The organism is Ferriphaselus sp. R-1, assembly GCF_000746095.1.
Lineage (GTDB): Bacteria > Pseudomonadota > Gammaproteobacteria > Burkholderiales > Gallionellaceae > Ferriphaselus.
On the sequence record NZ_JQKP01000008.1, the window covers coordinates 54,853 to 111,791 of the forward strand.

General features: G+C 59.3%; 57 protein-coding genes and 2 tRNA genes (1 of these 59 running past the window's edge). 22 read left to right on the forward strand and 37 right to left on the reverse strand.

The features are described 5' to 3' along the window. From DM08_RS07380 to DM08_RS07450, 15 genes are all read right to left on the reverse strand, one after another. On the reverse strand, positions 1–342 hold the beginning of the coding sequence (locus DM08_RS07380; RefSeq protein ID WP_237560243.1) for a Mu-like prophage major head subunit gpT family protein. It extends 690 nt beyond the left edge of the window; only the first 342 of its 1,032 coding nucleotides appear in the window; it begins with the start codon at positions 340–342; the stop codon falls past the left edge of the window. A gap of 57 nt (positions 343–399) precedes the next feature. Further along, positions 400–1,407 carry a phage protease gene (locus DM08_RS07385; RefSeq protein ID WP_035384004.1) on the reverse strand — a complete coding sequence of 336 codons (1,008 nt, stop codon included), beginning with the start codon at positions 1,405–1,407 and terminating at the stop codon, positions 400–402. Between the two features lie 202 nt (positions 1,408–1,609). Further along, positions 1,610–2,011: a DNA-binding protein gene (locus DM08_RS07390; RefSeq protein ID WP_035384005.1), complete on the reverse strand. Its 402-nt coding sequence runs from the start codon at positions 2,009–2,011 to the stop codon at positions 1,610–1,612. Continuing rightward, positions 2,008–2,457: a regulatory protein GemA gene (locus DM08_RS07395; protein ID WP_035384006.1), complete on the reverse strand. Its 450-nt coding sequence runs from the start codon at positions 2,455–2,457 to the stop codon at positions 2,008–2,010. Before DM08_RS07395 ends, DM08_RS07390 begins: the two co-directional genes overlap by 4 nt. Before the next feature lie 64 nt (positions 2,458–2,521). Beyond that, positions 2,522–2,833: an HU family DNA-binding protein gene (locus DM08_RS07400; protein WP_255358314.1), complete on the reverse strand. Its 312-nt coding sequence runs from the start codon at positions 2,831–2,833 to the stop codon at positions 2,522–2,524. 36 nt (positions 2,834–2,869) lie between these two features. After that, positions 2,870–3,121: a hypothetical protein gene (locus DM08_RS07405; protein WP_035384008.1), complete on the reverse strand. Its 252-nt coding sequence runs from the start codon at positions 3,119–3,121 to the stop codon at positions 2,870–2,872. Between the two features lies 1 nt (position 3,122). Further along, the gene (locus DM08_RS07410) at positions 3,123–3,749 is read right to left on the reverse strand and encodes a DUF3164 family protein (protein WP_035384009.1); all 627 of its coding nucleotides are present in this window, start codon (positions 3,747–3,749) and stop codon (positions 3,123–3,125) included. 9 nt (positions 3,750–3,758) lie between these two features. Then, positions 3,759–4,316 carry a hypothetical protein gene (locus tag DM08_RS07415; protein ID WP_035384010.1) on the reverse strand — a complete coding sequence of 186 codons (558 nt, stop codon included), beginning with the start codon at positions 4,314–4,316 and terminating at the stop codon, positions 3,759–3,761. 331 nt (positions 4,317–4,647) lie between these two features. Then, positions 4,648–4,821 (reverse strand): hypothetical protein, encoded by a 174-nt coding sequence (locus tag DM08_RS13030; protein ID WP_161780274.1) that lies wholly within the window; start codon positions 4,819–4,821, stop codon positions 4,648–4,650. Position 4,822: 1 nt separating this feature from the next. Then, the gene (locus tag DM08_RS07425; RefSeq protein WP_035384012.1) at positions 4,823–5,776 is read right to left on the reverse strand and encodes an AAA family ATPase; all 954 of its coding nucleotides are present in this window, start codon (positions 5,774–5,776) and stop codon (positions 4,823–4,825) included. Between the two features lie 11 nt (positions 5,777–5,787). Further along, positions 5,788–7,434 (reverse strand): transposase domain-containing protein, encoded by a 1,647-nt coding sequence (locus tag DM08_RS07430; protein ID WP_237560244.1) that lies wholly within the window; start codon positions 7,432–7,434, stop codon positions 5,788–5,790. 18 nt (positions 7,435–7,452) lie between these two features. Further along, positions 7,453–8,457, reverse strand: a complete 1,005-nt coding sequence (locus tag DM08_RS07435) for a hypothetical protein (protein ID WP_051937953.1) — start codon at positions 8,455–8,457, stop codon at positions 7,453–7,455. Beyond that, the gene (locus DM08_RS07440; protein WP_202593385.1) at positions 8,454–8,909 is read right to left on the reverse strand and encodes a hypothetical protein; all 456 of its coding nucleotides are present in this window, start codon (positions 8,907–8,909) and stop codon (positions 8,454–8,456) included. The genes DM08_RS07435 and DM08_RS07440 overlap by 4 nt, the downstream gene beginning before the upstream one ends. A gap of 110 nt (positions 8,910–9,019) precedes the next feature. Beyond that, a complete protein-coding gene (locus tag DM08_RS12865; RefSeq protein ID WP_152555805.1) occupies positions 9,020–9,643 on the reverse strand; it encodes a hypothetical protein in 624 nt (207 codons plus the stop codon). Between the two features lie 8 nt (positions 9,644–9,651). Beyond that, on the reverse strand, positions 9,652–9,846 hold the full coding sequence (locus DM08_RS07450; protein WP_035384015.1) for a DNA-binding protein: 195 nt from the start codon (positions 9,844–9,846) through the stop codon (positions 9,652–9,654). 123 nt (positions 9,847–9,969) lie between these two features. Here DM08_RS07450 and DM08_RS12285 point away from each other — a divergent pair, with 123 nt between their 5' ends. The 15 genes from DM08_RS12285 (at position 9,970) to DM08_RS12585 (ending at position 23,505) form a co-directional block, all read left to right on the forward strand. Further along, positions 9,970–10,644, forward strand: a complete 675-nt coding sequence (locus tag DM08_RS12285) for a S24 family peptidase (protein ID WP_051937955.1) — start codon at positions 9,970–9,972, stop codon at positions 10,642–10,644. A gap of 12 nt (positions 10,645–10,656) precedes the next feature. After that, complete coding sequence (locus DM08_RS07460) at positions 10,657–11,178, forward strand: hypothetical protein (protein ID WP_035384016.1); 522 nt, start codon at positions 10,657–10,659, stop codon at positions 11,176–11,178. Positions 11,179–11,199: 21 nt separating this feature from the next. After that, the gene (locus tag DM08_RS07465) at positions 11,200–11,565 is read left to right on the forward strand and encodes a DUF2513 domain-containing protein (protein ID WP_035384017.1); all 366 of its coding nucleotides are present in this window, start codon (positions 11,200–11,202) and stop codon (positions 11,563–11,565) included. A gap of 285 nt (positions 11,566–11,850) precedes the next feature. Further along, positions 11,851–12,375, forward strand: coding sequence for an N-acetylmuramoyl-L-alanine amidase (locus DM08_RS07470; RefSeq protein ID WP_035384018.1), 525 nt, complete (start codon positions 11,851–11,853; stop codon positions 12,373–12,375). After that, positions 12,372–12,923: a hypothetical protein gene (locus DM08_RS12290; protein WP_051937957.1), complete on the forward strand. Its 552-nt coding sequence runs from the start codon at positions 12,372–12,374 to the stop codon at positions 12,921–12,923. Before DM08_RS07470 ends, DM08_RS12290 begins: the two co-directional genes overlap by 4 nt. 8 nt (positions 12,924–12,931) lie before the next feature. Next, positions 12,932–16,441 (forward strand): LamG-like jellyroll fold domain-containing protein, encoded by a 3,510-nt coding sequence (locus tag DM08_RS07480; protein WP_035384019.1) that lies wholly within the window; start codon positions 12,932–12,934, stop codon positions 16,439–16,441. Continuing rightward, positions 16,438–16,731 (forward strand): hypothetical protein, encoded by a 294-nt coding sequence (locus tag DM08_RS07485; RefSeq protein WP_035384020.1) that lies wholly within the window; start codon positions 16,438–16,440, stop codon positions 16,729–16,731. Before DM08_RS07480 ends, DM08_RS07485 begins: the two co-directional genes overlap by 4 nt. Beyond that, a complete protein-coding gene (locus tag DM08_RS07490) occupies positions 16,728–16,967 on the forward strand; it encodes a hypothetical protein (protein ID WP_035384021.1) in 240 nt (79 codons plus the stop codon). Before DM08_RS07485 ends, DM08_RS07490 begins: the two co-directional genes overlap by 4 nt. Then, positions 16,960–17,379 (forward strand): hypothetical protein, encoded by a 420-nt coding sequence (locus DM08_RS07495; protein ID WP_237560245.1) that lies wholly within the window; start codon positions 16,960–16,962, stop codon positions 17,377–17,379. Before DM08_RS07490 ends, DM08_RS07495 begins: the two co-directional genes overlap by 8 nt. Beyond that, positions 17,379–17,873, forward strand: a complete 495-nt coding sequence (locus DM08_RS07500; protein WP_035384022.1) for a DUF1804 family protein — start codon at positions 17,379–17,381, stop codon at positions 17,871–17,873. Before DM08_RS07495 ends, DM08_RS07500 begins: the two co-directional genes overlap by 1 nt. A 23-nt stretch (positions 17,874–17,896) precedes the next feature. Further along, positions 17,897–18,205 carry a hypothetical protein gene (locus tag DM08_RS07505; RefSeq protein ID WP_035384023.1) on the forward strand — a complete coding sequence of 103 codons (309 nt, stop codon included), beginning with the start codon at positions 17,897–17,899 and terminating at the stop codon, positions 18,203–18,205. Between the two features lie 10 nt (positions 18,206–18,215). After that, positions 18,216–19,907 (forward strand): phage terminase large subunit, encoded by a 1,692-nt coding sequence (gene terL / locus DM08_RS07510; RefSeq protein ID WP_035384024.1) that lies wholly within the window; start codon positions 18,216–18,218, stop codon positions 19,905–19,907. Then, entirely contained in the window at positions 19,900–21,450 is a 1,551-nt protein-coding gene (locus DM08_RS07515) for a DUF935 domain-containing protein (protein WP_051937971.1), read from the forward strand. The genes terL and DM08_RS07515 overlap by 8 nt, the downstream gene beginning before the upstream one ends. A gap of 174 nt (positions 21,451–21,624) precedes the next feature. Beyond that, positions 21,625–22,893, forward strand: a complete 1,269-nt coding sequence (locus DM08_RS07525) for a PBECR2 nuclease fold domain-containing protein (RefSeq protein WP_035384026.1) — start codon at positions 21,625–21,627, stop codon at positions 22,891–22,893. Positions 22,894–22,977: 84 nt separating this feature from the next. Beyond that, positions 22,978–23,505 carry a phage virion morphogenesis family protein gene (locus DM08_RS12585; RefSeq protein ID WP_081908823.1) on the forward strand — a complete coding sequence of 176 codons (528 nt, stop codon included), beginning with the start codon at positions 22,978–22,980 and terminating at the stop codon, positions 23,503–23,505. Between the two features lie 187 nt (positions 23,506–23,692). Here the strand turns inward: DM08_RS12585 and DM08_RS07530 are convergent, their stop codons facing one another. The 3 genes from DM08_RS07530 to purL form a co-directional block, all read right to left on the reverse strand. After that, positions 23,693–23,962 carry a type II toxin-antitoxin system RelE family toxin gene (locus DM08_RS07530; protein ID WP_035384027.1) on the reverse strand — a complete coding sequence of 90 codons (270 nt, stop codon included), beginning with the start codon at positions 23,960–23,962 and terminating at the stop codon, positions 23,693–23,695. Then, positions 23,952–24,209 carry a type II toxin-antitoxin system prevent-host-death family antitoxin gene (locus tag DM08_RS13035; RefSeq protein WP_035384082.1) on the reverse strand — a complete coding sequence of 86 codons (258 nt, stop codon included), beginning with the start codon at positions 24,207–24,209 and terminating at the stop codon, positions 23,952–23,954. Before DM08_RS13035 ends, DM08_RS07530 begins: the two co-directional genes overlap by 11 nt. A gap of 130 nt (positions 24,210–24,339) precedes the next feature. Further along, positions 24,340–28,230, reverse strand: coding sequence for a phosphoribosylformylglycinamidine synthase (purL, locus tag DM08_RS07540; RefSeq protein WP_035384028.1), 3,891 nt, complete (start codon positions 28,228–28,230; stop codon positions 24,340–24,342). 72 nt (positions 28,231–28,302) lie between these two features. Between purL and DM08_RS07545 the strand changes: the two genes are divergently transcribed. Genes DM08_RS07545 through DM08_RS07555 form a run of 3 tightly spaced genes read left to right on the forward strand, consistent with a single transcriptional unit; the run spans position 28,303 to position 30,317 of the window. After that, entirely contained in the window at positions 28,303–29,199 is an 897-nt protein-coding gene (locus tag DM08_RS07545) for an NAD(P)H-hydrate dehydratase (RefSeq protein ID WP_035384029.1), read from the forward strand. Between the two features lie 3 nt (positions 29,200–29,202). Then, on the forward strand, positions 29,203–29,553 hold the full coding sequence (locus DM08_RS07550; protein WP_035384030.1) for a hypothetical protein: 351 nt from the start codon (positions 29,203–29,205) through the stop codon (positions 29,551–29,553). An 8-nt stretch (positions 29,554–29,561) separates the two neighbouring features. Beyond that, the gene (locus DM08_RS07555) at positions 29,562–30,317 is read left to right on the forward strand and encodes a fused MFS/spermidine synthase (protein WP_035384031.1); all 756 of its coding nucleotides are present in this window, start codon (positions 29,562–29,564) and stop codon (positions 30,315–30,317) included. Positions 30,318–30,371: 54 nt separating this feature from the next. On the opposite strand, the gene DM08_RS07560 is transcribed toward DM08_RS07555, so the two are convergent. From DM08_RS07560 to DM08_RS07605, 10 genes are all read right to left on the reverse strand, one after another. Beyond that, positions 30,372–31,838, reverse strand: a complete 1,467-nt coding sequence (locus tag DM08_RS07560) for an efflux transporter outer membrane subunit (protein ID WP_051937961.1) — start codon at positions 31,836–31,838, stop codon at positions 30,372–30,374. Then, the gene (locus DM08_RS07565; protein ID WP_035384032.1) at positions 31,831–34,959 is read right to left on the reverse strand and encodes an efflux RND transporter permease subunit; all 3,129 of its coding nucleotides are present in this window, start codon (positions 34,957–34,959) and stop codon (positions 31,831–31,833) included. The genes DM08_RS07560 and DM08_RS07565 overlap by 8 nt, the downstream gene beginning before the upstream one ends. Before the next feature lie 12 nt (positions 34,960–34,971). After that, positions 34,972–36,177, reverse strand: a complete 1,206-nt coding sequence (locus DM08_RS07570; protein WP_035384033.1) for an efflux RND transporter periplasmic adaptor subunit — start codon at positions 36,175–36,177, stop codon at positions 34,972–34,974. Positions 36,178–36,189: 12 nt separating this feature from the next. Then, positions 36,190–36,774: a TetR/AcrR family transcriptional regulator gene (locus DM08_RS12295; protein ID WP_081908825.1), complete on the reverse strand. Its 585-nt coding sequence runs from the start codon at positions 36,772–36,774 to the stop codon at positions 36,190–36,192. Positions 36,775–36,875: 101 nt separating this feature from the next. Beyond that, positions 36,876–38,045 carry a class II fructose-bisphosphate aldolase gene (locus DM08_RS07580; RefSeq protein WP_051937965.1) on the reverse strand — a complete coding sequence of 390 codons (1,170 nt, stop codon included), beginning with the start codon at positions 38,043–38,045 and terminating at the stop codon, positions 36,876–36,878. A gap of 56 nt (positions 38,046–38,101) precedes the next feature. Then, on the reverse strand, positions 38,102–38,398 hold the full coding sequence (locus DM08_RS07585; RefSeq protein WP_343282988.1) for a hypothetical protein: 297 nt from the start codon (positions 38,396–38,398) through the stop codon (positions 38,102–38,104). A 2-nt stretch (positions 38,399–38,400) separates the two neighbouring features. Beyond that, positions 38,401–40,740: a nitric oxide reductase activation protein NorD gene (locus DM08_RS07590; RefSeq protein WP_035384035.1), complete on the reverse strand. Its 2,340-nt coding sequence runs from the start codon at positions 40,738–40,740 to the stop codon at positions 38,401–38,403. A gap of 64 nt (positions 40,741–40,804) precedes the next feature. Then, a complete protein-coding gene (locus tag DM08_RS07595; RefSeq protein WP_035384036.1) occupies positions 40,805–41,608 on the reverse strand; it encodes a CbbQ/NirQ/NorQ/GpvN family protein in 804 nt (267 codons plus the stop codon). 111 nt (positions 41,609–41,719) lie between these two features. Continuing rightward, entirely contained in the window at positions 41,720–42,076 is a 357-nt protein-coding gene (locus DM08_RS07600; protein WP_035384037.1) for a ribulose bisphosphate carboxylase small subunit, read from the reverse strand. A 111-nt stretch (positions 42,077–42,187) separates the two neighbouring features. Then, positions 42,188–43,609, reverse strand: coding sequence for a form I ribulose bisphosphate carboxylase large subunit (locus DM08_RS07605; RefSeq protein WP_035384086.1), 1,422 nt, complete (start codon positions 43,607–43,609; stop codon positions 42,188–42,190). A 161-nt stretch (positions 43,610–43,770) separates the two neighbouring features. Here DM08_RS07605 and DM08_RS07610 point away from each other — a divergent pair, with 161 nt between their 5' ends. Beyond that, positions 43,771–44,757 carry a LysR family transcriptional regulator gene (locus DM08_RS07610; protein WP_081908826.1) on the forward strand — a complete coding sequence of 329 codons (987 nt, stop codon included), beginning with the start codon at positions 43,771–43,773 and terminating at the stop codon, positions 44,755–44,757. A gap of 78 nt (positions 44,758–44,835) precedes the next feature. On the opposite strand, the gene glmM is transcribed toward DM08_RS07610, so the two are convergent. The 4 genes from glmM to rlmE all read right to left on the reverse strand — a co-directional run bounded on the left by glmM (position 44,836) and on the right by rlmE (position 49,709). Beyond that, positions 44,836–46,197: a phosphoglucosamine mutase gene (gene glmM, locus DM08_RS07615; protein WP_035384038.1), complete on the reverse strand. Its 1,362-nt coding sequence runs from the start codon at positions 46,195–46,197 to the stop codon at positions 44,836–44,838. A gap of 13 nt (positions 46,198–46,210) precedes the next feature. Beyond that, positions 46,211–47,029, reverse strand: a complete 819-nt coding sequence (folP, locus tag DM08_RS07620) for a dihydropteroate synthase (RefSeq protein WP_035384039.1) — start codon at positions 47,027–47,029, stop codon at positions 46,211–46,213. A gap of 97 nt (positions 47,030–47,126) precedes the next feature. Next, positions 47,127–49,031, reverse strand: a complete 1,905-nt coding sequence (gene ftsH / locus DM08_RS07625; protein ID WP_035384040.1) for an ATP-dependent zinc metalloprotease FtsH — start codon at positions 49,029–49,031, stop codon at positions 47,127–47,129. 57 nt (positions 49,032–49,088) lie between these two features. Next, positions 49,089–49,709, reverse strand: a complete 621-nt coding sequence (gene rlmE, locus DM08_RS07630; protein WP_035384041.1) for a 23S rRNA (uridine(2552)-2'-O)-methyltransferase RlmE — start codon at positions 49,707–49,709, stop codon at positions 49,089–49,091. Between the two features lie 34 nt (positions 49,710–49,743). Between rlmE and DM08_RS07635 the strand changes: the two genes are divergently transcribed. Continuing rightward, the gene (locus DM08_RS07635; protein ID WP_035384042.1) at positions 49,744–50,091 is read left to right on the forward strand and encodes a YhbY family RNA-binding protein; all 348 of its coding nucleotides are present in this window, start codon (positions 49,744–49,746) and stop codon (positions 50,089–50,091) included. Between the two features lie 44 nt (positions 50,092–50,135). On the opposite strand, the gene greA is transcribed toward DM08_RS07635, so the two are convergent. From greA to carA, 3 genes are all read right to left on the reverse strand, one after another. Continuing rightward, complete coding sequence (gene greA / locus DM08_RS07640; RefSeq protein ID WP_035384043.1) at positions 50,136–50,612, reverse strand: transcription elongation factor GreA; 477 nt, start codon at positions 50,610–50,612, stop codon at positions 50,136–50,138. Between the two features lie 36 nt (positions 50,613–50,648). After that, positions 50,649–53,870, reverse strand: a complete 3,222-nt coding sequence (gene carB / locus DM08_RS07645) for a carbamoyl-phosphate synthase large subunit (RefSeq protein ID WP_035384044.1) — start codon at positions 53,868–53,870, stop codon at positions 50,649–50,651. Positions 53,871–53,944: 74 nt separating this feature from the next. Next, entirely contained in the window at positions 53,945–55,072 is a 1,128-nt protein-coding gene (carA, locus tag DM08_RS07650) for a glutamine-hydrolyzing carbamoyl-phosphate synthase small subunit (RefSeq protein ID WP_202593386.1), read from the reverse strand. 302 nt (positions 55,073–55,374) lie between these two features. On the opposite strand from carA, the gene DM08_RS07655 reads away from it, so the two are divergent. Together DM08_RS07655 and DM08_RS07660 are read left to right on the forward strand one after the other, a co-directional pair. Further along, positions 55,375–55,450, forward strand: a tRNA-Gly gene (locus DM08_RS07655). A gap of 57 nt (positions 55,451–55,507) precedes the next feature. Then, a tRNA-Cys gene (locus DM08_RS07660) sits at positions 55,508–55,581 on the forward strand. A 364-nt stretch (positions 55,582–55,945) separates the two neighbouring features. Here DM08_RS07660 and mazF read toward each other — a convergent pair. Then, positions 55,946–56,284, reverse strand: a complete 339-nt coding sequence (gene mazF / locus DM08_RS07665; protein WP_035384046.1) for an endoribonuclease MazF — start codon at positions 56,282–56,284, stop codon at positions 55,946–55,948. Beyond that, a complete protein-coding gene (locus DM08_RS07670) occupies positions 56,284–56,526 on the reverse strand; it encodes an AbrB/MazE/SpoVT family DNA-binding domain-containing protein (RefSeq protein WP_035384047.1) in 243 nt (80 codons plus the stop codon). The genes mazF and DM08_RS07670 overlap by 1 nt, the downstream gene beginning before the upstream one ends. Between the last annotated feature and the right edge of the window lie 413 nt (positions 56,527–56,939).

Below are 56,939 nucleotides of genomic sequence, written 5' to 3' on the forward strand. Positions count from 1 at the left end.
GTAGGCGTTTTCTGCCAGCACCTTGTGCAAACGCGAGCCGACCCACTCGCGGAATGCGGGGAACTGGCTCAGCCAGGCATACGTGTTCGACTTGCCATCACTCGGCATCAGTCGCGCCACTTGCTGCCAGTGATTGGGAGCCGCCGCCAGACCGGCATTGAAACGGGTTTTAAGCGTGGTGTGCAATGCTTGGATTTGAGCCTGCGTCAACACGCCGCCGAATGCCATCAGCATAGTTTCCGAATCGGCACTGAATGCGGAATGACCGGTCAGCACCAACGCCAGTGCAACCATGCCGAGCAGCGCCAGCGCCCACGTTTTAAAGCTAATCTTTGCAAACATTGTTATCTCCTAAAGTTAGAACTTAGTTCACTAACACGTCGATGATCTGATCAAGGATCAGGCCGTCTTGTTCTTGGCGTAGTCTTCCGGCTTCACACCCATCTTGGTACAGAAAGCCAGCTCAATTTCATTCAGGCCGTGACCAGCCTCGCCCTTGCCGCCCGCCTGCTTATTAAGAATTGCCAGCGGCTTTTTCGTATCCAGATACTCGGTCAAGTCAGCGAGAGTCTTCTTGCGGGCATAACCCTCCTCAGCCGGAGTCAAGACCCCGCTGGTCAGCGCAGCCTGAATCATCTCTTCGCACTTGGCCTTCTCTGTCGCCAGAGCCGCCTGTGCTTTTTCCTGTTCGATCGCAGTGACCTTGGTTTTCAGTTCGCCGTTCTCGGTGGTCAGCGCCGCCACTTGGGTTTTCAATCCATCGCGTTCGGAAGTCAAAGCCGCCACGTTGGTCTTTAGGCCATCACGCTCAGAGGTGAGCGCTGCCGCTTGCTGGTCATTCAGTGCCATGTCGGCTCCTCCTGTGGTTAAAAAATCGGTAAGCTCACCCCGCGACAAGGCCGCTTGCGCCATTGCGGCCAGCGCATCCAGTCCATCAATGCCGGGGGTATTAGTCAGGGCAACAGAAATGATCTCCAGCACCTCGCCGGTGATTCCGTTGTAGTAAAAGACCGTGCTGATGTAGCGATACTGCTTGTCGGCGATCTCGCGGCGCGCCTGCGCCGTCCAGCCGATGTTGATGGCGTACAGACCCTTGCCTTCGCGCCACTCCAGCGTGTTGGGAATCCAGCCCGCTGCCAACACCTTCTGGCCGTTGGCCTCAGAGCGCAGGCTCTGGTGCTCGTAGTCGATCAGCGTGTCCGTCTTGCGATTGGACGCACGCTCAATCACTCGCGCAGCGATGGACGCATCCAACTGCCACGCTGCGCATTCGACCGGACGAACATCGCTCGACCGAAACGGCCCCACCGGCAGCAAATGTGCCTCGGTGGTGACCGCATCACCGCCCGCGCCCAGCTCAAAAGTGAGGGCGGCAAAACTGGCAGAGGGTTGATTGGCGTTCGGCATGGAGGCTCCTGTTGATGGAGAGCATCATGCCGTTTTAGGGGAGGTAAAACACGGCGGGAAATGTTTCCCGCCCGAAGATAGAGCGAAACCTATTTAAACGCGCTTTGAGGGCTTAGTGTGTTCGAGTGGTGCGATGGGTTGATTTTTGTTGATCACTGGCATTTCAAATGCGCGTGGTGATTTTTAAACGTATGCGTGCTGGCTAGAACAAGTCCAGCTGCGCATCATTCCCCTCGCGGCGCACATTTTGGATATGACGGCTGGAGAGATTGTGCTGCCGCGCTTGGGCGGTGATGCTATAGCGATGCTTCTCACGGCGGATCTGCTCGTCGCGCACCCGGATGAACAGCTTGTCCGGTTTAGGCATCCACACCCGGTCAGCGGCATCCATGTGTAGCGCGAGCATTTCTCGCAGTCTGGCCAGCTCGTCATCGCTCAGGCCAAGGCCAGCGCTACGGTGCTTGGGAATACTGATATTGACGCCGCCGCGTTCGACCAGGAACTCTTTGGCACGCCCAAAGCCCAGCGCCCGCACCACCGCACCTAGCACCGGTGGCAGGGTACGCAGCAGCTCTACATCGACCGCTGGCCAGTGGTAGTTCATCGCGCCAACCATCCCTTCATCGCTTCGATGATCTTCTGCGACTCAGCCACAGAAAGGCTATCCAGATTCGGCACGTCACGCCCAGTCTGCCGCGTGCAGAAGGCCAGCAGCGCCGGGCGGGTGGCTTTCTCCACCTTGCCCGCCTTGCCCAGCTTGCCCCACATCCGCACCATCATGGCAATGCGCTCAGGCACCTTCTTGGCATCCCCGCCGCCGCTGAAGACGCGCTTCTGCCGACTCCAGCCGCGCCGCTCGTAATCGCACAGCACCGCATCGAGCTGCGGCACATTCAAGCTGCTAGCCGAGATGCGCCCATCGATCATCATCGCACCGTGGCGTTGCAACAAGTCACGGTGGATCTCGTCGTTCCAGCCCGGCAGGTTCTTCATCGCCCAGCCCTTGGCGATGCCAACGAGCTGGAGGTAATGTTTGATTAAGTCGCTCATGCTGTTCTCCGTAAGACGTTTCCCGATGTCTCCTGCACGAATGCGGGAGACATGAGGCAAAGCCTTAGACCACGGCATCCTTCAGCACCTTGGCTGCGCTGAAGTGAGGCACGCGCTTGGCAGCTATCTGCACCGGATTGCCGGTCGCTGGATTGCGACCAGTACGCGCTGCACGCTGCGCAGTACTGAACTTGCCTAATCCGGGCAAGGTCACTTCTCCGCCTGACCTCAACTCAGCTTTCACAATCTCGGCTTGGGTATCCAAGACAAACTTGATAGCGGCCTTGCTGGTGCCCGTGTTGCTAATGTTGGCGGCAATGGCGTTGATGAGTTCTGCTTGATTCATGGTGTTGCTCCTTTCGTTGGTTGGGTAAATCGTTAATCTGCTACAGGTGGTGATCCAGACCACGGGCTACTTCCGACCCAGCGTCCGTTCGTGTACCCACATGCTGGCCACGATGGCGATGGGGCCTGCCAGCAGGTAGGCCAGCAGGGCGGATAGGTTGCCGTCCGGGATAGAGCGCAGGATCACCAGATTGCCGCCGCCGATGGCGAACGAGGTCAGCATCGCGGCCTTGTAGTGGCCTTGATTCACGTTCTGGCTCTGGAAACCGAGCGCAAAAACGGTGGCGAACGTGCCTAAGAAAACAATCAGCGCGTTCATGTCACACCGCCGCAATATCAAGGCTGATCGGGCGGTACTGGTCGGTATCACCGACGCGCTCGTACACGCGGAAGTAGGTCTTGCTGCCCGCCACCTGAATGCTCTCGCCAATGGCCAGCATGGCGCGGTTCCACTTTTCATCCTTGATGTCGAGTCGGCGCAGGCTCAGGATGCGCGCGGAGTTCACCCGTCCTTCCTTGTCCACTTGGAACGCATCGTTGATGAGTGCGCGGATCTCGGAGCGCGACCCTTGGCTCCATTCGTGGATGCACTGGTCAATCAGCTCTTTGGCGACCTGCAAGCGCTCGTCAAAGGTCAGCGATTCGGCCACGGCCCGCTGCACCTTGAAACGGCCATCGAAGCTGAGCAGGCTGACGTTGCCTTTGATGCCGCCCATCTTCACGCCGTATTTCTCGCCGCTGAGCTGGATGAAGGCTTCGATATCGCCGAACACACCGGCCTTGAACTGCGCCAGCGCCTCCGATTGAGCTTTGGCCTTGCCGACGATCTCGCGTACCAGCTCGTCGCGCACCAGATCGATCTCGCGCACGGTATCCTTGGGCCACAGCGCGCCCTTGGCATCCTGCATATATCCCTCTGGGATGGGTTTGGTTTCGGTAATGCTCATCATGGTCTCCTATGGGTGGGTTTTGGTTTTCAAGCGCCCCAGCTCGGCCTTCACCGATTCTGGGATGGATGTTCTCTTTTGCTCGGGCTGAGCGGGTGCTACAGGTTGATGCGCTGCCACGCTTCCGACAGGTGTATGGCCTGCGCGCTTGGCCTCAGTTCTAGCTTCCTGTGCGCCCTCAGCCTTGCTGCTGTAACCAGCAATAATGGCCAATAGGTAGCCATGGGTCTTGAGCGGCAAGGTGATCCCTCCAGGGCAGCCTCTGGGCTTGGCCAGCATCTCTTCCAGCGCCATGCGCCAGTAGTCCTGCGGTGCTGACCAAGTGCGACCATTACGTTCGATCTTGGCCTCAGCGATCATCGGCAGCAGCTCGTTGAGCAAGGTGGCCACACGGTCGAACGAGAGCTGGCGAGAGGCTGGACGGAACAGGCCGAGGTACTGCACCAGCAGCTTGCCGATGGGCGCAGGCATGGCCAGCGCCGCCATCACCGCCTCGCGCGCACCCTCGTTGCCAAGCAGCACATCAAGGCTGGCCGTGGCTCCGCAGGCTGGGCAGGAGGTACGCATTACGCGGCCATCCTTCGCTCTTTGCACAACATCTTGCGGCGGATATTCTGCTGAGTTTGCTTGCGGCGGCGCTGCTCTTGCTTTTGCCTCTTGGCATCGGCCTCCGCGTGCATCGGCTCAGGCTGAGCGGATCGGCGGCTAGGGCACGCGGCACGACCTGCCTCGGTCAACCGATACAGTCCATCTACCTGCTCAATCAAACCTAGCCTGCCCAGCTCAGTCAGCCCGCCATTGGAGGTGGGCCAGCGCTCCCTAATTGTGGCGGGCTCCATCGGCCCGGCTCTTAGCGCGAGTAGGGTGATACCAAGCGTGCTGGTGGGAGTGATCGGTCTCATGCGCCCCTCCGCTCGGCATAGACCATACGACGGCCTTGGCACTGATCCGCCTTGGCCTTCAACGCTTGGTTTTCCATTTCCAGCTCGGCGACGTAGTCCATCTTGGCAAAGAAGGCCAGCACCGCAACGAAGGCCACGATTCCCAGTAAAGTCTTGAAGTTCTCGTTCATCTCACGCTCCCTTAGGCAAGGCCTGCAAGCACAGCGCTTGGCGTGCCACAAAATCCACCATGTCGCAGCTAAGCTGCTTCCCTTTGCGCATCTGCTGCATCGATGCGATCAGCCCCTCAACCAGCATCCGTGCGCTACCTTTGCAGTATTGATACAGCCGCACCACCACTTCATCCGGCACCTCTTCCGTGCCGAATCCGGCCTGTACCAGGGCGGCGGCATCATCTTGGGTGATCTGGCGCACCGTCTCCGGCCAGAAACCAGTGCGGCTGCGGATTTGGTCAAATTGCCCATGAGCAGGCTTGATCAGGCCGGACAAGTGTTCGGTACCCACCAGCAAAATGCCCACGTTGGCGAGGTCGCGCAGACGGCGCAGGGTGTGCAGCTGGTGCGGTGTCAGCGTTTCAGCCTCGTCCACGATCAGCAGGCTATCGGTATTGCGCAGCGCATCTACCACCGCATCAAAACGGCTGGCGATGCTGCCCTTACCGCTGTATCCGGCAATGCGCACCGACAGGTCACGGATCAGGCTCTGCGGGGTCATCGTCGGTGTGGCTTCGATCAAATGCGTGTTGCTGTGTTCGGCAGCGTAATGCTTGATAGCAAAGGTCTTGCCGGTGCCGACATAGCCGCTGAACACGGCGAAGTTGCGATTGCGCCGCGCCATCGCGCAGCAGGTCTGCCCCAGCTTGAAAACGCTGGTCTCGACTGGAGCTACGGCATCTGAGGTGGTCTCTTCCGCGTGGCGCATGGCCGACTCCACCGAGGCGAGCTGTTTGCTGGGGCTGGTGATGTAGTTGCCATTGATGATCTGATTCAGCGTACTGGCGGGCACCCGTGCCAGCCGCGCCAGCGCAGCCTGCTTGTAGGAATGCTCGGCCATCCAGAGGTGGATACGCTCCACCAGCGCGATATCGGCGGTGGTGTAGTGGGTTGGATACGTCTTCTGCGTCATGCTGTTCTCCCTTAGTTAAAATCGTCCAAACTGAAATCGTTGTGCTCGATACGCTGCGCTTCCCCCTCCAGCGCAGGCAGCGCACCCTCGGCTAGTGCCTCGGCATCGAACACGCGACCGGCGCGAGCCATCTGCTCATCCATCTTGCGTTCCAGACGCTTGATAGCGTCGGCGGCACGGTTCTGGCGTTTCTCTTCCAACCGGCTTGGTGCGATCGCATCAATGGCGGTGATCAGATGTGCATCGCAGATCCAGCGGCCATCCAGCGTGCGCATCACCGCCACTCGGTCATCCATCAGGTCATATTCAAGCAGCAGCTTCTGGCCATTGAAGGCGTGCAGATCGACGTGCTTGTATTCGCGCTTGCCATGTTTGACTGAGGCACGCTGTACGGTGAGGGTGACAGCCTGACGCTTGAGTTCGGTGACGCTGGCGTGCGGCGGGATCGGCACCAGCTCTGACCACAGCGACACCCTGCTGATGCGCTTATCTTCTGGGTGTGGTCGATGGGCATAGCGCACCAGCCAGGCATCGAATGCTTCGGTGAATTGAGCCAGCGTCGGCAGTGCCAGCCGACCAGCCTTGATCTCACTCACCGTCTTGTTCAGCGCCTCGGGAGCCATGTCGGTGCCGCAGTAGAGCTGTGGCATCCACAGCTTGAGGAAATCGTCTTTCATGCCGCGAAAGAAACGCTCCACCCAGCCCTTGCCGTGCGGGTTGCCGGGGATGGCATGGATGATCTGTTGCACCCCGGCACGGGCGTAAAAGCCGGTCAGGTCATCGCTCATCAGCTTGTTCTTGTAGCCCGATCCGTTATCCACGTAGATGAAGGGCGGCACATGCCCCCAGCGGGCAAAACACTCCGCCCACATGTTCTGCACGGCATACGTGCCCTCGTGCTCATCAGCGCGCCAGCCGACACAGATCCGGCTGCGCATATCAATGGCGACCGTCAGCTCAGGCCGCCAGATGTCGCCGGTGACCGGATGCGCCAGGTACACGTCGGCGCGATAGCCGTCAGCGACATAGACATCGCCGGGCAGCGCGTTCTCGGTCGAGCGGCGGATGTACGCCTTTTCGGTCAGTCGGTATAGGTTCTTGCCAATACGGGCGGGGCTGTTGCGTCCTAGCATGGCGGGTACTCCTGTTAAGTAATTTCGAACTTGGTCATAGGTGACGGCGAAGCCATCTACCTCCACCAGTCGGCGATGCACCGCCGACATATCCGGCTTTCCGGGATTGTTGTAATACTCCAGCGCTGGCCCCCACCATCCGGCCGCTTCAACCACGCGCCCCTTGTGATCGGGCAGCAGCGCGGTGACACCGCCTTCGCGGTGCTGGGCGCACCACTCGCAGATCGCTGAGCGAGACGGCATGGCACGTCCAGCCTTGGCCGACCCTGCCAGCGCCACCTTGACGTGCGCAGGCAACAGGCCAGATTCAGCGCGTGCCATCAGCAGCGAGACGGCATTGTTTTGCGACACACCTTGATTGCACTGTTGCAAAATGAAGCTCACGACAGTCTCGCGGCTCTGAGCCACTTGGCGGGCGCGCTCGGTAGCCTCACGCCAAGGATCGCGCTGACGCAGTGCCAGCACTTGGGCAGTGGAGATCACCACCTTCCCGCCGCCCTGTGGCGGCTCTATCCTCTTGACCATTTGCGCCCCCCGCATGGCTTACTCTCCGTCCGCCTTGTTTTTAGAGCCTTTAGGGCGGCCACGACGCGGAGTTTCCTGCACACGCTGCGCTTCACGCAGGGCACGCTGCCCTTCGTAGCGGTTCTCGATCAGAGGTTTATTTAACAGCCAGTCGGCAGCCTCATAAGGCAACAAGATGTGCTGGCTCATTTGGCGCGATGGCAAGCCGAGCTGCTCTTGGCGGTCCAGCTCGCGCAGCTTCTCCAGCATGTCTAGCCCAGTAGCTACCGCGTTATGCGCCACGATCCACACCTGCTCCAGACGCAGCCGCGCTTCGTCTGAGCCTCCCGGGGTGCTCAACTCCTCTTCAAACAGCTTATGCAGGGCATTCAAAGGCAGTTCAGCCTCCAGTTGCAGCGCCATACACTCGGCGCGCAGCTCTTCCGTGCGTAGCTCGAATTGCGTCAAGCGCTGCTTGGCCTCGGAGAGTCGCTCAACCTTGCGCTGCGCTATCTCCAGCTCGGCTTCGTAGTTTTTTTCACGGCGCTTGAGCGCAGCCACTTCATCCTTGAGCTGGCGCACCGTCATCAGCTCAGCCTTGCCGATCAAGCCTTCGCCGGTCTGCGCTGCCTCGTCGATCACCTCTTGCGGCAGTGAGGCCAGCAGCATCACTTTCACCTTACCCAGCGCCAGCACCTCATCCACTTGGCCAGCGGGCAGACGCATCACGAATTTGGCGATGCGCATGGATTCGTAGACGCGCTGCATTTCGAGTCCGTTTTGCTCCACCCACCCGATAAAACCGCTGCCATTTTCAATTTCCGATGTTCGGAAATTGATTCCCTTTCTGTCTCCACCGTGACCAAGCGACAGCAGCTCCTGCGCCCGCAGAAATGCCAGCCCGGCACGGGTGATTTCGAACATGGCGCGGTTGATGGAATCCGATCCGATGCGCGCCAGCACGCCGAGATCGTCGCTATCCACACCAAAGCGCACGGCGATCTGGGCTACCCCACTCGATTCAGTTGTCACGATGTTGCTCATGCTTGCTCCTCAGTAAACTCAAATTCAGGTTGATTGTGTTTTTCGACGTTGCCCTTGTGCCATGCCAGCCCCTCCATCGCCTGCTGGATGCCGGCAAGCGCGGTATCCGCATCCGTGCGCTGGTCGTAGAACTTGAGCAGGTTGCCCACGGCGGTGTGCAGCAGCTCTTGCAACACCTGCATGTCGGCGGCAGTGGCATCGCGCCCAGTAGGCGCTTCGATCACCAGGAACCCGGCGCTGGTAGCCAGCCAGCGGGTAGCGAAGTGGATGCCGCAGATGTGCTCGTAGGCGGGAATGGACGATGCAGGCATCCGGCCAGTGGACAGCCACTTGTAGAGCAGGTCTGCGCTGACATCCATCAGGTCGGCGATACGCTCCACCGAGTAGCGCTTCTTCTCCAGCGCGTAGTCCTTGCACAGCCGCAGCGCATCGCGCAGGCTGGTGGGTTGCACTCGTTTCCAATTTCTCCGCATTTCAGAAACGGCCTCCCGCCATGCCGTTCCAAACAAATAACTGTTCAGAATCAATAAAATTCATTGTTGGCACGTAGAATGTGAAGCGTCTAGACATGATCAGCAGCTCCGAACAGACAGCTGCTCAACGCGCAAAAGGAGACGTACCATGCACAATGCTCAGCAAAGAACAGATCAGTATCCAAAACACGTTTCAGCCCGAGCCGACGCGCTGATCGCAGCGCTTGACGAAGCGCAATGTCGCCAGCTATACGCTGAGCTGCAAACCATAGACGTGCAGGAATGGACGGATTGGCTCGGCGCTGCCCGGAAAGAGATCGCTCGATATGACTCGCTAACTCCCGCTGAGCGATCTGCCCAGCTTCGAGCGCCTGCTGATACTTCTGCTCCAGCCTCGCCTTTGCGCCTGCACCATGCCATTGTCTTTTTAGAACTATGGCGCGCTCGAATGCAGTTAAAATATCTGCACTTGCCGCCGTCTGGCCTTCCGCTGGATACGCCGGAGCGGCATCGGGAGATGCTGCTGGCTGCGATGGCATCGTTTCATGATTACGATTTAATGGACCTGTGGCCGTTTGCGCTGCCGAAAGGGTTTGATCCGATCCCGTTTCGGCGCTGAGCTTGGCTTTCAGGCGTGCTAAGGCTGCCTCGTAGCGGCGGATGCGCTTCCGCTCAAGCTCGCTAGCACTACAGATTCCTTGTGCATTGGGCATGGCAGCTCCTAGGCGGGAAGATTCTCGTGATCGGCTTTCAGGCCTAGCTTTACGGCGATTTCATGCGCCTTGCCGTACTTGGCCTTAGCTTGACCATTTAGCACCCGATACACCTCACCACGGGTATAGCCATGAGTAGCGGCCCACTCGGTGAAGGTGATGCCGCGTTGATGAAACTGTTGTTTAACTTTTTCTGGGGTCATTGTTATCGCCTCTCGTAGTGCAAAGATGATTTATGTTTGATGTGCGTAATTTACAACCATGTAAATAGCATGTCAACCAATTTGCGTGGTTTTATTTTTACTGTGACTTGAGAGTTGACTTGAATGAGAAATGACGAGCACTACTACTCGGTGGCAGAGCTACTACAGCTCAAGCTTCCAAACTATCCGCTGACAAGGCAGGGATGGGATACGCTCGTCAAAAGAGATGGCTGGGAATTTCGAGAGGTTAAAGGTTTTGGTGGTCCGGGCGGCATACGTAGAGAATACATGCCGCCGAAAAATGTCATGTCTCTAATTGACAACCATGTAACTCTCGGCGTTAAAGAAATGCCCGGTGTCTATGTGAGCAACTCACTGGAGCCGGGGTTCATCGAAGTCCCCTGGGCAAGCGCGGCAGCGGGTCATGGTCGTGACAACAATAGCTCCGTGGCAAAGCTATCTCTACGCGAGGCGTGGATCCGCAGCGCACTGGGGATATCCCCAGCGCATCTTGGGTTAGTCACAGTCACGGGCGACTCTATGTACCCGACACTGGTGCATGGCGAGGTGGTGTGTGTGGATACCGGAGTCACAGAATTCAAGGACGATGCTTGCTACGTTATCAACATCGGTGGATTTGAGCGCATCAAGCGCCTACAACTCATGACCAACGGCAATGTCCTCATCAAGAGCGACAATGACCACGTAGAGCCGGAAAATCTAACAATGGATGAAGCCATGTCACTCAAGGTGATCGGCCTAGTTTTGCCCGTGAAGCTTGGGTTTTTTAAACTGTAATAGGGAGCAGAAATGAGCAAGTTAATCGAGCAATTTAATTCCTATCCACTTTGGGTAAAACTAATGCCTGCTTTGATCGTACTTCTCAGTGGCCTTTTGGCGGGTGCGCTTATCGATTTGAAAAAATTCAAGGCAACAGCGATGCCGGATGTGCAAGCCTCGGTTTCCAAGCCCGCCAATCCTTCGGCAACATCCAAGGCTGAGGCAGAGAAGTGGTACCAAGATTTCAGAGCGGCCAAGGACAAAGTGTTTGATGGCCTATTTATCAAGAAAACTGACGAACATAGGCAATTCAACCAAGAAACGACACAGCTTACCCGCCGTGCTGAAGCACTTTTCGGCGAGCCATTCACATCTGAAATTGCCGTGTGTACTCAGGCATCTATAAGCCTTCAGGAGGTCTGGAGGAATATCGCCGAAATTGGACGAACAGGAAATGTCGATGAAACAGTTCCAAGCCATATTGCAGTGATGGCGTGGGGGGGCGGCGAAAAATACCCAGCCTGTCTTGATCAGATAGATAAATTGAAATAATTCCTCTATGAAAGAATCCATATGAAACGTGACTTTGAGCTAATCCGCAAAATCCTTCTAGTGGTCGAGGCTACTCCGGCTGGAACAACTCCCATCGAGGTTGATTCCGTGGAAGGCTACGACGAAGCCACGGTCTTAGGACACGTCGATCTGTTGATCGACGCGGGTCTGCTAGAAGGTCGCGTCCTTCGCAGCAACGAAGGCATTATCGGGGTAGCTATCCGTAAAATTACTTGGGACGGTTGTAATTTCCTTGATGCAGCAAGAGATAACGGCCTATGGAAAAAAGCATTTTCAACCGTAAAAGAAAAGGGCGGAGCCATGACTTTTGATGTTTTGACTGAGATGTTGAAACGCCTTGCACAGTCTGCGGCTGGCCTCTCTTGAGGTCTTCGATGCAATGATAAATTTGCATGGCACCGAACCTGAGCGCCTCTTTGCCAACCGGGTCTGTTTCGTCGCTTCCATTGCAGGCCATAACTGTCATTCGATGCGTCCAAAAGTCAATTAACACTTGCTGGTTGTCGGTATTTTGCATGGTATCGCCATCCTATTTTCAGTAGCCTTATTGAATAGCATTCACCGCCCAGCATCAGGGCGGGAAACATTTCCCGCCTCATAACCCAACTCGCGCGCGCGTAATCTCCCACCATCAACTGATGGGAGGCCGCGATGGCTCGCAAGATCGAACGTATCGTCATTCACTGCTCGGATAGCCCGAACGGTCGCACTTTATTCACCGGTAAGCCCGGCGACAAGAACTTCACCACCCCGCTGCACGAGATCGACAACTGGCACCGCGTGCGTGGCTTCAAGCGTCTGTCTGGTTGGCGTCGGGTGCAAGAGCCAACCCTTACCAGCATCGGTTACCATTTCCTGATCTATGTCGCTGGGGCGGTAGTCGGTGCGCGCCATGTGGACGAGATCGGCGCGCACGCTCAGGGCTACAACGCCACCTCGCTGGGCATCTGCATCATTGGCAAAGACAAGTTCACCCGCGCCCAGTGGGAAGCCCTGAAGCGCCTGATCGAAAGCCTGCAAGCCAGCTATCCAGGCGTGGAAATCGTCGGCCATCGTGGCCTGCCCGGCGTGAGCAAAACCTGCCCGAATTTCGACGTGGCCGCATGGCTGGCGGGCGGCAAGCAGCCGCTGGCTGGGCATGTGCTGCTGGATGAGTCGGTGGGGAGCGTAGCGTGAACGAACTCCTCAAAACCATTCTCCCCTGGATCGGCGCCGCCGCCACTGGCAACGTCCCGCAGCTGGTCGGCATGGCTGCCACGGCCATCGGTCAGGCCATCGGCGTAGAGGTCGAGCCCAACCAGCGCGCTATCCAGCAAGCCGTGGCCTCAGCCACGCCCGAACAACTCGCCATGCTGCGTCAGGCGGACAACGACTTCGCCCTCAAGATGCAGTCGCTCGGCTTCGCCAATCTGGAAGAGCTGGAGCGTGTCGCCGCCGGTGATCGCAAAGATGCCCGCGCCCGCGATGTCTCCCTGCATCTGGCGGGGTATCGCAACCAACGCGCTGATTTGATGGTGATCGCCGATGTCATTGGCCTGATCGCCTGTCTGGTGGTGCTGGCGGTGTATCGGAACGAGATTCCGCCCGAAGTGATTACCCTGCTCACCACCGTCGCCAGCCTGTTTGGCCTATGCCTGCGCGATGCACATCAGTTCGAATTCGGCAGCTCGCGTGGCTCGCGCGACAAAGACGAGCTGCTGGCCAAAGCTCCCTCCATCAAGTAGTAATTGATATGTCTATTCCAACCGTCCCCGTCTCGATATTGCTGCATGACCAAAGCGGTCTTCCGATGGCGGGCGTACGCATCACGGCGATGCTTAATCGCAATGAGTTGTACAACGGGGTGGTGGTGCCAAAAGAAGCGGCTGTAACTACTGATGCATCTGGTGGCGCCGTATTGAATCTTTTTCCCAACCAGCTGGGTACACAGCAATCGCAATACGTGATCAAGATTCAGCACGGTGGTAAGTCAAATCAATATACCGCTACCGTGCCCAATGCGCCGTGCGAGCTGAAAAATATTATCGACATGCCTGCTTACCCAGGTAAGCCAGACGGGCAACTGGCGATAGATGCCGCCATTGCAGCGGCAGGGCAGGCTGGAGTATATGCAACTGCATCGGGCAGTAGCGCGAGCGCTGCGCATACCTCGGAGCTGAACTCAGCCACCTATGAAGCCGGAGCGCTAAGCCATAAGAACGCCGCCGCGCTGAGCGAGGGCAACGCGCACACCTCGGAACTTGCCGCCGCCACCCATGAAGCCGAAGCGCTGGCACACAAGAACGCTGCCGCCGCAGATCGCGTAGCAACCGCAGCAGACAAAGTAGCCACCGACACTGATCGCACACAGACCGCCGCCGACCGCGCTCAGGTGGCGCTTGATGCCGCCGCGACCGCAGGCAATGCTACTGCTACCGCTGCCGACCGCACGCAAACTGGGCTGGATCGCACGGCCACGGGTGCAGATCGTACCGCCGTAGCCGCTGACAAGGCCACCGTAGCGCTAAACAAAACATCGGTTGATGGCACTGCCGTGGCTGTGTCCGCCAATGCCGCTACTGCGACCACCAAAGCCAACGAATCCGTCTCCGCCCGTGACCAAGCCATCGCAGCCAAGGATCAAGCTCTTGCCGCTTGGGTATCTGCCATGCAGCCAGCCGAAACGCTGCCAGCAATCAGCAAGACGTTCCACACTTCAACCACCATCGTTCAGCAGATCGTCTATGACGCTCGCCAAGACTCTGACGGCGGCCAGTGGCGTAAACGCTGCCAGAATACGAGCTGGTACAAGGAGACAATTAACAGTAAGTGGCTGGGTGAGGCGGCTACCGCAGCAGCGGCTTGGGGTCTGACGGGCGCAGTGACTGGCGCGTATTTCCACAACACGACCGATGGCAAGTTCTACACGCTGGGAGCTGCATCGCCTACCGTCGCTGAAACCTTCCTAGGTAATCGCCGAGAGTTCCCTGAATCCGGCATTGCATTGATCGATACGATTACGGGAGTTGCGCGTGTCTGTGTGTACGACACGACTGATCCAACCGTTCCGATGTGGCGCGTGTTTTCCTATGCTGGTAAAACGATCACATCGGTGGCCTATCGAAATGGCTGGCTGATCGTGGGTACATCTACCGGCCTATTCGTGGAAAAATTGATCTCAGACGATGTCGGTCTGGCCGAAAAATACACTACGGCAACGACACCAGCGATTATCAGCAACACTATCAACTCCGTCGCAATGACCGTCGTCGCCGATGCGCCTATCGACATAGCGACTGGATTGCCTGTGCCGACGATTGCAGTAGCTACGGCTGGTGGCGTGAGTGTGATTAGGCACGACGGAGTGGTGGTGAATAGCGCCTCTATTGCAGTTTCTAATGCCATCCGCATAGATAAGTTACGCAGGGTCTGCGTTCAAAACTATGGCAGCGAATGGTATATGTCGGCAGCTATGCCTTTATCCGCATCGTTTGCGCTAACGGGCACATTTTATGCCAACAGGTTCCAGCCCGTTGGGTACAGCATCTCCGCTGCCCAAGAGGGAGCGCTTGCAACAGCTAATGGTGGGGTTTTGAAGTATGTACCTAGTGACTCCCAATCAAATGGACTAGCAGCACGTATTACCAACACCTACAACTCTGGCTGGCAGGTAGGCGACTCCCGTGGCGCATGGCTGGCTGATTCGGTGGCTGAGACGGTGAGTGCGCCTGAGTTGGTTGTAAATGGAACTTTCAATACTGACGTAAGTGGGTGGTCGGTTCCTGCATCTGGAAATGGCAGTTCAGGCACAGTCTCATGGGGTGCGGCAGGAGGTTTGACGATTACGAGGGACGCAGTGGTTGGTAATGTGTACGTTGCGGCTCAACAGATCGTGTCCGTAGTCGTAGGTAAGACATACATTTTCAAAATTGCACGAACTAGTGCCCCACTTGCAGGTGCAGCGGCGCATCTAGGTAACTTTCAGGGGGACTCTTCACTAGGAGCGAATATCGGATTAAATGTTTCACAAGGAGTACAACAATCCTACACGTTTATAGCTACATCAAGCTCCCTATACATCACCGTGTTTTGCGGCTTCGCAACTCCTAATGTATCCGCAACCTTCGACAACATCTCCGTCAAAGAAGTCGCAGCAGATCGCTCAGTAAAGAACAACGGTCTCGGCATCGTCGGCTCACTCACAAAATCCGCAGTAGCTACTGGCGCTCAACTGATGGCGTGGTCTGGCTTCAGTGCAGCCAATTACCTAGAGCAGCCTTATTCTGCCAATCTCGATTTCGGGACGGGGGATTTTTGCTTTCCTATGTGGGTCTATGCAACCGCTGCCAATCAAACTGCTACGCTATTCACGCGATGTCCAGTGGCTTTATCAGGCAACGCATTGGCGCTGAATCTGGTGGCAGGCTTGTTGCAGTTAGGTAGGTCAATCGCTGGTGCAGCTTTTACCAATACCACCTTTGGCTATACGTTACCTGTCAACGCTTGGACGCTGGTTAATCTTGCCAGAGTCTCAGGGGTAATTTCACTGCGTATCAATGGCGTTCAACAAGCCACGACCATTGCCGACACCAACAACTATACCAACGCCTCGGCAGTGTTTACCGCAGGCACTGACTACACCCACGCTGCACCGTTCACTGGGTCTATGGCTCTAGTGCGATCCTCTGCCACGCCAGCAAGTGCAGAGCAAGGTCTGTTCCGCTACGAAACAGAGCGAAAGCTATTTGAACCGAATGCACAGTGCCTTATCGACGGAACCTCAACAGGCGTGACTGCTCTGGCTGCCGATGATGTAACTGACCTAATTCACGTTGGCACTTCTTGGGGGCGCAGCACATTCAAAAACCTGATACGAGTCGAGTCTGAAGCTACCACCAACGGTGCTGCTAAATCTTACTCTGTGTATGACAAACAGCTCATCCAAGCAGGTGCGACTGGCTCGAAAATCACCGTGCCAGCCAAGTCCATCAGAGATGAGCTGAACCGTGCAGCCGAGCAAGCGGCCATCCTGGGACTCAAGCCGCAGCCAGTGGATTTCACCGCTACAGCAGGCCAGACCGCGTTCAAGCTGCCGCTGGGAATGAAGCCGCTAAATGAGGTGATGAAGAACGGCACTAGCTTAAGGCTAACCACCAGCTACACCACCTCGTTCGATGGATTCTGCTGGTCAATCAATCTAGTCGCTGCCGCCGCCCTGAATGACTGGGTGCAGGTGATGTGCGTGAGGGAGAATAAGCAATGATTTACATCGACGACCTACCCGATGACGTAGCCATCAACCAGCGCGTGATCGATGCAATCCGCTCGACGTATTCCGAGTCGCAGGAATTGAAGGTCATGCGAATGGCGCTGGCCTACCCGAACGACGCAGAAGCACAGGCGAGATTTGCTGAATACAACACGTTCGTGGAACAGGTCAGGGTAGAGGCGGCTAAGGCGAGGGTTGGCGTGGTGGCATTGGCGGAACAGAGGGCGATTGAGGCTGCACAAGCCGCTCAGACACCGCCTACAGTTGAGGTGCCCGCACCGTGAAGCGCATCAAATACTACGCCTGCCTAATCTCCGCCTTCGTGACAGGCGGCATCGGGTCAGCGTGGTGGCACGGGGATGTGCGCTGGCTGCTAGGGTTTTTCTGCGCAGGGGTAATTATATCTGCGCTGACTCTGATGGGAGCCGATGAGCGCATCGGGACGTGGCATTACGTGATGGTAGTGGTTTTTTCAATTTCAATATTGATTATTGGCTGGATAGGAGGATTTTGTGGGTGATAAAGACAACGGGTTAGACAGCGGCGGTGTAAGCAACGCCCAGATCATGCGCAGTATTGGTGAGCTGACTGGCTCGGTGCAGGCCCTGCATCAGGGATTAACCGCACGCATCGAAGACATGCGCGCTGATATTCGGCGACTGGATCAAGCGTCGAATGATCGGATGAATCGGATTGAAGACAATTTAACCGACAAGATTAAAGATCAAGGCGATGGCATCAATAAGCGCATTGATGATTTGGAGCTGAATGTCGGTGACAAGATCAAAGGCCTCGGCACCCGCGTGACCGCGCTGGAGAATGAGGACAAGAAGATCATCGAGAAAGTGGCCAAGCTCAGTGCGCTGGGTGGCGGGGTCGGCGGCGCGCTGGCGGCGGCAATGGTTGAACTGATCAAGCACATCCCACACTGATGGCTCACTCTCAAGACACCCGCGACCGCGTGCGCCAGCTCTACGTTGAGGGGCTTCCTCTCAATGGAGCCGCTGTATCGTGCGGCGTGAGCTACGACACTGCGCGTGACTGGAAGTCTGCTGCCAAGAAGAAAGGCGATGACTGGGACACAGCGCGCACAGCCTATAAGATCAGTGGTGCCGGGATTGATGATCTTAACCAGCAGCTGGTGGAAGATTTCGCCCGCCAAGTCATCACCACTACACGCGAGCTGGAAGAGTCGAAAATTCCAGCGGCGCAGAAGGCCCAGCTGCTCGCCCAGCTGGCCGATGCCTATGCCAAGTTCAGCAAGGCGTTCGCGCGGGTGAATCCGCAGTTTTCTGGACTGTCGGTCGCTTTGGACACGCTCAAGACCATCGCCGACCACCTGCGTCTAAAAGACCCCGCCGCTTTGAAAGCACTGCAACCGCACTTTGAAGAGGTGGGAGCGATCCTTGGGAAGCGGTATTCCTGACAATCATTTATAGGAGAAACACTATGACAACGCTGAAACTACTGCTGGACGCGCTGCACGAGAGCACCGACCTTTCCTCGGCAGAAGAGATCAAGAGCGCGGTCGCGCTAATTATCGAAGTGCAGTCGATGGACAGCGCGGAACGTGACTGCATTCGTGCTGGCTACAAGTACGGCCCGCTATTCGACGGAGATGTGCCAAGCAAGGGAGGACGCGACCAGCTGCTAGAAAAGGGCTATATGGCTAAGGTGGTCGTGAAAGGCGAGGACGGCTACAACGCCTGCACTAACAAAGGGGCGTGGGCTTACAGACTGCTGGAAGCAGGCGCATAACTGAATCAATATGACTGAAGATCGCGACATCAAGGAAGTTCGCAACTGGCGCGAGTTCGAGATCGAGCTGGCCAAGCTGGGCGAGGACATCCGCAGCCAGATTGAGCTGGAATGCGAGGCGTTCCTCACTGATCCAGAGGCTAGTCGCGCACGGCGTGAGCGCGCCTGGAATGATTACGGGTTCTTCTGCCAGACTTACTTCCCGCACTACGTCCCTACACCGCACTTTTCGCTGTTCCAACAGTTCATCTTCAAGCGTCTGCCGGAAGTTATCGACGGCGCCGCCGATGGCCGTGAGGTGCACGAGGCCCCGCGCGGTGAGGCCAAATCTACCTACGAAACCCAGCTCGGCAGCCTGTGGTGCATCGTGACCGGTCGCAAGCACATGATCGGCATCATCATGAACACCGAGGAGCAGGCTGCCGAAATGCTGGAATCCATCAAGGCCGAGCTGGATACCAATCCACGCTTGGCGATGGATTTCCCTGAGGCGTGTGGCCAAGGCCGCGTGTGGCAGGCAACGACGGCAATCACTGCCAACAACGTCAAGGTGCGCATCGGCGGCACCGGCAAGAAGATTCGCGGCATGAAGCATGGCCCGCATCGCCCCGACCTGATCTTTCTGGACGATCTCGAAAACGATGAGAACGTCAAAGATAAGAAGCAGCGCGACAAGATCGAGAAGTATGTCCTGTCGGCGGTCATCGGCTTGGCTGGCCCCGGGGGCGGCATGGACGTGTTCTGGGTCGGCACCAGCCTGCATTATGATGCGGCGATCAACCGCGTCGCGCGGGCACCGGGCTGGCGGCGGCGCATCTTCCGCTCCATCATGCAGTGGCCAGACAACATGGCACTGTGGGAGCGCTGGGAGGCGATCTACATCCGCTCCGGCGAGGATGATGAAAAGGATGCCGCCGAGGCAGAGGCGCTGGCGTTCTACCAGCAAAACAAAGCCGCAATGGATGCCGGGGCGGTAGTGTCGTGGCCACAAGTGCGCCCACTCTATCGCCTGATGTGCATGCGCGCCACCGATCACGATGCTTTCAACCAGGAACAGCAGAACGAGGCTGGGAATGATGAGACGGCTCCGTTCAAGGGTGTTCAGTTCTGGATCGACCGAGACAACGACTGGGCATTCTTCGGTTCGCTTGACCCGTCCTTGGGCAAGCAAGGCGCGGCACGCGATCCCTCGGCGCTGCTGGTGGGTGGGCTGAATCGCAAGACGATGAAGCTGTCTGTGGTCGAGGCAGACATCTGCCGTCGCGTGCCCGACCTCATCATCAGCCGCGCCATCGAGTTACAAGTTGAATATGGCTGCATCGCGTGGGCAGTTGAAACCGTCCAGTTTCAAGCCTTTCTGTACAGCGAGCTGATCAAGCGCGCCGCGCTGGCCGGCATCTCCTTCCCGGCAATTCCGGTGACACCTAGCACCGACAAAGGGCTGCGTATTATCAGCCTGCAACCGCATGTGTCCAATGGCCAGATTTTGCTACATCGCTCACAAAGCACGCTGATCGAGCAGCTCAAGTTCTGGCCTGAAGCTGACCATGATGATGGGCCGGATGCGCTGGAAATGCTGCACACGCTGGCCACGCAGTTCGGCGGCGAGTGGCAGTACACCTCAGCGGCGCGCCCCCGTAACCAGATGCGCAGCTCCAGCCGCCGCAGTAGCAACCATGATGATTGGGATGATGATGACTAAAAAGAGAAAGGCCGCACTGGCCAGAGTAAACAAATCCGGGCTTGACCAACTGCAAACCGGCGCTCGCTCCATGCAGGGTAATACTGTCAACTACATGAGCGTGAACACGCTCGACCCGTCCCGCTTGGCCAGCGCGTTTGCGCAGGCTGATCAGGGCTTCATCTCCGATCAGGCCACATTGTTCGAGCTGGTCGAGGAGCAAGATCCACACATATTTTCCGAGCTAGCTAAGCGCCGCCGTGCCGTGACCGGGTTGGGCTGGAAGCTGGAGCCACCCAAGGATGCAACTCAGGCTGAGATCGACCGCACTGCCGAGCTGCAAGACATGCTCGCCAGCATTTCCCGGTTTGAGGATGCGCAATACGATCTCACCGATGCCATCGGCAAGGGATTCGCGGCGATGGAGATCGACTGGAAGACGGGCAGCGAGTGGCTGCCGCAGGCGCTGAACTTCATCCCCCAGCGCAACTTCCAGACCGACCGCGACACAGCAGAGATTCAGCTGCTCAAGATGGGGATGCCGGAACCGCTGCGAGAATGGGGCTGGGTGGTGCATGAGCACCGCGCAAAATCAGGCTACATCGAGCAGTCCGCGCTGTTCCGCGTGCTTGCCTGGACGTATGCCTATAAGGCATACAACATCCGCGATATGCAGCGCTTCCTTGAGGTATATGGATTGCCACTGCGTCTGGGTAAATATCCAGCAGGCATTGGTAAAACCCAGCGCGACGAGCTGCTGCGTGCCGTGCGCAATATCGGCTCGGATGGTGCCGGTGTTGTCCCGGCCAATATGACCATCGACTTCATTCAGGCCGCTGCCAAGGGCAATGTGGACGACTTCCTCAATGCGACGGCCTATTGGGAAAGCAAGCAGTCCAAGGCCATCCTTGGCGGAGAGTTGGACGGCAAGACCACCTCCGAAGCGCGCATCATGATTTACGACAAGGTGCGGCGCGAGATTCTGCTGCATGACGTGCGCCAGATCCAGCCCACGATCAACAATCAACTGGTGCGTCCGATTGTGCTCATCAACGGCCTATTCCCAGAAAACCGGATGCCGAAGTTCATCTATGACACCGAGGAAACCGTCGATCAGGCCAAGATGGTCAAGGTGCTGAATGACGGCGCCGCGATGGGCATGGAGATCGATGTCGATTACGCGCATCTAGTCACTCAGATTCCGCGTGCAAAAGAAGGTGCGAAGCTACTGGTGACGGGGAACAGCAAACCTGCCAATACACCACCCACCACCCAGCCTGCCGACGCGGCACTGGTACGCTTGGCTATGCTGGCCAGTGAAGCCAAACAAACCGACGTGACTGGTATCTACGCCGCCAGACTGGCCGCATTGTCCGCCCCGCACGAAGAGGTACTGACCCAACAGATCGCCGCCATCGTGGCCGAGTCGAGCGACTTCGACGAGGCGCTGGACAAGATCGCCGCGCTGACTGCATCGCCCTCGAAAGAATGGACGCAGAGCATCGCGGAAGGTATGGCAGCGGCGAATCTGGCTGGGCGGGCGGATGTAGGGGATGGGAAGTGATGGAAGCTATTAAGTGGTATCAGTGGTTGTTGGTGATTTTCACTTTTGGGGTGTTTCCGCTTTGGTGTGGTTATTTAATCGCTAATGAGAGGCATTGGGGAGCGCCACTCACCATCACATTTTGTACTGTGTGGATTTCGTTCTTTCTAATTGGCGCTGCCATCAAGTACTGGTATGCCTGACTTTCAATTCGACCAGGCGATTGAGTTCTATCGCAACAAAATAAAACTGCCAACCTCGGGCTGGACAGACATCTGGCAGGAACAGCACAGCCACGCCTTTGTGGTGGCCGGTGCCGCGCACGATGCCTTGGTCGAAGACTTCTTCAATGCGATCCAGAAGGCCAAGTGGGAAGGCGGCGGCTACGACGAATTCCGCACTCGGTTTGATGAGATCGTCGCCAAGCATGGCTGGGCACACAACGGCGCACCGGGCTGGCGTAGCAAGATCATCTACGACACTAATATCACGCAGGCGTACAACGCCGGGCGCTATCAACAGATGGTGTCGCTCAAGGAATTTCGCCCCTATTGGCGCTACCGGCACACCAGCATCGAGCACCCGCGACTGGAGCACAAGGCTTGGGATGGATTGACGCTTCCAGCCGATGATCCGTGGTTCCATGTTCACATGCCGCAAAATGGCTGGGGCTGCAAATGCAGGGTTGATTCGTTAACTCGTACCGAGGCCAAGCATATCTGGGATCAGGCCGGTAAGTCGGGGCCAGATACTGCACCACCCATCGAGTGGGAAGAGCGCGTGGTTGGAAAGAATGGAAGCAAACCACGTACAGTTCGCGTTCCCAAGGGTATTGATCCGGGCTTTGCCTACAACCCCGGAAAGGCATGGCTAGAGCCGCATACCGTACCGCCGCTGCAAGGCTACGATGCGGTGCTGAAAGAGCGTGGCACGCCGTGGCCGACCAGCTTTAAGGTTCCCGCACTTCCTAAACCGACCAAGATTCCAGCCGATGTGATTCTTCCTACTGAAACTGCGCCGGAGGTGGCGGTCGCTGATTTCCTCGATGTATTTGGCGCGAGCATGGAAATGGGGGCGGCGTTTACCGATGTGGCTGGCAGCACTCTGGCCATTACTAAGTCGCTGTTTCAGGATGGTCGGGGACAATTCAAGTGGCTGGCACAACCGGATAAGGTCGAGCGCCTGCGCTATGTGAATATGCTGGCGATGACGCTGATTGAGCCGGACGAAATCTGGTGGGTGTGGGAAAAGGATACAGCGGATAAGGGAAAATGGAGATTGAAGCGTATTTACTTGCGCGCCTTTGAGATAGAAGGAACCAATGAATATGCCATAGCGGTATTCAAGTGGGGTAGTAACGGCTGGACTGGCTCTACAACATTTGTCGCTGATCACAAGAAGGAAGAGTCCCGTCTGGCGTATTTTGATAAACAGCGTGATGGATTGTTGGTATTCAAGAAATGAAAAGCGGCCCGTAGGCCGCAATGTGGATCAGATATTGGGCAGTAGAGCCGAAACTCAGTCTGACGTCACCACGGAGATAACGATATGCTTTTCGAGATGAAATTTCAAGTGGAACATCTAAATCGTGCATTGGCAGCTGCGCGCAATTCCCTTGCCCATCCACAAGAGCTGCTCGGTAGTGTGGGGGATGCATTGTTGCGGGTGAACATAGACCGCCACAATGCCGGGCTGGCTCCTGATGGATCTAAGTGGAAAGAGTTGTCACCCATGACGCTCATAGAGAAACGCAAGGGCGGGCCACTGAATAAAACTGGCCGTATGCTTGAAAGTTTCAAGATACTTGGGCAGAAGACGACTGGTGATACTCTGGTACTTGGCTTTGACGGTACGACTGAGTCGTTACGAGCTGGTCTGCATCATTCAGGAACTCAGCCTTATACAATTTCCCCAAGAAAATCCAAAGCACTTAAATTCGGTGGGCTATATAGGAAGCGGGTAAACCATCCCGGTCTGCCTGCTCGGCGTTTGGTTGGACTTCCAGTGTCTGATCGGCAGCTGATTGCTGATGTCACCCACGACTATTTAACAGTGATATTAAATCGCGTTCGATGACTGATTAAATTGCATTTGAAGTGGGATTATTTCCGTATTAGTTCGGGTATTTCTCCATAATTCCTCCCGAATATCTCCCACTTTTACCCTAAAACTGTCCGGAAATCAGATTTTTCCTGTTTTGCCCTTATCTCTAGTATTCATGCGGCTTTCGGGGCTTTTTTTACCTCCCTAATCCATCCAGTTTCTACCCCCTCCCTACTACATCATCCCTAGAGGCAACCGACAGGATGGTTACCAAATGCTGAGTATCATTGACGTAGTAGATTAGGCGAAATTGCGGAGTGGCGATTTTAATCTTGTAGCAGTCGGGCAGCTCTCGCAAAGCATCCTTTGCGATACGCGGCTGCTGTAAGCGCTCCTTAGCGAGTTTTTCCTTGAAGCGTCGTTTGACGCTACCGTCCAATTTGGCCCATTCTTTCTCGGCCTCTGGGTGGATGGCTAGCTCAAAGCTCATCCAGTGTGACCCTGCGGGCTGTGTTCAAGGTGGCGAGGCGATTCTTGGCACGCGTATCCGCCACCCGGTCGGCGATGGAATCCAGCATGGCTTCCATCATGCGGGGCGATACGATATAACCAGCAGGCTTGTTGTGATTAAGTATAGCGACCGCCTGATCCTCGTCCTCGGCACGTTTGAGTATGCGGGTCGGCGACTCTCTCAATTCGGTGACACCGATGCTGATGGCTGCGTGGATAGCGTTCATGATTGCGTCCTGAATAATGTACGGATTAGTGTACGTATTTGGGCGCATCGGGTCAATCACAATCCCAAACAAAAGGCGGCCTTCCGGTCGCCTTTCGCAGTCTGGATTCCCGCTTTCGCGGGAATGGCAGTTACCCCACCCACTTCCTCGCGTTCTGGAACATGCGCAGCCAAGCGCCATTCTCCTGCCACTCGGGTGGATACCAGGAATTCTGCACGGCACGGAACACGCGCTCGGGGTGCGGCATCATGATCGAGAAGCGACCATCCGGCGTGGTCAGGCCGGTGATGCCTTGCGGGCTGCCGTTGGGATTGAGCGGATAGGTCTCGGTCGGCTTGCCGGTGTTGTCCACGTAGCGCAGCGCGACCAGCGCCTTGTTCATCTGCTCGGCGCTGGCGAAGTCAGCATAACCTTCGCCGTGGGCGACGACGATAGGCATGCGACTGCCCGCCATGCCGTCGAACAGGATGGACGGAGAGTCCTGCACCTCCACCATCACAAAACGCGCTTCGAACTGCTCGGACTGGTTGCGCGAGAAGTGGGCCCAGTTTTCCGCGCCGGGGATGATCTCGTGCAGGTTGCTCATCATCTGACATCCGTTGCACACGCCCAGTGCGAAGGTGTCGTTGCGCTGGAAGAAGGCTTCGAACTCGTCGCGGGCACGCGGATTGAACAGGATGGACTTGGCCCAGCCCTCGCCTGCGCCCAGCACGTCGCCGTAGGAGAAGCCGCCGCAGGCGACCACGCCTTTGAAATCAGCCAGTTTGACACGACCGCTGATGACATCGCTCATGTGTACGTCCACCGCATGGAAACCGGCACGATCAAACGCGGCGGCCATCTCGACGTGGCCGTTCACGCCCTGCTCGCGCAGGATGGCCATGCGGGGTCGGGTGCTGAGTATCGAGTGCTGAGTTCCGAGTGCCGAGTCAGACGTATTCGGGTCGTAGCTGAGTTTGACGTGCAGGCCGGGGTCATGGGCATCCAGCAGGCGGTCGTATTCCTGTTGTGCGCAGGCCGGGTTGTCGCGCAGCTTCTGCATCTGGTAGGTCGTTTCCGACCAGATGCGGTGCAGGTTGAGCAGCGTGTCGCTGAACAGCGTTTCGCTCTGACGGCTGATGACGATGTTGCCCGTAGTGTTGAGCGTAGCGACGGGGTGGATCTCGACCAGTCCGGCCTCGTAACAGCGGCCCAGCACCTCGGCCAGTTCGCTACGGCGCACTTGCAGCAACGCACCCAGTTCTTCGTTGAACAGCGCGCTCAAGGTACTGCCGTGCATCTCGTTCAGGTTCACGTCCAGACCGGTGCGGGCGGCGAACGCCATCTCGCACAGCGCGGCCAGCATGCCGCCATCCGAACGGTCGTGATAAGCCAGCAGCTTGCCATCGGCATTGAGCGACTGGATCACCTCGAAGAAGGTCTTCAAGCGGGTGGCATCGTCCACGTCCGGCGCGACATCGCCGACCTGCTTGTACACCTGCGCCAGCGCCGAGCCGCCGAGGCGGTTCTTGCCCAAGCCGAGGTCAATCAACAAGACGACGCTATCGGCATCGGCCACCAGTTGCGGGGTGAGCGTCTTGCGCACGTCGGGCGTGGGCGTGAAAGCAGAGATGATGAGCGACAGCGGCGCGGTGACAGCCTTGCTCTCGCCGCCCTCTTTCCACGTGGTCTTCATGCTCATCGAATCCTTGCCCACCGGAATGCTGATGCCCAACGCCGGGCACAACTCCATGCCGACCGCCTTGACGGTATCGAACAGCGCGGCATCTTCGCCGTGGTGACCGGCGGCAGCCATCCAGTTGGCGGAAAGCTTAATGTCGCCGATCTTGGCGATACGTGCTGCGGCGATATTGGTGATAGCCTCACCGATGGCCATGCGGCCCGAGGCCGGGCCGTCGATGATGGCGATGGGCGTGCGCTCGCCGATGGCGAAGGCCTCACCCAGATAGGTGTTGTAACCCATGGTGGTGACGGCCACATCGGCCACCGGCGTTTGCCACGGGCCGACCATCTGGTCGCGCGCAGTGAAACCGCCGACGGTACGGTCACCGATGGCGATCAAAAAGGTCTTGTCGGCCACCGACGGCAGGCGCAGCACTCGTTCGACGGCTTCCTTGAGGCTGATCCCGCTGGTGTCGAACGCAGGCAGTTTCACCGCTTCGCGCGTCACCTTGCGCGTCATCTTGGGCGGCTTGCCCAGCAGCACAGACAGCGGCATGTCCACCGCGTCGTTGTCGAATTCCTCGTCATGCACCACTAGACGGTCTTCGCTGATGGCGCGACCCAGCACGGCGAACGGACAACGCTCGCGTTCGCACATGGCCGCGAACTCGTCCAGACGCTCCGCCGGAATCGCCAGCACGTAACGCTCCTGCGACTCGTTGCTCCAGATCTGCATCGGCGACATGCCGCGCTCTTCGTTCGGCACATTGCGCAGCTCGAAGCGCGCGCCCTTGCCGCCGCCGTGCACCAGCTCCGGCAAGGCGTTGGAAATACCGCCCGCGCCGACATCGTGGATGCTCAAGATGGGATTGTTGTCACCCAGCTGCCAGCAGCGGTCGATGACTTCCTGCGCCCGGCGTTCCATCTCGGGGTTGCCGCGCTGCACGGAGTCGAAGTCCAGATTCTCGGCGTTGGCTCCCGTGTCCATCGAAGATGCCGCGCCGCCGCCCAGACCGATCAACATGCCAGGGCCACCCAACTGGATCAGCAGCGCGCCTTCCGGCAGATCGTGCTTGTGGGTGTGCGATGCCGCGATGCTGCCGACCCCGCCCGCCAGCATGATGGGCTTGTGATAGCCGCGCACCTCGCCGTTGACGCTTTCCTCGAAGGTGCGGAAATAACCCGCCAGATTGGGACGGCCGAACTCGTTGTTGAATGCCGCGCTGCCCAGCGGGCCGTCCACCATGATCTGCAAAGGTGTGACGATGCGGCCAGGCTTGCCGACGGGATCGGCTTCCCACGGCTGTTCGAAGCCGGGGATGTGCAAGTTCGACACCGAGAAACCGGCCAATCCAGCCTTGGGCTTGGAACCGATGCCGGTCGCGCCTTCGTCGCGTATCTCGCCGCCGGAGCCGGTGGCCGCGCCCGCGAACGGAGCGATGGCGGTCGGGTGGTTGTGCGTCTCCACCTTCATCAGCGTGTGAGTCAGCTCGGTGCTGAATGCGTAGCTGCCGCCCGCGCGCGGATAGAAACGCTCGACCTCGGCCCCTTCGATGACGGACGAGTTGTCGGAATAGGCAATCACCGTACCTTCGGGGTGCAGCTTGTGGGTGTTGCGTATCATGCCAAACAGCGAGATTGCTTGCGCCTCGTCGTCGATGACCCAGTCGGCGTTAAAGATCTTGTGGCGGCAATGTTCGGAGTTCGCCTGCGCGAACATCATCAACTCGACATCGGTGGGGTTGCGTTGTAGCTTGCCGAAGTTCTCCACCAGATAGTCGATCTCGTCCGGCGACAGTGCCAGACCCAGTTCGCGGTTGGCGGTTTCCAGCGCCGCTTTGCCGCCGCCCAGAATGTCCACGCGGGACAGCGGCTGCGGCTCGCCGTGACGGAAAATCTTGTCAGCAGCGGTATCGATCTCGCTCAAAACCGATTCCGTCATGCGGTCATGCAGCAGCGGCAACACGGCTTGCAGCTCGGCTTGCGTCGGTGCCGCTCCATTCTGGCCCGCCAGATAGAACACCACGCCGCGCTCGATACGCTCTATGGTCGGCAGCGCGCAGTGCTGGGCGATGTCCGTCGCCTTGGACGACCACGGCGAGATGGTACCCAGTCGCGGCACCACCAGCAGCCGTGTCAGCGTGGCAGCGCCCTCCGGCTCACCTGCACCCACATCCAGCCCCAGCAGACGATCCAACCGGCTACCCTGCTCTGCCGACAAGGCCTGACTCGTGGCCACGAAATACAGATGACGGGTGGCGACGATGTGGACGTTGGGAACGACGGCGAGCGCAGCAGCGCGCAATTTTTCGAGACGGAAGGCGGATAAGGCGGATTTGCCGTGACGGACGAGGGACATGACAAGCACTCGGGGCGAAATAATGAGTTGCGATTATACTATGCACCCCAAGCGCATCCGAACGAAAAACACGTGCCCATCCCGACGATCTCGCAGCCGCAAGTCGCCTCCCTGCTCAATCCACGCCCAAGCGACAGCCACAAGGGCCTGTTCGGTACGGTGATCGTGGTCGGCGGTGACAGCGGCATGGTAGGTGCCGCCCTGCTGGCGAGTCGGGCGGCGCTTAAGATGGGCGCGGGCAGCGTGCATGTCAGGCTGCTGGCAGAGAATGCACCCAGCGTGGATCCCGTGCAGCCGGAACTGATGTTGCACCGAATAAGCAACTCATCGCACTCCCCTCTCTCCAACCCTCTCCCGCTCGCTAGAGAGGGGGAGAATGTGAGCGGCATCCTTAATCCTGTACGGGTTCTCGGTTGCGGCATGGGCGTTTCGGCGCGGGCACAGCGCCTGTTGCATGACTCACTGTGGTCGGATGCGCCTCTGGTGCTGGATGCCGACGCACTGAATCTGATCGCCGCCCATGCCGACCTCGCTGCGCTGCTGCGCGAGCGCACTGCGGCCACCGTACTCACGCCGCACCCCGGTGAAGCCGCGCGCCTGCTGGCTTGCCGTAGCGCCGATATCCAGTCCGACCGCCCCGCCGCCGCCCGTCAGCTGGCCGAACGATTCCGCTGCACCGTCGTCCTGAAAGGCGCGGCCAGTCTGGTCGCCAGCGCGGATGGCGCGTTGTCCACGAACACCACCGGCAATCCCGGCATGAGCGCACCCGGCATGGGCGACGTGCTGGCGGGCATGATTGCGGCGTTCATCGCCCAAGGTATCGAGGCCACGGCAGCGAGCAAGCTGGCCATCCATCTGCACGGGGCGGCAGGCGACATGCTGGCAGCGCGCGGCACGGGGCTCGGCATGACCGCAAGCGAACTCACCGACAGTGCGCGTCTCCTTTTGAACCAATGGCAAGCGAAGTGAAGCATGGCGAAAGACCTCACTGATTACAGCACCGTCGATTTCCTTCCCGCAGAGCTGCATGTGAGCTGCGGCCAAGTGTTGATGGACCGGCGGCAACAGCTCGCCATCGTCGCCAAACGGGATGAGGTGCAGGTGCAACTGGTGCGCGTGCAGTCAGGCATGCTCAGACTGACGACGCACACAGCACAACAGCTGGTGGACGAGTGGTCGGTCGCAGAGCTCCCCTGCGAGGAAGCGCTCCTCAGCTTGCAGTCACTGGGCAAGCAACTGGGAGCCACCCAGGCTGCCCGACAAGCACTGGAACGGCTCGTCAAGTGCGGGCGCGAGCCGCAACAAAAACAGTTATTCGCTTAGACAGAACGATGGCAACTTCGATCGACATTCGTGAGGAAGCGGGCGTACGCACGCTGCATTTCGGCTCGGACTGGATACAAGGCGCGATGCGCATCGCCCGCCCGTGGAATCTGGAGCTGGATTACACCCGCGAGATGATGACGGCGCTCTTACTTCGGGAAGACTCGCGCTACCCACGCAAAGTGCTGCTCATCGGCCTGGGCTCCGCCTCGCTCACCAAGTTCCTCTACCGCCATTACCCGCTGGCGCAGCTCGACGTGGTGGAGATCGACCCCGGCGTGGTCGCCGCCGCGCGGCAGTTCTTCAAGCTGCCCGACGATCCGCAACGCATCCGCCTGCACATCTCCTGCGGTGCAGACTTCCTGCTCAACAGCGGCAAGCAGTGGGACCTGATCCTGGTCGATGGCTTCGATGCACTGGGCCGCGCCGGGGTGCTGGACACGCAGACCTTCTACCTGATGTGCCGTGCCCACCTGAGCCAGCAAGGCATCATGGCGGTGAATCTGCTGGGGCGCAGCCGGGGTTTCAAGGCCAGCGTGGAGCGTATCCGCGAAGCGTTCGACGGACGCGCGCTGTGCTTCCCCTCCTGTGACTCCGGCAACACCATCGCCTTCGCCGCCGCAGGCGACAGCATCGAGATAGCGCTGGCCGACTTCAAGGAGGCCGCTCGCGAGCTAAAGGAAAAGACCGGCCTCAACCTGCTGCCCACCCTCGCCCGTGTCGAGCAGGCGCAAACCTGTGCCGGTGGTGTGCTGGTGATTTGACGCGGGTGTCGCACCGGAACGTGCCCGACCAAGACCCCATCGTGGGGTCAGGCCTCAAGGCTGCGCGGTCCGCTCCCCGGCATCGGCGCGCCAGCCTCCGCCCAAGGCCTTGAACAGATCGGCCACGGCGCTACGCTGAGCACGCTGGGCATCGAGTCGATTCAACTCGGCTTGCAGGTAGTTCCGCTCCACATCCAGCAGCTCCAGACGATTGGCGATGCCATGCTCGTAACGCAGCCGGGATTGGCGATGAGCCTGTTCCAGCGCCTCGGCGCGGGTGGTCTCCGCTTCCAGCACTTGCTGCGCAGCGGCCTGGGCGGCCAATGCATCGCGCACATCGCCGAAAGCGTTGGCCACCGCCTGTTTGTACTGCGCCAGCGCCCTATCGCGCGAGGCCGTGGCAGCATCCACCGCATACCCCACCCGCCCCGCGTTGAAGATCGGCTGGGTCACGTTGGCCGCGAACTGGAAGATGCCCGCCGGGCCGCTGAACAGCCGGGCGAACGAGACGCTTTCACCACCGACGTAAGTCGTCAAGCCGATGGAGGGGAAGTATTGCGCGCGCGCCACGCCGATACGGGCGTTCTGTGCGATCAGATTCTGCTCGGCTTGCCGCAGGTCGGGGCGGCGCAACAACAAGTCCGAGGGCAATCCGCCAGGCACGAAGGCAGCGGCCTGGCCGGGAGCGCCCAGCTCCACTTCGGCATCCATCACCGCACGAGGCGAACGCCCCAGCAGCAACGCCAGCGCAGTCTCCTGCCGGTCGCGCGCCTGTGTCAGGCTGGCCATCTGGCTGCGCACGGCAGCCGCATCGGCTACGCTCTGCTGCAGGTTGTATTCCGACAGCACACCAACGGCCACCCGTTTGCGATCCAGCTCCAGCGTCTCCTCGCGCCCGGCCAGCGCGCGCTTCAATGCCGCTTCCTGCGCATCCAGCGCCAACAAGGCGAAATATTGCTGGGCGACCTGGGCGGTGAGCGACAGGCGCACCCCGTCACGCGCGGCTTCGCTCGCCAGCAGATCGGCACGGGCGGCTTCGCTGGCCCGGCGGAACCTGCCCCACAGATCCAGCTCGTAGCTGGCGTTCAGCGTGGCGTGGTAGAAGTTCATGGTGCGCGGCAAGGTGGCCGGACGCGGGAAGCTGCCTATCATGGTGTTCTTGGTGCGGCTGCCGCTCAGGTTGCCGCTGACCGTCGGATACTGGTCGGCTTCGGTGTTGCCGAGTTGGGCGCGAACCTCCATCACGCGGGCCAGCGCGACTTGCAGATCCGCGTTGTGCGCCAACGCCTCCTGCTCCAGTCTGTCCAGTACCGGATCGGCGTACAGCCCCCACCAGCGCTCGGACTGGGTATCGGCAGACTGCGCCGCCGCAGTGGCCGCTTGTGGGGTCGCCCAGCCCTGAGGCAACTCCAGGTCCGGACGCTTATAGTCCGGTCCGGCGGCACAGGCGCTCAACAACCCGGTTGCCACCAATGCGGCCAGCAGGCCCGGATACGCTGTTTGCAAGACTCGCTCACGCATGATCGTCCTCCTCGTGATGCACGGGTTTGCCGGGGAAGTAGCGACGAACCACGATGTAGAAGACCGGGATGAAGAACACGGCCAGTGCAGTGGCGGCGAACATGCCGCCCATCACGCCGGTGCCCAGCGCGTGGCGGCTGTTTGCCCCCGCCCCGCTGGAGATGACCAGCGGCAATACGCCGAAGATGAAGGCGATGGAGGTCATCAGGATCGGGCGCAGGCGCAGGCGACAGGCTTCCAGCGTCGCTTCCACCAGTTCGTGCCCCCGGTCTTGCAGGTCACGGGCGAACTGGATGATGAGGATCGCGTTCTTCGCCGCCAGACCGATGATGACGATCAGGCCGACCTTGAAATAGACATCGTTCGGCAGATCGCGCACGAACACCGCGAGCAAGGCGCCGAGGATGCCGATGGGCACCACCAGGATCACCGCGAACGGTATGGACCAGCTTTCATACAACGCCGCCAAACACAGGAACACGGCGATTACCGACAAGCCGAACAGCAAGGGTGCCTGGTTTCCGGAAATCCGCTCCTCCTTGGACGTGCCGGACCATTCGAAGCTGAATCCGGGCGGCAGCTTGGCGGCGATCTCCTGCATCGCTTGCATGGCTTCGCCGCTGCTGTGACCGGGTGCCGGACTACCGGCGATCTTCACCGAAGGCAGGCCGTTGTAGCGGTCGAGCTTGGGCGCACCGAGTATCCAGCGCGGGACGCATATCTCGGACAGCGGCACCATGCCGCCCCGGGCATTGCGCACCGGCAGGCGCAGGATGGAGTCGATATTGGCGCGCGCGTCCGCACTGGCCTGCATCTGTACCCGCAGGATGCGGCCACCACGCACGAAGTCATTGATATAGGCCGAACCCAGTGCAGATTGCAAAGTGTCGTTCAGATTGGCCATGTCGATGCCCAGCGCCTGCGCCTTGATACGGTCGACATCCAGCATCAGTTGCGGGCCGGGCTCCTGCCCCTCAGGACGGATGCCGGTCAGCACCGGACTCTGGCTGGCCATACCCAGTACCATGTTGCGGGCATCCAGCAACTTGTCGCGCCCTTGTGCGCCGCTGTCCTGCAAACGAAAATCGAAGCCGCCGACAGCCGCCAGCTCAGGGATGGGCGGCACATTGATGGAAAAGATCATCGCCTGCTTAATGCCGAACAGCGACATGTTGGCGCGTTTGACCAGTGCCGCCGCCGAGCTGTCCGGCGTGGTGCGCTCGTCCCAATCCTTGAGGCGCACGAAAGCCATACCGGCATTCTGCCCGCGTCCGAAGAAGGAGAAACCGGCCACGCCGATGACGTGCTTCACCTCGGGTTGCTTGAGGTAGAACTGCTCCACCTGTGAGATCACGTCCAGCGTGCGCTCCTGCGTGGCTCCGGGCGGCAACTGGATGACGGTGAAGAAATAACCCTGATCTTCGTCCGGCAGGAAGCTGGTCGGCAACTGCAACAGCAGCGCGGCCATGGCGGCCAGGATGGCCGCATACACGGCGAACGCGCGACCGGTGCGGCCCAAGATACGCTTAAGCGCGGACTGGTAACGATTCGAGGTACGAATGAAGAAGCGTGCAAAATCGCCGAAGAAACCGGGCTCCTCTTCCGGCTTGTGGCCTGCCGTGATCGGCTTGAGGAAGGTGGCGCACAAGGCGGGAGTCAGGGTCAGGGCCATCAGCACCGAGAAAGCCATCGCCATAATCAGGGTGACGGCGAACTGGCGATAGATCGCGCCGACCGAGCCGCTGAAAAACGCCATCGGCACGAACACCGCTGACAGCACCACGCTGATGGCGATGATGGCATTGAATATCTGGCCCATCGCCTTGCGGGTGGCTGCGCGCGGCGGCAAGCCATCTTCGGACATGATGCGCTCGACGTTCTCCACCACCACGATGGCATCGTCCACCACGATGCCGATAGCCAGCACCATGGCGAACAGGGTCAGGATGTTGATCGAGAAGCCGAACAGGTACAGGCCGACCATGGTGCCGGTCAGTGCCACCGGCACCACGATGGCCGGGATGAAGGTGGCGCGCAGATTCCCCATGAACAGGTACATCACGAAGAACACCAGCAGCATCGCGACACCCAGCGTCATCAACACCTCATCGATGGAGATCTCGACGAACTTGGAGGTGTCGTACGGAACTTCCCAGCTGATGCCCTGCGGGAACTGGCGGGAGAGCTCGGTCATGCGGGCCTTGACCGCCTTGGCGGTCTCCAGCGCGTTGGCACCGGGGGCCAGGCGGATCGCCACCGCAGAGGCGGGCTGACCGTCCAGACGTGCGGCGACGGAATAGTCCTCCGCCCCCAGCTCGACGCGGGCGACATCCTTGACCCGCACGGTAGAGCCGTCCGGATTGGCGCGCACGACCACCTCGCCGAACTCTTCAGGTGAGGACAAGCGGCTCCTGGTAACGATCACCGCGTTCAATTGCTGGCCGCGCGCAGCCGGGAGTTGACCCAGTTCGCCCATCGCCAGTTGGGTGTTCTGTGCAGCCACCGCCTTCTTCACATCCCCCGGGGTCAGGTTGTAGGCGTAAAGCTGCTCCGGCTTCAGCCACAGGCGCATGGAGTATTCGGTGCCGAACAGCGTGGCTTCGCCAACACCCGGCACGCGCAGTATCTGGTCAAGCACGCTCGATGCGGCATAGCTGCCCAAGGCCACATTGTCCTTGCTGTGGTCAGGCGAGATCAGGGCGATGAACATCAGGTAGTTGCGCGCCGACTTGCCGACGGTGATCCCGGCACGCTGCACTTCCTGCGGCAAGCGCGATTCGGTGCGCTTAATGCGGTTCTGCGTCTCGACCGAAGCCACATCCAGATCGGTACCCGCCTCAAAGGTGAGCGTGATGGTGCCTCGCCCCTGCTCGGAGGACGACTCCATGTACATCAGGTGTTCGATGCCATTGAGCTGCTGCTCGATGAGCGCGACGGCAGTGTCTTCCACCACCTGGGCCGAGGCGCCGGGATAACCGATGCTGACCGCGATGGCAGGCGGCGCAACCGCCGGATAGGCCGAGACCGGGAGCTTCTGGAAGGCCAGCCCCCCCGCCAGCAGGATGACCATGGCAATCACCCAGGCGAAGATGGGCCTGTCGATAAAGAATTTGGCGAACACGTCGGCCCCCTGTTAGCTAGTTATCTTGGCGGCGGCACCCGGCTTCGCGGGAGCGGCCGGGACGGGCTCAGGCTTGGCCGGTTGCGGCGCGGCGGGCGCAGGCGTGGGCGCAGTGGCAGCTGGCGGATTGAGCGGCACCGGCTTGACGACACTGTCCGGACGCGCCTTCTGCAAGCCGTCCACGATCACCTGCTCACCACCCTGCAAACCCTCGGTCACGATGAAATCACTGCCAGCCATGCTGCCGGTCTTGATCGGACGCGGACTGACCTTGCCCTGCGCATCGACCACCATCACCATCTGCCCCTGCGGGCTGGCCAGTACGGCACGTTGCGGGATACTGATCACGCTGTCGGCGGCAGCCTGCGGGAAGCGTACAGTGACGAACATCCCTGGCAACAGGTCATAGTGCGGATTCGGGAACTCGGCGCGCAACGAGACGCTGCCGGTGGCGGGATCCACCGCCAGATCGGCGAACTTCATCTTGCCGGGCAACTGGTAGACGCTACCGTCTTCCAGCACCAGTTCGACCCGGGTGGTAGCCGGGTACTTCAGGTGTCCGGCTCGGACGGACTTACGCAAACGCATCGCCTCCGCTCCGGACTGGGTGAAGTTGACGTAGATCGGATCGACTTGCTCGATGGTGGTCAGCTGGGTCGCCTCGCCATGGCCGACCAGTGCGCCTTCGGTCACCAGCGCGCGTCCCACGCGGCCCGAGATCGGGGCCGGAACGCGCGTGTTCTCGTTGTCTATGGTGGCGCGCGCAAGTGCCGCCTCGGCCATGCGCTGCCGGGCCACCGCCTGATCGTATTCCTGCTGGCTGACCGCCTTGGCTTCGAGCAGCGGCTGATAGCGCTGGACAGTCTGCCTGGCGACCTCGGCATCGGCCTTGGCCGCATCGTAAGCCGCCCGATAGTTGCGCGCGTCGATCTGGAACAGCGTGCTGCCCGCCTTGACATCACTGCCCTCGGCGAACAGGCGTTTTTCGATGATGCCGTCCACCCTGGCCCGGACCTGTGCCGTGCGGTAGGCTTCCAGACGGCCCGGCAGATCCTGGGTCAGGGTCGCACTGCCCTTGTTCACGATGAGCACGCTCACCTCGGCAGGCGGCATACCGCCCGGCGGGCCGCCAGCAGGCTTATCCTTGTGGCCGCAAGCGGCAAGCGACAGGGCGACCGCAAGTGCGCCGACCGTGAAGACGAAAGAGCTACGTTCCATTGTTTTCTCCTGCTAAGCGTGCTGCGGAGCGTACATCCGCAAATAACCATCGACGATCTCGCCCACCCGGCTCTCCTCATCCTGGCAGACTGGACCGACACCAAAAAGCAAACGACTGCGCTCGTAACCTGCCAACATGGACATCAGCATCTCCGCTGCGAAGCAAGGATCCACCGCCCGCATGCGACCTTGCTCCATCGCATCGGCCAGCACGTTGGTCAGCAGGCTGAGCATCGCGCCTATGCTGGTATCGAACACTTCCCTGGTCAGCTCCGGGAAACGGGGGATCTGGCTTACGATGGTCCGGTAACCGGCCAGTCCGCACGGGCTCAGGGCATGGGCGCGGTAGGAATGCGCGAACCGGGTCAACATATCCCGCAAGTCCGGATTGCCCTGACTGAGGGGCAACGACACATCCTGCATCCACTCGCGCATCACGGCCACGAACAGCGCCTCCTTGGTCGGGAAGTGGTTGTAGAAACTCTGCCTCGCCACGCCAGCACGGCTGATGATCATGTCGATGCTGACATCGTAACCATGCTCCTGGAACAAGGCTGATGCCGCTTCAAAAAGGCGATCCCGTACGCTCTGGCTCATTGGATCAGTAGAGTAGACTGACAAGTCTAGATAGTAGTGTATTTTAGTTGGAATTGCCACCCGATTTACCGACCACACCACGCCGGAACGCCCCTGTCGCGTCAGTCCATCTCCACGTAAAGGCCGTCCGACCAGTCGGTCGCGTAAGACAAAGCAAGCTTGCTGGTCACTTGCCTATGTCTCTGTGATTCGAGGAAGTGCCGCGCCGCTGTCTCATTGACCAGGGTGACGATCACGCAATAGCGGCCTGCATGAGTCCGGCTGGCCCCTATACTTACCCGCGCCACCCCCGGGATGGATGCCAGCGAGCGTTGTGCCTCCTGCAACACCGGTTCGATGCCGGGCTTTCCGCTCGCCGTGTTGCCTACGGCCAGAGTCGCCACATATTCCACCTCCCCCACCGCTCTGCATTGGGCGGACACTTCGGCTGCGCGGCCATCGCTGCGCCAGGATTTGATACATCTGACCGCTTCGGCCCGCACATTCTCGGTGACTCCGTGCATCAGATCACGATAGACGGCACGATGATCGGCGGCCAGATTGGCCTTGATCCTTTTCGAGATGGCATCTGCCAAGCCAGTGTAGTAGTTGATCTTGGCGACCCCGTTATCGATGGCCTTGCGGTATTGCTCCAGAGTCAAGCCGGTCCCACCATGGAGCACCAAAGGGATGTCGACCGCCTGGTGTATCCTCACCAGACGTGCCAAGTCCATTTTGGAGCCTTTGGCATGGCCATGGACGTTGCCGACCGAGACGGCAAGGCAATCGATCCCGGTACGTTCGACATAGGCTTTGACCTCGCCAGCCGAGGTCAGTATCTGTTCGTCTCCACCCTCACCATCCACCGGCTCGCCGGGCACATGACCAAGCTCACCTTCAACCGTCACGCCGCACTGATGGGCCAGTTTCACGCACTCCGCCGTACGCCCGACATTCTCGGAGAAGCGCAAGGAGGAATGGTCGATCATGATGCCATTGCATCCCATCGACATCACGCGCTGGGCAAGCGCGCCATCACTCAGATGGTCGACATTGATCGCGACCGGCACGGTGGCTGTGTGTGCAGCTTGCATCACGAGCGGGATGAAGGATTCGAGCTCATCCTCGGCAAAATGGGTGGCGATCAGATTCAGCACTACCGGGGCACGCGTCTCCTCGGCAGCCTGCAACACCCCGGCCATGAACAGAGTGTCATCGATGCCGAAGGAACCCACCGCATAACGATGACGGTAAGCATGTTTCAGCATGTCGTTCAGATCCATCAACGGCATGTCTTCGACCTCCTCACATGGCGGACATCGGCACCCTGCGGCCCGCCTCACTATCCCTAGTCATCCTCACCCAACTCAGGGTCCCAACCAGCATCACGCGCCTGAGCGACCACAGCGCCGTAGGCCTCGGCATGACGCGACCGGAGAGGCTCAGGCAGTCGGCTGGGCAGATGGGCGTACGGCTCCCAGGCCGCATAGACCTGCTCGTAGAGGTTCTGCAGCCGCGCCGCGTCCCACCCCGTGCAAGCCTCAGCGTCCGGGATGATCCCGAACACCCGGCCATCCAGCACGATGCGGCCCAAATGAGTGAGTCCTCCGTTGATATCCTCGTCCAGTCCTACATAAGTCGTCATATTCATCGTGTCAGCCCCGCATACAGTAAAGGTAATCTCTCCGGCAACCGCGCCACATGATCGACGATCATGTAACGCTGTGCCCCGAATATCCGCGCGACATACTGGTCGGCACGCGGGTCCAGCGTCATGCAAAAGGTCTCTATACCCTGTCGCCCCATTTCCTCCACCGCCTTGCGCGCGTCATAACGCAGGTACTGCGGATCACGCACATCGATGTCGGCTGGCTCGCCATCGGTGATCACCAGCAATAGCTTCTTGGCTGAACGCTGCCGCACCAGATAATGTCCGGCGTGGCGGATCGCCGCCCCCATCCGCGTCGACAACTGGCCGCTCATGCCGGACAGTCGCGCCTTGGGCAGATCGCCATAGGGCTGGTCGAAATCCTTGTAGCGGTAGTATTCGACATCGTGCCTACCGTCCGAACAGAAGCCGTGGATGGCGAAGGGGTCGCCGATCTTGTCGATCGCATCCGCCAGCAGCACGGTGGCCTGGCGTTGCAGGTCGAGCACGGTGTAATCCTGTCCGGCCACACGCTCGTTGGTCGATTCGGACAGGTCGAGCAACACCATCACCGAGATGTCTCGCACCTTGCGTACCGCGCGCATCATGATGCGCGGATCAGGCTGTTGCCCCATGCGTATATCGATCAGCGCACGCGTCGCGGCGTTCAGATCCAGTTCGTCCCCTTCTTCCAGCTTGCGGATGCGCGTCACGCCCTGCGGCTGCAGGGCATCGAGCAGGAACTTCAGCCGCCCGATGGTAGGTCGATGGGCAGAGGTGATTTCATCGATGACCTGCAGGTCGCCCAACTTGGCACGCTTCTCCTGCACAGTGGCCCAGGCCGGACGTTCGAGCTGGATCTGATAGTCCCATTCGGCATAATGGAAAGGCGCAGAGACCGGCTCCCTACCTTCCATATCGTTGTAGGACTGCCCCATATCCTCATAGGGAAACAACTCGGTGCCCAACACCCAGATCTCTTCCGCATCGTCGCCCGCCGTCTCCACCTCCAGTTCGTTGATGAACTCCATCAGACTGACGTGCTTGCGCAGCTGCCTCGGAGCGCCATAGCCTGCAGCCAGAGCCTGGGCGGGATCGAACTCGGCGAACTCCCAGAAATAGCGGTTATCGTCGCGGTAGATGGCTTCGAGCACGTCGCTGCGAGGGTTGTAGGCGATGCGCTTCTCCAGGAAGGTATGGGCCAGTGTCACGCCTATGTCCCACGACACCTGGTTGTCCTCCAGCCTGTCACGGGCAGCCGCGAACAGGGCGCGCCCCTGCATGATCCAGGGGTCGTCGTCGGGATAGGCAGGGTCGAGCAAGGCGCGTGCCAAACGGTTCAGGTAGTCGCCGGCGCTGGCCGCCCGGCCCGCGTCGATGGTGTGGAAACGATGCCAGGCTTTGGCCAGCCCAGGGAAACGGGCTAGCGCCAATGCCTCGATACGCGCATCCTCAACAACACCGATCACCGCCATCTGCCAGGGAGTCAACGCCTCGGCGGAGATCGGTTGGCGGGTATACACGAGGTGAGCGGCTGCATGGGCTGCCGTGGCGCGATACACCTCCACTCCGGATACCGGCTCGCTCCCGCCGGTCCAGTCATCGTAGGCATCAGGCATATGAATGAAATATCCTTCGATGTAAGGCCGATAGCCCTCGCGCGACTCGTAGTCGCCCGAGGTCGGCCGCATGAAGAAATCTCGCGCCCACAATGCCCGCAGGTAGATATTGACCTTGCGCTGCGCATCGACGAACAGCGTACCCTTGCGCTCCTTCTGCAGCATGGCGAGCGATTCCTTCGAGGCCAGGCCGAAGTAGTTGGCTTGTGCAGGATAGTCGGTGCGGTGAGCATGCGCACCCCACATCGCCCAGCGGCGCAAGCCGCCCAAGGTGAGCTGCCCCAGCAAGGTCTCCAGATTCTCCAGCATGGGCCGGATACCGCGCGGTGCCTGAGCCAGCAATTGGGACAGGAACTGCAGGTAAGTGCCCATGAGAGTGGCATCCGCCAGACGAGCCGCAGCCACAGGTGCCGTGGCCAGTACCAGCTCGATCACTGCCCCAGAAGTCTTGGAGGCCATGGACAGCGCGGCCTGGACCAGGTCAGGCAGGATGTCCTCACCGATCTCCTTGGCCACCCGTGGCGCATGGTCGATCCAGGTGGCCACCAGCCCATCCCCCTTGCCCAGATGCTGCAGTGCCGTGGCTGCGGTGACATAGTTGGATAAGCCGCGCGCACTCAACACTTTGCACGCATCCGGCCACATGGCCTGCAGCGTCTCCTGCAAGCCGGGTGACCAGTCTTCCATCATCTCGCGATAATCTTCAAGGCTGAACGACATATCGTCTCCTAGCTGTTAAACCCTCCGCAGGCCACCCCGGCTCACGCCGGGCCAGGCCCCGCACTCAAAAGAAAGTGGTCACGGCTGCATCCAGCGCATCCCGCATGTCCGGGTCGTCCGTGATCGGTCGGACCAACGCCACCCGGCAGGCCTTCACCGGATCGACGCCCTCGGCGATCATGCTGCCCGCATGCACCAACATCCGGGTCGAGATACCCTCGTCCAGACCATGCCCCTTGAGATTGCGCGCGCGCTCGGCAATGGAGACCAGCTTGGCAGCCGCTTCCGGTGCCACGCCGCTCTCTGTCGCGATGATCTCCGACTCGATAGCCGCATCCGGATAGTTGAAGTCAAGAGCACCGAAACGTTGCTTGGTCGACTGCTTCAGGTCCTTCATCAGGTTCTGGTATCCCGGGTTGTAGGAGATGACCAGATGGAAGTCCGGATGGGCGTGAATGATCTCCCCTTTCTTCTCCAGTGGCAGCATGCGTCGACTGTCGGTAAGCGGATGGATCACCACGGTGGTGTCCTGACGCGCCTCCACCACCTCATCGAGATAGCAGATGGCACCCAAGCGGGCAGCGATGGCGAGCGGGCCATCCTGCCAGCGAGTGCCTTGGGCATCCAGCAGGTAGCGCCCGACCAGGTCGGAGGCGGTCATGTCTTCATTGCAAGCCACCGTGATGAGCGGCTTGCCCAACTTCCAGGCCATATATTCGACAAAGCGGGTCTTGCCGCAGCCGGTCGGCCCTTTGAGCATCATCGGCATACGGACGCGGTAGGCGGACTCGAATATCTCCACCTCGTCCGCCACATGGCGGTAATACGGCGGTTGCTGCACTCGGTACTGCTCGATCAGGTCGTTCATCGTAAGCTCCATCTTGGATTGAACACGGTAACGCAAGTCTCCGTTGGGTCAGTGACTTGCGTTGCCCTGCTGGCCCACCGGCCGGCCAAGGCCGGCCGGCGGGCTGTCAGGTCAAACGGTCTTGCCCCGGAAGATCACCATGGCTGCCCCTTGCGACTGGCTGAAGTTGTCATAGCCGATCAGACGGACATGGTTGTTGGGATTGGCCTTGTGACAGGCTTCCGCTTCGGCCAGCACCTTATCGATATCGGTCTCGCCGAACATCGGCAGCTTCCACATATACCAGTAGGAATCCATCAGGTGCTCCGGCTCGGTATGCTCGACTGCCGGGTTCCACCCCTTGGAGACCAGGTACTGGACCTGCTTCTTGATCTGCTCGGTGGTCATCGCAGGCAGATAGGAGAAGGTCTCGAACTTGCGGCTGGCGGGATCGCTCAGGCGACTTTTGTAATCCATCACTTCAGACATTTTTCATTCCTTTCGATTTGATTGAGTCGTTGGCGCGTGGCGCGTAACCGGCAGTTGCGCTGACGCATCGGGGTGCGACCTCCTGGCTGCGGCCACACGCTGCACGCGGTCTTACTTGTGGGCTACATCCAGCTTGTCCACGGTATCGAACTCGAACTTGATCTCCTTCCATGTCTCCATGGCGATCTTCAGCTCGGGGCTGTGCTTGGCTGCCTCGGTAAGGATGGCTCGGCCTTCCTTCTCGATGGCCACGCCTTCGTTACGAGCCGCCACACAGGCTTCCAGCGCAACGCGGTTGGCTGCGGCACCGGCAGCGTTGCCCCATGGGTGGCCCAGCGTACCGCCACCGAATTGCAGCACGGAGTCATCGCCGAAGATGTTCACCAGCGCCGGCATGTGCCAGACGTGGATACCGCCGGAGGCCACTGGCAACACGCCAGGCATGGAGCCGAAGTCCTGATCGAAGAAGATGCCACGGCTGCGGTCTTCCTTGATGAAACTGTCACGCATCAGATCGATCCAGCCCAGCGTCGCTTCGCGGTCGCCTTCCAGCTTGCCCACCACCGTACCGGAGTGCAGGTGATCGCCACCGGACAAGCGCAACACCTTGGTCAACACACGGAAGTGGATACCGTGGTGCGGGTTGCGGTCGAGCACGGCGTGCATGGCGCGGTGGATGTGCAGCAACACACCGTTGTCGCGACACCAGTTGGCCAAGCCGGTATTGGCGGTCAAGCCACCTGTCAGGTAATCGTGCATGATGATGGGCGCACCGATCTCCTTAGCGTATTCCGCACGCTTGTACATCTCTTCCGGTGTAGGCGCGGTCACGTTCAGATAGTGGCCCTTGCGCTCGCCAGTCTCGCGTTCGGCCTTCTCGATGGCTTCCATCACGAAGTCGAAACGCTGCTTCCAGCGCATGAACGGCTGGCTGTTGACGTTCTCATCGTCCTTGGTGAAGTCCAGACCGCCACGCAGACACTCGTACACCGCACGGCCATAGTTCTTGCCGGACAGGCCCAACTTGGGCTTGATGGTGCAGCCCAGCAGCGGACGACCATACTTGTTCATGATGTCGCGCTCAACCTGGATACCGTGGGGCGGACCGCCACAGGTCTTCACATAGGCGATGGGGAAGCGCACGTCTTCCAGACGCAAGGCTCGCAGCGCCTTGAATCCGAACACGTTGCCCACCAGCGAGGTCAGCACGTTCACCATCGAGCCCTCTTCGAACAGGTCGATCGGATAGGCCACGAAAGCGTAGAAGCAGCTATCATCACCGGGCACGTCCTCGATCTTGTACGCGCGCCCCTTGTAGTAATCGAGGTCGGTCAACAGATCGGTCCACACCGTGGTCCAGGTACCGGTCGATGATTCAGCCGCCACGGCAGCAGCGACCTCCTCGCGATCCACACCCGGTTGTGGCGTGATCTTGAAACACGCCAGGATGTCAGTATCCTTGGGCGTATAGTTGGGTTCCCAATAGGTGCTCCGGTATTCCTTGACACCGGCGCTGTAGGTTTTCACTGCCATGGTGCGCTCCTTCATGTAGGTTTAACAGCCCTTCCTTCCGGAAGATTTCAGGCCCGTCTTGAGCCTGGATGAGACTATATCCACCTCTAACCATAAAAAATAATTGTATTTTTTGATAGTATGCATAGACCAAAGTCTATATATCAAACTAGGGAGCAGACATGATCCGCAATGCATCACTCCGACAATTGAAGGTCTTTGAATCGGTGGCGCGCAACTTGAGCGTGACACGCGCAGCCGAAGAGTTGTTCCTCACCCAGCCGACGGTATCCATCCAGATCAAGCAACTCACTGAGTTGGTCGGCCTGCCGTTGACCGAACAGATAGGCAAACGGCTGTATCTGACGGAGGCTGGAAGGGAATTGCAAAAGGTCTGCAAACGGGTGTTCGATGACCTGGATAACTACGAGATGCTGGTATCCGATCTCAAGGGTATGAAGGCGGGCAAGCTCAGTCTGGCCGTGATCACCACGGCGAAATACTTCATCCCCCGTCTGCTGGGACAATTCTGCCAGCGCTACCCCGGCATCGATGTCAAACTCAAGGTCACCAACCGCGAGCGGGTTCTGGAACGGATGGCGGAAAACCTCGACGATCTTTACGTACTCGGAGTCCCTTCCGATGATCCGGACGTGGTCTTCGAGCCGTTTCTGGAGAACCCGCTGGTCATACTCGCACCCAGCGACCACCCCTTGGCCAGACAGACCAGCATCCCTCCCACTGCCTTGGCAGGAGAGTCGTTCATCATGCGCGAGGCTGGCTCAGGTGTGCGACTGGCTGTCGAGCAGTTCTTCAAGGAACGCGGTGTGAGCCTCAAGGTCCGCATGGAGCTGGGTAGCAACGAGACCATCAAGCAGGCTGTGGCAGGGGGACTGGGGATCGCGGCGCTATCCGCGCATGCACTGGTTCTAGACCGGACCAGTGACGACATCGCCATTCTGGATGTAGAGGGTTTCCCTCTCAAACGGCACCTTTATCTGGCCTATCCGCAGAACCGCCAGATGAGTGTGGTGGGCACAACCTTCCTCTCGTTCCTGAAACAGGAAGGTGTGCTGTTCGCCGAGAAATATCTGCAAGGACTGGAGTCGATCCGCCGGAGCAATGGCAGCTTAGCCTACTGGGGCGAGGACCCAGGTCAACGGACCTGATGCGGTGCCCGGCAGATTGAGATTCGTCGAACGTATCCGATTGGGCGATCAGACGTTTCCCGGCGTGCCCGCTTGAAACTATGCGGCGGCGACATCCCTGACGATCTGGGCGATCGCCTCAGCCCAATGCCTGACCAGAGTAGCGTCTTCGCCCTCGACCATCACGCGCAAGAGCGGCTCGGTGCCGGAGGGACGCAACAACACTCGTCCACGTCCGGCCAAAGCTGACTCAGCCTCAGCCACCTTGGCATTGATCGCCGCATGGTTGGCAAAATCGACCTTCTTGGCAATACGCACGTTCACCAGCACTTGCGGATACAAGGTTAGAGCCGCACCCGCCTGCGCCAGCGTCTCATCATTCGCACGCAAGGCGTGCAACACCTGCAAGGCGGAGACGATGCCGTCGCCAGTGGAATGTTTGTCCAGGCAGATGATGTGGCCGGAGTTCTCGCCACCGATCTGCCAGTCGCGCTCCAGCAACTGCTCCATCACGTAGCGGTCACCAACCTTAGCTCGGGCGAACGGCACTCCCATCTCCTTGAGCGCCAGCTCCAGCGCCAGATTGGTCATCAGCGTACCGACCGCCCCGCCCTTCAGTTGGCTTTGCGCATGGCGGTGTCGCGCGATGATGTAGAGCAGTTGATCGCCATCATAGAGCTGGCCGCTCGCATCGGCCATCACCAGCCGGTCGCCGTCGCCATCCAGGGCGATGCCCAGATCGGCACCCTGCTCCACCACGGTCTTGCACAGGGCGGCGGGTGCGGTGGCACCGACTCCCGCATTGATGTTCTTGCCATCCGGCTGCACTCCGATAGCAACCACATCCGCCCCCAGCTCGTGCAGCACATGGCGCGCGATGTGGTAAGCCGCGCCGTTGGCGCAGTCCGCCACGATCTTCAGACCGCGCAGGTCCAGATCGTTGGGGAACGTGCTCTTGCAGAATTCGATATAGCGCCCCGCCGCATCGTCGATACGCTTGGCCTTGCCCAGACCGTCGGAATGTTTGGTCTGCATGGGATTATCCAGCTCGGCTTCGATGGCCAGTTCGATGGAATCCGGCAACTTGGTGCCCTGGCCGGAAAAGAACTTGATGCCGTTGTCGTCGAACGGATTGTGCGAGGCCGAGATCACGATGCCCGCCTGCAAACGCAAGGCGCGGGTCAGATAGGCCACGGCAGGTGTCGGCACCGGCCCGGCCAGATAGACATCCACGCCCGCCGCGATCAGCCCGGCCTGCAGCGCGGATTCCAGCATGTAGCCGGAGATACGCGTGTCCTTGCCGATCAGTACGGCGGGGCGCTCGCCCTTGCTCAAATGCCAGTCGGCCTCCCCCAACACCTTGCCGGCGGCATATCCCAAGCGCATCACGAATTCGGGCGTGATCGGAAAATCGCCCACCTTGCCACGCACGCCATCCGTGCCGAAATACTTTCTGCTCATGACCCCTCGCTCGTTAATCCTGCCTCACCGCCTGCCACACTTTCAGGGCATCCACCGTTCCCGCCACATCATGCACGCGCACGATACGCGCCCCATGCTCGACCGCCATCAGTGCTGCCGCCACGCTGCCAAAGGCACGCTGCTCGACATCACGTCCGGTCAGCATACCTATCATGGACTTTCTGGATATTCCGGCCAGCACCGGCACACCCAGGCAGGATAAGGCATCCAGCTCCCGCAACAGGGTGAGGTTGTGTTCCAACGTCTTGCCGAAACCGAAACCAGGATCGACCACGATACGATCCCGGGCGATGCAGTGCTGCTGCGCCGCCACAATACGCCCGTGCAGGAAGGCCATCACTTCCGCTACCACATCCTCGTAACTCGGCTGTAGCTGCATGGTCTGCGCACTACCCTTGCGATGCATCACGCACAGCGCCGCGCCGCTGTCCGCCACCGCCTCGAACGCGCCGTCAGCCTGAAATGCATCCACATCGTTGACCATGCTCGCACCGGCGGCCAGAGCCGCGCGCATCACAACCGGTTTATAGGTATCAATGGAAAGTGGCACCGCCACGCCGCGCAGCCCTTCCAGTACCGGCAAGACGCGGTCCAGCTCTTGCTGCTCACTCACCGGAGCCGCTCCAGGACGGGTGGATTCCCCGCCGATATCGAGGATGTCGGCTCCCTGTTCCAGCAGCTCTAAGGCATGCCGCAGAGCAGCATCCGCGCCACGCCCGCCATCCGAGAAGGAGTCCGGGGTGACATTGACGATGCCCATGACCAAGGGGCGTGAAAGGTCAAGTTTGAATTGGCCGCAATGCAAAGGCATGAGTGCTGAGTGCTGAGTGCTGAGTGCTGAGTGCTGAGTGCTGAGTGCTGAGTGCGAGGTGCATTTCTACACTCGATACTCAGCACTCAGAACCGGATCAGGTTTCCTGGGCCGGTGCAGCGGGTGTCGCGGCGGGTGCGGCTGGAGGGGTGTCCTTGGGCGGCTGGGGATTGGCCACCGACTGTGACGGCTTGGGCGGGCGCAGAGGCTCACCGGCCATGATGTCGTTGATCTGGTCCGCGTCTATGGTCTCCCATTCCAGCAGCGCCTTGGTCATCGCTTCCATCTTGTCTCGATTCTCTTCGATCAGACGGCGCGCCAAGGCATATTGCTCGTCGAGGATACGGCGTATCTCGGCATCGACCTTCTGCATGCTGGCCTCGGAGATGTTCTTGTGGGTAGTGACCGAGCGGCCCAGGAACACCTCACCGTCGTTCTCGGCATACACCATGGTACCCAATGCTTCAGACATGCCCCACTGCGTGACCATCTTGCGGGCCATGTCGGTGGCACGCTCGAAGTCGTTGGATGCGCCGGTGGTCATCTGGCCCATGAAGATCTCTTCCGCGATACGGCCACCGAACAGCACAGCGATGGTGGACAGGAGACGCTCCTTGTCCATGCTGTAACGATCTTCCGAAGGCAGCTGCATGGTCAGACCCAAGGCGCGACCGCGCGGAATGATGGTGACCTTGTGTACGGGATCGGTCTTGGGCAGCAGCTTGGCGACCACGGCGTGACCGGATTCGTGATACGCGGTATTGCGGCGCTCCTCTTCCGGCATGACCATGGTCTTGCGCTCGGCACCCATAAAGATCTTGTCCTTGGCCGACTCGAAGTCGTCCATCTCGACGAAGCGCTTGCCGCGCCGCGCGGCGAACAACGCAGCCTCGTTCACCAGATTTGCAATATCGGCACCAGACATGCCAGGCGTACCGCGCGCCAGAATATTGGCGTTCACGTCGGGCGCACACGGCACCTTGCGCATATGCACCATCAGGATCTGCTCGCGGCCACGGATGTCGGGCAGCGGCACAACCACCTGACGGTCGAAACGACCGGGGCGCAGCAAGGCGGCGTCCAATACGTCAGGACGGTTGGTTGCAGCGATGACGATCACGCCACTGGCCCCCTCGAAACCGTCCATCTCAACCAGCAAGGCGTTCAAGGTCTGCTCGCGCTCGTCATTGCCGCCGCCCAGACCGGCACCGCGCTGACGACCGACCGCGTCAATCTCGTCGATGAAGATGATGCAAGGCGATTGCTTCTTGGCCTGCTCGAACATGTCGCGCACACGAGCCGCGCCCACGCCGACGAACATCTCGACGAAATCGGAACCGGAAATGGAGAAGAACGGGACCTTGGCCTCGCCCGCAATGGCCTTGGCTAGCAAGGTCTTGCCGGTACCGGGGCTGCCGACCATCAGCACGCCACGCGGGATGCGACCGCCCAGATTCTGGAACTTGCCCGGATCGCGCAGGAAATCGACCAGTTCGGAGACTTCTTCCTTGGCCTCGTCACAGCCGGCCACATCGGCGAACGTGACGCGCTCCTTGGCTTCGTCCAGCATGCGCGCACGCGACTTGCCGAACGAGAACGCGCCGCCCTTGCCGCCGCCCTGCATCTGGCGCATGAAGAACACCCAGACACCGATCAGCAGCAGCATCGGGAACCAGGAGATGAACAATTGCGTGAAGAAGCCCTGCTCCTCTTCCGGCTTGGCTTCGATCTTGACCCCATTCTTGAGCAGGTCGGACACCATCCACAGATCGGTAGGCGCATAGCTGGAGATGCGCTTGCCATCGCTGGTGACGGCCTTCAGCACGCGCCCCTCGATGGTCACCTTGGTGATATGGCCCTGATTGACCTCTTTCATGAATTCGGAATAGTCCAACTGACTTTGCGCCGTGGACTGCTGGCGCGCGTTGAACTGATTGAACACGGTCATCAGCACCAAGGCGACGACCATCCAGATTCCGATACTTTTGAACAGATTATTCAAGCTTGCTCCTTACCGGCCTAGATTTACCGGGCACTCATTAGACTACGACTGGGCGGATTACTCAAGTTTTCCCATGCCCAATAGATACACTTCGCTGCTGCGGTCACGCGAGGCTTTCGGCTTGCGCGAAACGACTTTGGCGAACCGGCTGCGCATGGCCTTCAGATACTCCTCGAAGCCCGCTCCCTGAAATACTTTGATGAGAAAACTGCCATCCGGTTTCAAATGCTGAGCCGCAAAGTCCAGCGCCAACTCACATAAGTACATGGCACGCGCCTGATCTGCCACGCCCACGCCGCTGATATTGGGGGCCATGTCGGAAATCACAAGACCGATCTGCCGACCGCCTAGCGCCTGCTCTAGCTGCGCCAGCACCTCATCCTCACGAAAATCGCCCTGAATGAACTCGACACCAGGGATGGGATGCAGGGGCAACAGATCCAGCGCGATCACCTTGCCCGAGTCACCCACCTTGCGGGCTGCGATCTGCGACCAGCCTCCCGGCGTAGCACCCAGATCGACTACGATCATGCCCGGCTTGATGAGCTTATCCTTCTCGTCTATCTCCAATAGCTTGTACGCAGCACGCGAACGATAGCCCTCCTTCTGCGCCAGTTGCACATAAGGGTCGTTCACATGCTCGGACATCCACTGCTTGCTGGTTTTGGAACGCTTCATCGTTTAGAATGCGACTCCCTTCAGGAGTCCCTCAATGCTAAGTCTTACCGTTGCACAACGTCTCGAACTCAAAGCCCGCGCTCATGCGCTCAATCCGGTCATCCTCATCGGCAATGCCGGCCTGACGGAGGCGGTGTTGGCGGAAACGGCCATCGCGCTGAAAAGCCACGAACTCATCAAAGTGCGCGTCATGGGCGACGACCGTGCCGTGCGCGGAGCCATCATGGAACAGATCTGCGAACAGCTGGATGCGGCCCCGGTCCAACAGATCGGCAAGATGCTGGTGATCTACAAGCCCAACCTCGATGCCACCATGCCGATCAAAAAGGCACCGCGCCGCGACAAGAAGCCTTTGACCAAGAAACAACTGGCGAATCGCTGAGTCAGCCACGTCGTTGGTTCAACACCAGCGACGTGCTGCCCTTCCTAGATATACCGGACTTCCACGACCTCATACTCGCGTACGCCGCCCGGTGCCTGCACCTCGGCGATGTCACCTGCGTACTTGCCGATCAGGGCCCGAGCGATCGGTGAGCTGATCGAAATCTTGCATTTCTTGATATCGGCTTCGTCATCGCCGACGATTTGATAAGTCACCACATCGCCGTTGTTCACGTCTTCCAGAATCACCGTGGCACCGAATACGGCACGCCCGTCGGCATTGATGGTCTTGGGATCGATGACCTGTGCGCTGCCCAGCTTGAACTCCAGCTCCTGAATACGGCCTTCGACGAAGGCTTGCCGCTCCTTGGCGGCATCATATTCGGCGTTCTCGGACAGATCGCCCTGCGCGCGCGCCTCGGAGATCGCGTTGATCACGGAGGGACGCTCCACCGTCTTCAGATTATGCAGTTCTTGACGCAATAGCTCTGCGCCAAACACGGTCAATGGAACCTTGCTCATACTACTTCCTTACAGATTCGGTTAAAACCCGCCCGATCAGGCGATCAGGCGGGTGTGCAATGTCTGCACGTCATAAACATCGAGCTCATCCAGATGACGCATGCCGATACAGGCAGCGCGAGCTCCGGCGATGGTGGTGTAATAAGTCACCCGGCCCTGCAACGCAGCATGGCGAATCGAATAGGAGTCGCGCATCGCCGAAGGCTTGCTGTCCACAGTGTTGACGATGAAGCTGACTTCAGCATTCTTGATCATGTCCACGATGTGCGGACGACCTTCGGCCACCTTATTCACCATCGTCACCGGCACTCCAGCCGCCTGGATGACCGAGCCCGTACCGCGTGTCGCCAGCACGGTGAAGCCCAGTGCATTGAGCGAACGCGCCACTTCAACTGCACCCGCCTTGTCGGCATCGCGCACGCTGATAAAGGCCTTGCCGGACGACGGCAGTTTGACGCTGGCCGCCAGTTGCGACTTGACGAAAGCCTCGGCGAAGGTCGCGCCCACGCCCATCACTTCGCCGGTGGACTTCATCTCCGGCCCCAAAATCACGTCCACACCGGGGAACTTGATGAAGGGGAATACCGCTTCCTTCACCGAGTAGTACGGCGGGATCACTTCCCTAGTCACGCCCTGCGAGGCCAGCGACTGACCGGCCATGCAGCGCGCAGCGACCTTGGCCAGCGACACGCCGGTGGCCTTGGACACATAGGGCACGGTGCGCGAGGCGCGCGGATTCACTTCCAGCACGTAGACATGCTCGCCCTGAATCGCGAACTGCACGTTCATCAGGCCGACCACGTTGAGTTCCTTGGCCATCGCCACGGTCTGGCGGCGCAGTTCGTCCTGCATCGCGGAGGACAGCGAATACGGCGGCAAGGAACACGCCGAGTCACCGGAATGCACGCCCGCCTGCTCGATGTGCTCCATGATGCCGCCAATGATGACCTGCTGGCCGTCGGACACCGCATCCACATCCACTTCGATCGCGTCATTCAAGAAGCGGTCGAGCAGGATGGGCAGGCGCTCCGGCCAATCCTTGGCCATCTCTTCGGCATCGCGCATATAGCGCTCCAGGTCCGGCTGCGCGTGGATGATCTCCATCGCGCGACCACCCAGCACGTTCGATGGGCGCATCACCAGCGGATAGCCGATGTCGGCCGCGCCCGCGATGGCCTCGGCCACCGTGCTGGCGGTACGATTGGGCGGCTGCTTGAGGTTGAGCTTGCGCAGCATGGACTGGAAGCGCGCACGGTCTTCCGCGCAGTCGATCATGTCTACCGAGGTGCCGATGATGGGCACGCCCGCCGCGTGCAGGCCGTGTGCCAGCTTCAGCGGGGTCTGGCCGCCGTACTGCACGATCACACCGACCGGCTGCTCGACATCGACCACTTCCAGCACGTCTTCCAGCGTGAGCGGCTCGAAGTACAGGCGGTCGGAGGTATCGTAGTCGGTCGAGACGGTCTCGGGGTTGCAGTTGACCATGATGGTCTCATAGCCGTCTTCGCGCATCGCCAGCGCGGCATGCACGCAGCAATAGTCGAACTCGATGCCTTGGCCGATGCGGTTCGGACCGCCGCCCAGCACCATGATCTTCTTATTGCTAGTCGGCTGCGATTCGCACTCTTCCTCATAGGTCGAGTACATGTAGGCGGTGTTGGTGGCGAACTCGGCGGCGCAAGTGTCCACGCGCTTGAACACCGGACGCACTTTCAGCTCGACACGGCGCGCACGTACGGCGGCGGCATCGGTGCCCAACAGCTTGGCCAGACGACGGTCGGAAAAGCCGACGCGCTTCAGCGCGCGCAGTTCGTCGTATCCCAAGCTATCCAGCGCACGACCGGAAAGCTGCGCTTCGCGCTTGAGCAGGTCTTCGATCTGCACCAGGAACCAAGGGTCGATGCTACTGAGGGCGAACACTTCGTCCACACTCATGCCCAGACGGAACGCATCGCCGACTGCCCAGATACGCTCGGGGCCGGGGTTGCGCAGTTCAGCAGCGATGGCATCACGGTCCTGATACTTGGAGTCCAGTCCATCCACACCAACTTCCAGACCACGCAAAGCTTTCTGGAACGATTCCTGGAAAGTGCGACCGATGGCCATCACTTCACCGACGGATTTCATCTGCGTAGTCAGGCGGTCGTTGGCCTGCGGGAACTTCTCGAACGCGAAACGCGGAATCTTGGTGACCACGTAGTCGATGGTAGGCTCGAATGAGGCCGGGGTGGCACCGCCGGTGATGTCGTTCTTGAGTTCATCCAGCGTATAGCCAACGGCCAGCTTGGCCGCCACCTTGGCGATGGGGAAGCCGGTGGCCTTGGAAGCCAAGGCAGACGAACGCGACACGCGCGGATTCATCTCAATGACCACCATGCGGCCATCGCGCGGGTTGATGGAGAATTGCACGTTGGAGCCACCGGTCTCCACGCCGATCTCGCGCAGCACAGCCAAGCTGGCATCGCGCAGGATCTGGTATTCCTTGTCGGTCAGCGTCTGCGCCGGCGCCACGGTAATCGAGTCGCCGGTGTGCACGCCCATCGGGTCGAGGTTCTCGATGGAACAGATGATGATGCAGTTGTCGGCGCGGTCACGCACGACTTCCATCTCGTATTCCTTCCAGCCCAGCAGCGATTCCTCGATCAGCAGTTCCTTGGTCGGCGAGGCTTCCAGGCCGCGCTCGCAAATCTCCATGAACTCTTCGCGGTTGTAAGCGATGCCGCCGCCGGAACCGCCCATGGTGAACGAGGGGCGGATGATGGTCGGATAGCCCATCACCTGCTGCACTTGCAGCGCCTCTTCCATCGAGTGCGCAATGGCGGAACGGGCCGAGGACAGGCCGATCTTGGTCATCGCCTGCTTGAATTTTTCGCGATCTTCGGCCTTGTCGATGGCATCGCGCGATGCGCCTATCATCTCGACCTTGTATTTCTCCAGCACGCCATGCTTAGCCAAGTCCAGCGCACAGTTCAGCGCAGTCTGCCCGCCCATGGTCGGCAGAATCGCGTCCGGGCGCTCCTTGGCGATGATCTTCTCGACCATCTGCCAAGTGATCGGCTCGATGTAAGTCGCATCGGCCATGTTCGGATCGGTCATGATGGTGGCCGGGTTCGAGTTCACCAGGATGACGCGATAGCCCTCCTCGCGCAGCGCCTTGCAGGCTTGCGCGCCGGAGTAATCGAACTCGCAGGCCTGACCGATGACGATGGGGCCTGCGCCGATGATGAGGATGCTTTTTAGGTCTGTACGTTTTGGCATAAATTCAGTCGTAAGTCGCAAGTCGTAAGACGTAAGTTGAAAGTCGGTTTAACTTAAGACTTACGTCTCACGTCTTAAGACTGTTTTTCCATCAATCCAATAAACTTGTCGAACAACCCGTCCACATCATGCGGACCGGGGCTGGCTTCCGGGTGACCCTGGAAGCAGAACGCGGGCTTGTCGGTCAGCTCGAAACCTTGCAGCGTACCGTCGAACAGCGAGATGTGAGTAACGCGCGCGTTGGCCGGCAGCGTCGTCGCATCCACCGCGAAACCGTGGTTCTGGCTGGTGATCATCACCTGCCCGGTCTGTACGTCCTGCACCGGATGGTTCGCGCCGCGATGGCCGAACTTCATCTTCACGGTCTTGGCACCAGAGGCCAAGCCCATGATCTGATGCCCCAGACAGATGCCGAACAGCGGCACGCTCTTGTCCATGAACACCTTGGCCGCCTCGATGGCGTAGTCGCACGGCTCGGGATCGCCGGGGCCGTTAGACAGAAACACGCCATCCGGCGCCATCGCCAGCACGTCGGAGGCGGGAGTCTTGGCGGGCACCACGGTGATATCGCAACCGCGCTCGGCCAGCATACGCAGGATGTTGCGCTTCACGCCGAAATCGTAAGCCACGACCTTGAATTTCGCATTGACGACTTCACCATAGCCCTCGCCCAATTGCCACTCGCGCTGGGTCCACTTATAAGGTGCATCGGCGGTAACGACCTGCGCCAAGTCCATCCCGGCCAGACCAGCAAAGCCGCGCGCTGCCGCCAGCGCCGCTTCGACGTTGTCGCCGGTAGCGATGCAGCCGTTCTGTGCGCCCTTGCTGCGCAGGATGCGCGTCAGCTTGCGGGTGTCGATGTCGGCGATGGCCACAACATTGTTGGCCTTGAGGTAATCGGACAGCGACCGATTGCTGCGGAAGTTGCTGGCGACCATGGAGAGGTCGCGAATGATGAGTCCGCTGGCGAACACCTGACGCGACTCGACATCTTCATCGTTCGTGCCGACGTTGCCGATGTGCGGATAGGTCAACGTGACGATCTGCTTACAATAAGACGGATCTGTGAGGATTTCCTGATAGCCGGTAATCGAGGTATTGAACACCACTTCGCCGACGCTACTACCCTCGGCTCCAATGGAAATACCGCGAAACACTGTTCCATCGGCAAGCACAAGAATGGCAGGGTTCGTTTGCGGCACCGGAGACTCCCAAGAAGACATAAAGAAGCGGGACCAACCGATGGCTATCCCGCTTTGAACTGGGTGCGGATTATACCGGAAGCGCAATGCACTATCAAACGCAGCCTGCCTCGATCATGGTGCATCATCTGCCCCATCATGGGGCCAGGCCGATAAACCTGAGCCCCCCAGCCCGATCCAAACAGCCCCACACCCCAGATTCCAGCCAGAATCCGCAAGCAAAAAATTTATACTCACTTTTTCTTGACACATTTTTGGGAATCCCTATAATGCGCGCACTCCGCTGATGCGGGGCAGCAAATGCGGGAATAGCTCAGTTGGTAGAGCGATACCTTGCCAAGGTATAGGTCGCGAGTTCGAGTCTCGTTTCCCGCTCCAAATCACTTGGGAAAGCGTAAAAGCTTTCCCAAAAGTTTTTCTGGCAACACCTTCTGCGGCGCGATAGCAAAGCGGTTATGCACCGGATTGCAAATCCGTGTAGGTCGGTTCGACTCCGGCTCGCGCCTCCAAATAAATCAACAAGTTATAATGACACTTCTTCCTGATTTTTCAGGGCTCGCGTGCTGTGTAAGCGCCGTGTAAGCAATTTTTTCAACATAAAGCAAAAATCCATCGGTTAGTCTGGCTTGTGGCTTGATCGAAACTTCAAACACTCACGACTCAACCTTGCTTAATTGGCAGGAACATCTTTCAAGAACACCCAATACTCGACCATAGATTCCATGGCTGTTCAGAACCTTATTCTTGCCAGCAATGGCCGCCCACTCCTACCTGTTTTTGCTCTTTATCTGCAGTTAATTCCTCTCAGACACTAGGTTTTGCAAGAGCCTCACGTGACAAAGCGGTGACACTGCCAACCACCCGATTTACAGATTACACCCCGAGCAGTGCGGAGATTTTCGCACGTACTTCGTCCAATTCCTCGGCAGTGGCCTTGCCTTTAGGTGTGGCCTTGCGAGCACGCCAGTCGAGATTCTTAACTTGGTCCGACAGCACCGCTCCACTGACTCCTTGGGCATGAACAACAACCTCAAAGGGATATCCTTTGATTTGAGTTGTCATCGGGCAGCACAGCATCGTGCCTGTCTTTCCGTTATAGGAGGCGGGGCTCAATACCAGTGCGGGGCGATGTCCAGCCTGCTCGTGCCCTGGCTGCGGTGAGAATTCAAGCCAAACGATATCGCCCGCATCCGGCACGAATCTGGTTGCCATTACCAGACTTCCTTGCCAACTGGCTCACCTGCCTCAATCAATTGATGGAGGTTGCTAGCCGTGATGCCGCCCAGTAACTCATCTAATTTATATACCTTGCGCCGCACTGGCTCGATGACGATGCGCCCCTGCTCTTCACGCACATCGACCGACTGATCCAGATCCAAATGAGCGGCAGCCATGACGGCAGCAGGAATACGAACAGCAGCACTGTTACCCCATTTCTTTACGATGACTTCCATGAAGTTACTCCGAAAGTTGCAATGGTTCGCAGTCTAGGAACTCGCTCGATATGTGTCAACTATGTTTATACATAACCACCAACATCCGTGCGCAATGAGCGCGCTTCCGTTTGCTTTAAGTCGCTCCCAGTTCGTTTGTTATTTCCGGATGTCGTTCAGTCGCAACAGGAGCAAAACTCCGAGCACCCATGCTGCTGATTGATTTCCTACACGTGACGAAGTGAGTTGCCTCACTGCCCTGATTGGCTTGTCAGCATAGCCGAGCAAAGTTGCCATTTCTCCGACGGCAGCAACCATCCCACCCATTGCGGCTCGGTGTTCTCGGCTGAGCATCGCTCTTCAATCCGAACGCCAACTGCTGTGCAGACACTGCACTTTGTAAATCGTACACATCAGCCCAATAGAAGTGGGCA

Bases quoted from the DNA above. Each gene is read 5' to 3' on its own strand.
- DM08_RS07385 (WP_035384004.1), bottom strand. From the start codon at position 1,407: ATGCCGAACGCCAATCAACCCTCTGCCAGTTTTGCCGCCCTCACTTTT.
- DM08_RS07390 (WP_035384005.1), bottom strand. From the start codon at position 2,011: ATGAACTACCACTGGCCAGCGGTCGATGTAGAGCTGCTGCGTACCCTG.
- DM08_RS07395 (WP_035384006.1), bottom strand. From the start codon at position 2,457: ATGAGCGACTTAATCAAACATTACCTCCAGCTCGTTGGCATCGCCAAG.
- DM08_RS07405 (WP_035384008.1), bottom strand. From the start codon at position 3,121: ATGAACGCGCTGATTGTTTTCTTAGGCACGTTCGCCACCGTTTTTGCG.
- DM08_RS07410 (WP_035384009.1), bottom strand. From the start codon at position 3,749: ATGAGCATTACCGAAACCAAACCCATCCCAGAGGGATATATGCAGGAT.
- DM08_RS07415 (WP_035384010.1), bottom strand. From the start codon at position 4,316: ATGCGTACCTCCTGCCCAGCCTGCGGAGCCACGGCCAGCCTTGATGTG.
- DM08_RS13030 (WP_161780274.1), bottom strand. From the start codon at position 4,821: ATGAACGAGAACTTCAAGACTTTACTGGGAATCGTGGCCTTCGTTGCG.
- DM08_RS07425 (WP_035384012.1), bottom strand. From the start codon at position 5,776: ATGACGCAGAAGACGTATCCAACCCACTACACCACCGCCGATATCGCG.
- DM08_RS07430 (WP_237560244.1), bottom strand. From the start codon at position 7,434: ATGGTCAAGAGGATAGAGCCGCCACAGGGCGGCGGGAAGGTGGTGATC.
- DM08_RS07435 (WP_051937953.1), bottom strand. From the start codon at position 8,457: ATGAGCAACATCGTGACAACTGAATCGAGTGGGGTAGCCCAGATCGCC.
- DM08_RS12865 (WP_152555805.1), bottom strand. From the start codon at position 9,643: ATGCCCAATGCACAAGGAATCTGTAGTGCTAGCGAGCTTGAGCGGAAG.
- DM08_RS07450 (WP_035384015.1), bottom strand. From the start codon at position 9,846: ATGACCCCAGAAAAAGTTAAACAACAGTTTCATCAACGCGGCATCACC.
- DM08_RS12285 (WP_051937955.1), top strand. From the start codon at position 9,970: ATGAGAAATGACGAGCACTACTACTCGGTGGCAGAGCTACTACAGCTC.
- DM08_RS07460 (WP_035384016.1), top strand. From the start codon at position 10,657: ATGAGCAAGTTAATCGAGCAATTTAATTCCTATCCACTTTGGGTAAAA.
- DM08_RS07465 (WP_035384017.1), top strand. From the start codon at position 11,200: ATGAAACGTGACTTTGAGCTAATCCGCAAAATCCTTCTAGTGGTCGAG.
- DM08_RS07470 (WP_035384018.1), top strand. From the start codon at position 11,851: ATGGCTCGCAAGATCGAACGTATCGTCATTCACTGCTCGGATAGCCCG.
- DM08_RS07480 (WP_035384019.1), top strand. From the start codon at position 12,932: ATGTCTATTCCAACCGTCCCCGTCTCGATATTGCTGCATGACCAAAGC.
- DM08_RS07485 (WP_035384020.1), top strand. From the start codon at position 16,438: ATGATTTACATCGACGACCTACCCGATGACGTAGCCATCAACCAGCGC.
- DM08_RS07500 (WP_035384022.1), top strand. From the start codon at position 17,379: ATGGCTCACTCTCAAGACACCCGCGACCGCGTGCGCCAGCTCTACGTT.
- DM08_RS07505 (WP_035384023.1), top strand. From the start codon at position 17,897: ATGACAACGCTGAAACTACTGCTGGACGCGCTGCACGAGAGCACCGAC.
- terL (WP_035384024.1), top strand. From the start codon at position 18,216: ATGACTGAAGATCGCGACATCAAGGAAGTTCGCAACTGGCGCGAGTTC.
- DM08_RS07515 (WP_051937971.1), top strand. From the start codon at position 19,900: ATGACTAAAAAGAGAAAGGCCGCACTGGCCAGAGTAAACAAATCCGGG.
- DM08_RS07525 (WP_035384026.1), top strand. From the start codon at position 21,625: ATGCCTGACTTTCAATTCGACCAGGCGATTGAGTTCTATCGCAACAAA.
- DM08_RS12585 (WP_081908823.1), top strand. From the start codon at position 22,978: ATGCTTTTCGAGATGAAATTTCAAGTGGAACATCTAAATCGTGCATTG.
- DM08_RS07530 (WP_035384027.1), bottom strand. From the start codon at position 23,962: ATGAGCTTTGAGCTAGCCATCCACCCAGAGGCCGAGAAAGAATGGGCC.
- DM08_RS13035 (WP_035384082.1), bottom strand. From the start codon at position 24,209: ATGAACGCTATCCACGCAGCCATCAGCATCGGTGTCACCGAATTGAGA.
- purL (WP_035384028.1), bottom strand. From the start codon at position 28,230: ATGTCCCTCGTCCGTCACGGCAAATCCGCCTTATCCGCCTTCCGTCTC.
- DM08_RS07550 (WP_035384030.1), top strand. From the start codon at position 29,203: ATGGCGAAAGACCTCACTGATTACAGCACCGTCGATTTCCTTCCCGCA.
- DM08_RS07555 (WP_035384031.1), top strand. From the start codon at position 29,562: ATGGCAACTTCGATCGACATTCGTGAGGAAGCGGGCGTACGCACGCTG.
- DM08_RS07560 (WP_051937961.1), bottom strand. From the start codon at position 31,838: ATGCGTGAGCGAGTCTTGCAAACAGCGTATCCGGGCCTGCTGGCCGCA.
- DM08_RS07570 (WP_035384033.1), bottom strand. From the start codon at position 36,177: ATGGAACGTAGCTCTTTCGTCTTCACGGTCGGCGCACTTGCGGTCGCC.
- DM08_RS12295 (WP_081908825.1), bottom strand. From the start codon at position 36,774: ATGAGCCAGAGCGTACGGGATCGCCTTTTTGAAGCGGCATCAGCCTTG.
- DM08_RS07580 (WP_051937965.1), bottom strand. From the start codon at position 38,045: ATGCCGTTGATGGATCTGAACGACATGCTGAAACATGCTTACCGTCAT.
- DM08_RS07585 (WP_343282988.1), bottom strand. From the start codon at position 38,398: ATGACGACTTATGTAGGACTGGACGAGGATATCAACGGAGGACTCACT.
- DM08_RS07590 (WP_035384035.1), bottom strand. From the start codon at position 40,740: ATGTCGTTCAGCCTTGAAGATTATCGCGAGATGATGGAAGACTGGTCA.
- DM08_RS07595 (WP_035384036.1), bottom strand. From the start codon at position 41,608: ATGAACGACCTGATCGAGCAGTACCGAGTGCAGCAACCGCCGTATTAC.
- DM08_RS07600 (WP_035384037.1), bottom strand. From the start codon at position 42,076: ATGTCTGAAGTGATGGATTACAAAAGTCGCCTGAGCGATCCCGCCAGC.
- DM08_RS07605 (WP_035384086.1), bottom strand. From the start codon at position 43,609: ATGGCAGTGAAAACCTACAGCGCCGGTGTCAAGGAATACCGGAGCACC.
- DM08_RS07610 (WP_081908826.1), top strand. From the start codon at position 43,771: ATGATCCGCAATGCATCACTCCGACAATTGAAGGTCTTTGAATCGGTG.
- glmM (WP_035384038.1), bottom strand. From the start codon at position 46,197: ATGAGCAGAAAGTATTTCGGCACGGATGGCGTGCGTGGCAAGGTGGGC.
- folP (WP_035384039.1), bottom strand. From the start codon at position 47,029: ATGCCTTTGCATTGCGGCCAATTCAAACTTGACCTTTCACGCCCCTTG.
- rlmE (WP_035384041.1), bottom strand. From the start codon at position 49,709: ATGAAGCGTTCCAAAACCAGCAAGCAGTGGATGTCCGAGCATGTGAAC.
- DM08_RS07635 (WP_035384042.1), top strand. From the start codon at position 49,744: ATGCTAAGTCTTACCGTTGCACAACGTCTCGAACTCAAAGCCCGCGCT.
- greA (WP_035384043.1), bottom strand. From the start codon at position 50,612: ATGAGCAAGGTTCCATTGACCGTGTTTGGCGCAGAGCTATTGCGTCAA.
- carB (WP_035384044.1), bottom strand. From the start codon at position 53,870: ATGCCAAAACGTACAGACCTAAAAAGCATCCTCATCATCGGCGCAGGC.
- mazF (WP_035384046.1), bottom strand. From the start codon at position 56,284: ATGGCAACCAGATTCGTGCCGGATGCGGGCGATATCGTTTGGCTTGAA.
- DM08_RS07670 (WP_035384047.1), bottom strand. From the start codon at position 56,526: ATGGAAGTCATCGTAAAGAAATGGGGTAACAGTGCTGCTGTTCGTATT.